This window comes from Halorubrum marinum (genome assembly GCF_048381195.1).
Taxonomy (GTDB): Archaea; Halobacteriota; Halobacteria; order Halobacteriales; family Haloferacaceae; genus Halorubrum.
The window spans coordinates 114,565-166,742 of sequence record NZ_JBLWMM010000006.1 but is presented as its reverse complement, the minus strand read 5'-3'; the positions used below and the strand labels follow the sequence as shown (position 1 = coordinate 166,742).

At 66.2% G+C, this 52,178-nt stretch carries 67 protein-coding genes and 1 tRNA gene (2 of these 68 only partly in view); 48 read left to right on the top strand and 20 right to left on the bottom strand.

What is annotated here, in order from left to right:
• Positions 1-419: the 3' end of an acyl-CoA carboxylase subunit beta gene (locus ACNSN4_RS10220; RefSeq protein WP_418285711.1), read on the top strand. 1,393 nt of this gene lie to the left of the window's left edge; 419 of the gene's 1,812 nt are visible here — the last part of the coding sequence; the start codon falls outside the window, past its left edge; the stop codon is at positions 417-419.
• A 54-nt stretch (positions 420-473) separates the two neighbouring features.
• Here the strand turns inward: ACNSN4_RS10220 and ACNSN4_RS10215 are convergent, their stop codons facing one another.
• Positions 474-1,007 carry a DedA family protein gene (locus tag ACNSN4_RS10215; protein ID WP_418285710.1) on the bottom strand — a complete coding sequence of 178 codons (534 nt, stop codon included), beginning with the start codon at positions 1,005-1,007 and terminating at the stop codon, positions 474-476.
• A gap of 149 nt (positions 1,008-1,156) precedes the next feature.
• Between ACNSN4_RS10215 and ACNSN4_RS10210 the strand changes: the two genes are divergently transcribed.
• Positions 1,157-1,684, top strand: a complete 528-nt coding sequence (locus ACNSN4_RS10210; RefSeq protein ID WP_418285709.1) for a redoxin domain-containing protein — start codon at positions 1,157-1,159, stop codon at positions 1,682-1,684.
• Between the two features lie 163 nt (positions 1,685-1,847).
• On the opposite strand, the gene ACNSN4_RS10205 is transcribed toward ACNSN4_RS10210, so the two are convergent.
• Positions 1,848-1,918, bottom strand: a tRNA-Gly gene (locus ACNSN4_RS10205).
• A 109-nt stretch (positions 1,919-2,027) separates the two neighbouring features.
• Between ACNSN4_RS10205 and ACNSN4_RS10200 the strand changes: the two genes are divergently transcribed.
• The 28 genes from ACNSN4_RS10200 to ACNSN4_RS10065 all read left to right on the top strand — a co-directional run bounded on the left by ACNSN4_RS10200 (position 2,028) and on the right by ACNSN4_RS10065 (position 17,818).
• Complete coding sequence (locus tag ACNSN4_RS10200; protein ID WP_418285708.1) at positions 2,028-2,342, top strand: hypothetical protein; 315 nt, start codon at positions 2,028-2,030, stop codon at positions 2,340-2,342.
• 206 nt (positions 2,343-2,548) lie between these two features.
• Positions 2,549-3,415, top strand: a complete 867-nt coding sequence (locus ACNSN4_RS10195) for a putative RNA uridine N3 methyltransferase (protein WP_418285707.1) — start codon at positions 2,549-2,551, stop codon at positions 3,413-3,415.
• Between the two features lie 4 nt (positions 3,416-3,419).
• On the top strand, positions 3,420-4,436 hold the full coding sequence (locus ACNSN4_RS10190) for a 50S ribosomal protein L3 (protein WP_418285706.1): 1,017 nt from the start codon (positions 3,420-3,422) through the stop codon (positions 4,434-4,436).
• 3 nt (positions 4,437-4,439) lie between these two features.
• Complete coding sequence (gene rpl4p, locus ACNSN4_RS10185; protein ID WP_418285705.1) at positions 4,440-5,186, top strand: 50S ribosomal protein L4; 747 nt, start codon at positions 4,440-4,442, stop codon at positions 5,184-5,186.
• Positions 5,183-5,437 carry a 50S ribosomal protein L23 gene (locus tag ACNSN4_RS10180; protein WP_418285704.1) on the top strand — a complete coding sequence of 85 codons (255 nt, stop codon included), beginning with the start codon at positions 5,183-5,185 and terminating at the stop codon, positions 5,435-5,437. Before rpl4p ends, ACNSN4_RS10180 begins: the two co-directional genes overlap by 4 nt.
• Before the next feature lies 1 nt (position 5,438).
• Positions 5,439-6,161, top strand: coding sequence for a 50S ribosomal protein L2 (locus ACNSN4_RS10175; protein ID WP_418285703.1), 723 nt, complete (start codon positions 5,439-5,441; stop codon positions 6,159-6,161).
• Positions 6,158-6,583 (top strand): 30S ribosomal protein S19, encoded by a 426-nt coding sequence (locus tag ACNSN4_RS10170; RefSeq protein WP_418285702.1) that lies wholly within the window; start codon positions 6,158-6,160, stop codon positions 6,581-6,583. Before ACNSN4_RS10175 ends, ACNSN4_RS10170 begins: the two co-directional genes overlap by 4 nt.
• 3 nt (positions 6,584-6,586) lie before the next feature.
• Entirely contained in the window at positions 6,587-7,051 is a 465-nt protein-coding gene (locus tag ACNSN4_RS10165; RefSeq protein ID WP_418285701.1) for a 50S ribosomal protein L22, read from the top strand.
• Entirely contained in the window at positions 7,051-7,995 is a 945-nt protein-coding gene (locus ACNSN4_RS10160) for a 30S ribosomal protein S3 (RefSeq protein WP_418285700.1), read from the top strand. The genes ACNSN4_RS10165 and ACNSN4_RS10160 overlap by 1 nt, the downstream gene beginning before the upstream one ends.
• 1 nt (position 7,996) lies before the next feature.
• Positions 7,997-8,209 carry a 50S ribosomal protein L29 gene (rpmC, locus tag ACNSN4_RS10155; RefSeq protein ID WP_123620224.1) on the top strand — a complete coding sequence of 71 codons (213 nt, stop codon included), beginning with the start codon at positions 7,997-7,999 and terminating at the stop codon, positions 8,207-8,209.
• 3 nt (positions 8,210-8,212) lie between these two features.
• Positions 8,213-8,671, top strand: a complete 459-nt coding sequence (locus ACNSN4_RS10150; protein ID WP_418285699.1) for a ribonuclease P protein component 1 — start codon at positions 8,213-8,215, stop codon at positions 8,669-8,671.
• Complete coding sequence (locus ACNSN4_RS10145) at positions 8,662-9,006, top strand: 30S ribosomal protein S17 (RefSeq protein ID WP_008001361.1); 345 nt, start codon at positions 8,662-8,664, stop codon at positions 9,004-9,006. Before ACNSN4_RS10150 ends, ACNSN4_RS10145 begins: the two co-directional genes overlap by 10 nt.
• The gene (locus tag ACNSN4_RS10140) at positions 9,006-9,404 is read left to right on the top strand and encodes a 50S ribosomal protein L14 (protein ID WP_418285698.1); all 399 of its coding nucleotides are present in this window, start codon (positions 9,006-9,008) and stop codon (positions 9,402-9,404) included. Before ACNSN4_RS10145 ends, ACNSN4_RS10140 begins: the two co-directional genes overlap by 1 nt.
• A gap of 2 nt (positions 9,405-9,406) precedes the next feature.
• Positions 9,407-9,763: a 50S ribosomal protein L24 gene (rplX, locus tag ACNSN4_RS10135; RefSeq protein WP_418285697.1), complete on the top strand. Its 357-nt coding sequence runs from the start codon at positions 9,407-9,409 to the stop codon at positions 9,761-9,763.
• Positions 9,760-10,500: a 30S ribosomal protein S4e gene (locus ACNSN4_RS10130; protein WP_418285696.1), complete on the top strand. Its 741-nt coding sequence runs from the start codon at positions 9,760-9,762 to the stop codon at positions 10,498-10,500. Before rplX ends, ACNSN4_RS10130 begins: the two co-directional genes overlap by 4 nt.
• A complete protein-coding gene (locus ACNSN4_RS10125) occupies positions 10,493-11,017 on the top strand; it encodes a 50S ribosomal protein L5 (RefSeq protein ID WP_418285695.1) in 525 nt (174 codons plus the stop codon). The genes ACNSN4_RS10130 and ACNSN4_RS10125 overlap by 8 nt, the downstream gene beginning before the upstream one ends.
• Positions 11,014-11,187 (top strand): 30S ribosomal protein S14, encoded by a 174-nt coding sequence (locus ACNSN4_RS10120; RefSeq protein ID WP_004597423.1) that lies wholly within the window; start codon positions 11,014-11,016, stop codon positions 11,185-11,187. The genes ACNSN4_RS10125 and ACNSN4_RS10120 overlap by 4 nt, the downstream gene beginning before the upstream one ends.
• Positions 11,188-11,189: 2 nt before the next feature.
• Positions 11,190-11,582, top strand: a complete 393-nt coding sequence (locus ACNSN4_RS10115; protein ID WP_418285694.1) for a 30S ribosomal protein S8 — start codon at positions 11,190-11,192, stop codon at positions 11,580-11,582.
• 2 nt (positions 11,583-11,584) lie between these two features.
• On the top strand, positions 11,585-12,118 hold the full coding sequence (locus tag ACNSN4_RS10110; RefSeq protein ID WP_418285693.1) for a 50S ribosomal protein L6: 534 nt from the start codon (positions 11,585-11,587) through the stop codon (positions 12,116-12,118).
• A 3-nt stretch (positions 12,119-12,121) separates the two neighbouring features.
• Positions 12,122-12,841: a 50S ribosomal protein L32e gene (locus ACNSN4_RS10105; protein WP_418285692.1), complete on the top strand. Its 720-nt coding sequence runs from the start codon at positions 12,122-12,124 to the stop codon at positions 12,839-12,841.
• Positions 12,834-13,295 carry a 50S ribosomal protein L19e gene (locus ACNSN4_RS10100; protein WP_418285691.1) on the top strand — a complete coding sequence of 154 codons (462 nt, stop codon included), beginning with the start codon at positions 12,834-12,836 and terminating at the stop codon, positions 13,293-13,295. The genes ACNSN4_RS10105 and ACNSN4_RS10100 overlap by 8 nt, the downstream gene beginning before the upstream one ends.
• Complete coding sequence (locus tag ACNSN4_RS10095; RefSeq protein WP_418285690.1) at positions 13,295-13,852, top strand: 50S ribosomal protein L18; 558 nt, start codon at positions 13,295-13,297, stop codon at positions 13,850-13,852. The genes ACNSN4_RS10100 and ACNSN4_RS10095 overlap by 1 nt, the downstream gene beginning before the upstream one ends.
• A complete protein-coding gene (locus tag ACNSN4_RS10090; RefSeq protein ID WP_418285689.1) occupies positions 13,845-14,492 on the top strand; it encodes a 30S ribosomal protein S5 in 648 nt (215 codons plus the stop codon). The genes ACNSN4_RS10095 and ACNSN4_RS10090 overlap by 8 nt, the downstream gene beginning before the upstream one ends.
• On the top strand, positions 14,492-14,956 hold the full coding sequence (locus ACNSN4_RS10085) for a 50S ribosomal protein L30 (RefSeq protein ID WP_418285688.1): 465 nt from the start codon (positions 14,492-14,494) through the stop codon (positions 14,954-14,956). Before ACNSN4_RS10090 ends, ACNSN4_RS10085 begins: the two co-directional genes overlap by 1 nt.
• Positions 14,953-15,447, top strand: coding sequence for an uL15m family ribosomal protein (locus tag ACNSN4_RS10080; protein WP_418285687.1), 495 nt, complete (start codon positions 14,953-14,955; stop codon positions 15,445-15,447). Before ACNSN4_RS10085 ends, ACNSN4_RS10080 begins: the two co-directional genes overlap by 4 nt.
• A gap of 2 nt (positions 15,448-15,449) precedes the next feature.
• Positions 15,450-16,925 (top strand): preprotein translocase subunit SecY, encoded by a 1,476-nt coding sequence (secY, locus tag ACNSN4_RS10075; protein ID WP_418285686.1) that lies wholly within the window; start codon positions 15,450-15,452, stop codon positions 16,923-16,925.
• 342 nt (positions 16,926-17,267) lie between these two features.
• Positions 17,268-17,420: a hypothetical protein gene (locus ACNSN4_RS10070; RefSeq protein ID WP_006114452.1), complete on the top strand. Its 153-nt coding sequence runs from the start codon at positions 17,268-17,270 to the stop codon at positions 17,418-17,420.
• Positions 17,417-17,818, top strand: a complete 402-nt coding sequence (locus ACNSN4_RS10065; protein ID WP_418285685.1) for a type II toxin-antitoxin system VapC family toxin — start codon at positions 17,417-17,419, stop codon at positions 17,816-17,818. The genes ACNSN4_RS10070 and ACNSN4_RS10065 overlap by 4 nt, the downstream gene beginning before the upstream one ends.
• A gap of 187 nt (positions 17,819-18,005) precedes the next feature.
• Here the strand turns inward: ACNSN4_RS10065 and ACNSN4_RS10060 are convergent, their stop codons facing one another.
• Both ACNSN4_RS10060 and ACNSN4_RS10055 read right to left on the bottom strand, forming a co-directional pair.
• Positions 18,006-18,521 carry a macro domain-containing protein gene (locus ACNSN4_RS10060; protein WP_418285684.1) on the bottom strand — a complete coding sequence of 172 codons (516 nt, stop codon included), beginning with the start codon at positions 18,519-18,521 and terminating at the stop codon, positions 18,006-18,008.
• 79 nt (positions 18,522-18,600) lie between these two features.
• Positions 18,601-19,497 carry a hypothetical protein gene (locus tag ACNSN4_RS10055; RefSeq protein WP_418285683.1) on the bottom strand — a complete coding sequence of 299 codons (897 nt, stop codon included), beginning with the start codon at positions 19,495-19,497 and terminating at the stop codon, positions 18,601-18,603.
• 326 nt (positions 19,498-19,823) lie between these two features.
• On the opposite strand from ACNSN4_RS10055, the gene ACNSN4_RS10050 reads away from it, so the two are divergent.
• The 3 genes from ACNSN4_RS10050 (at position 19,824) to ACNSN4_RS10040 (ending at position 23,438) form a co-directional block, all read left to right on the top strand.
• Entirely contained in the window at positions 19,824-20,954 is a 1,131-nt protein-coding gene (locus ACNSN4_RS10050) for a tRNA (guanine(26)-N(2))-dimethyltransferase (RefSeq protein ID WP_418285682.1), read from the top strand.
• A gap of 90 nt (positions 20,955-21,044) precedes the next feature.
• Entirely contained in the window at positions 21,045-22,409 is a 1,365-nt protein-coding gene (locus ACNSN4_RS10045) for a YihY/virulence factor BrkB family protein (protein WP_418285681.1), read from the top strand.
• Positions 22,410-22,451: 42 nt separating this feature from the next.
• A complete protein-coding gene (locus ACNSN4_RS10040; RefSeq protein WP_418285680.1) occupies positions 22,452-23,438 on the top strand; it encodes a phosphatase PAP2 family protein in 987 nt (328 codons plus the stop codon).
• 35 nt (positions 23,439-23,473) lie between these two features.
• Here ACNSN4_RS10040 and glnA read toward each other — a convergent pair whose 3' ends face one another.
• Positions 23,474-24,844, bottom strand: coding sequence for a type I glutamate--ammonia ligase (gene glnA, locus ACNSN4_RS10035; protein ID WP_418285679.1), 1,371 nt, complete (start codon positions 24,842-24,844; stop codon positions 23,474-23,476).
• Positions 24,845-24,970: 126 nt separating this feature from the next.
• Between glnA and lrp the strand changes: the two genes are divergently transcribed.
• On the top strand, positions 24,971-25,432 hold the full coding sequence (gene lrp / locus ACNSN4_RS10030; RefSeq protein WP_418285678.1) for an HTH-type transcriptional regulator Lrp: 462 nt from the start codon (positions 24,971-24,973) through the stop codon (positions 25,430-25,432).
• 15 nt (positions 25,433-25,447) lie between these two features.
• Here lrp and ACNSN4_RS10025 read toward each other — a convergent pair whose 3' ends face one another.
• Complete coding sequence (locus ACNSN4_RS10025) at positions 25,448-26,668, bottom strand: phosphoglycerate kinase (RefSeq protein ID WP_418285677.1); 1,221 nt, start codon at positions 26,666-26,668, stop codon at positions 25,448-25,450.
• A 127-nt stretch (positions 26,669-26,795) separates the two neighbouring features.
• A complete protein-coding gene (gene gap, locus ACNSN4_RS10020) occupies positions 26,796-27,848 on the bottom strand; it encodes a type I glyceraldehyde-3-phosphate dehydrogenase (RefSeq protein ID WP_418285676.1) in 1,053 nt (350 codons plus the stop codon).
• A 241-nt stretch (positions 27,849-28,089) separates the two neighbouring features.
• Here gap and ACNSN4_RS10015 point away from each other — a divergent pair, with 241 nt between their 5' ends.
• Positions 28,090-28,485, top strand: coding sequence for an Hsp20/alpha crystallin family protein (locus ACNSN4_RS10015; RefSeq protein WP_418285675.1), 396 nt, complete (start codon positions 28,090-28,092; stop codon positions 28,483-28,485).
• A 48-nt stretch (positions 28,486-28,533) separates the two neighbouring features.
• Here the strand turns inward: ACNSN4_RS10015 and ACNSN4_RS10010 are convergent, their stop codons facing one another.
• Positions 28,534-29,463 (bottom strand): ATP-grasp domain-containing protein, encoded by a 930-nt coding sequence (locus ACNSN4_RS10010; protein ID WP_418285674.1) that lies wholly within the window; start codon positions 29,461-29,463, stop codon positions 28,534-28,536.
• Between the two features lie 115 nt (positions 29,464-29,578).
• Positions 29,579-29,869 (bottom strand): translation initiation factor eIF-1A, encoded by a 291-nt coding sequence (gene eif1A, locus ACNSN4_RS10005; RefSeq protein ID WP_418285673.1) that lies wholly within the window; start codon positions 29,867-29,869, stop codon positions 29,579-29,581.
• 144 nt (positions 29,870-30,013) lie between these two features.
• Between eif1A and ACNSN4_RS10000 the strand changes: the two genes are divergently transcribed.
• Positions 30,014-30,193 (top strand): DUF7470 family protein, encoded by a 180-nt coding sequence (locus ACNSN4_RS10000; protein ID WP_418285672.1) that lies wholly within the window; start codon positions 30,014-30,016, stop codon positions 30,191-30,193.
• Between the two features lie 93 nt (positions 30,194-30,286).
• A complete protein-coding gene (locus tag ACNSN4_RS09995; protein ID WP_418285671.1) occupies positions 30,287-30,532 on the top strand; it encodes a DUF8151 family protein in 246 nt (81 codons plus the stop codon).
• A 48-nt stretch (positions 30,533-30,580) separates the two neighbouring features.
• Here the strand turns inward: ACNSN4_RS09995 and ACNSN4_RS09990 are convergent, their stop codons facing one another.
• Positions 30,581-32,260 (bottom strand): cryptochrome/photolyase family protein, encoded by a 1,680-nt coding sequence (locus ACNSN4_RS09990; RefSeq protein ID WP_418285670.1) that lies wholly within the window; start codon positions 32,258-32,260, stop codon positions 30,581-30,583.
• Positions 32,261-32,365: 105 nt separating this feature from the next.
• Between ACNSN4_RS09990 and ACNSN4_RS09985 the strand changes: the two genes are divergently transcribed.
• From ACNSN4_RS09985 to ACNSN4_RS09975, 3 genes are all read left to right on the top strand, one after another.
• Complete coding sequence (locus ACNSN4_RS09985; RefSeq protein ID WP_418285669.1) at positions 32,366-32,563, top strand: hypothetical protein; 198 nt, start codon at positions 32,366-32,368, stop codon at positions 32,561-32,563.
• 83 nt (positions 32,564-32,646) lie between these two features.
• A complete protein-coding gene (locus tag ACNSN4_RS09980) occupies positions 32,647-33,621 on the top strand; it encodes an aldo/keto reductase (RefSeq protein WP_418285668.1) in 975 nt (324 codons plus the stop codon).
• A 238-nt stretch (positions 33,622-33,859) separates the two neighbouring features.
• On the top strand, positions 33,860-34,306 hold the full coding sequence (locus tag ACNSN4_RS09975) for a hypothetical protein (RefSeq protein ID WP_418285667.1): 447 nt from the start codon (positions 33,860-33,862) through the stop codon (positions 34,304-34,306).
• Between the two features lie 383 nt (positions 34,307-34,689).
• Here the strand turns inward: ACNSN4_RS09975 and ACNSN4_RS09970 are convergent, their stop codons facing one another.
• Positions 34,690-36,165, bottom strand: coding sequence for a glutamate-cysteine ligase family protein (locus tag ACNSN4_RS09970; protein ID WP_418285666.1), 1,476 nt, complete (start codon positions 36,163-36,165; stop codon positions 34,690-34,692).
• 124 nt (positions 36,166-36,289) lie between these two features.
• Between ACNSN4_RS09970 and ACNSN4_RS09965 the strand changes: the two genes are divergently transcribed.
• Complete coding sequence (locus tag ACNSN4_RS09965) at positions 36,290-38,344, top strand: DUF460 domain-containing protein (protein ID WP_418285665.1); 2,055 nt, start codon at positions 36,290-36,292, stop codon at positions 38,342-38,344.
• 84 nt (positions 38,345-38,428) lie between these two features.
• Entirely contained in the window at positions 38,429-39,415 is a 987-nt protein-coding gene (locus ACNSN4_RS09960) for a tyrosine--tRNA ligase (RefSeq protein ID WP_418285664.1), read from the top strand.
• Between the two features lie 44 nt (positions 39,416-39,459).
• On the opposite strand, the gene ACNSN4_RS09955 is transcribed toward ACNSN4_RS09960, so the two are convergent.
• The gene (locus tag ACNSN4_RS09955) at positions 39,460-40,215 is read right to left on the bottom strand and encodes a PDDEXK family nuclease (protein WP_418285663.1); all 756 of its coding nucleotides are present in this window, start codon (positions 40,213-40,215) and stop codon (positions 39,460-39,462) included.
• Between the two features lie 150 nt (positions 40,216-40,365).
• Positions 40,366-42,300: an ATP-binding protein gene (locus ACNSN4_RS09950; RefSeq protein WP_418285662.1), complete on the bottom strand. Its 1,935-nt coding sequence runs from the start codon at positions 42,298-42,300 to the stop codon at positions 40,366-40,368.
• Positions 42,301-42,432: 132 nt separating this feature from the next.
• Here ACNSN4_RS09950 and ACNSN4_RS09945 point away from each other — a divergent pair, with 132 nt between their 5' ends.
• Positions 42,433-42,696: a DUF7987 family protein gene (locus tag ACNSN4_RS09945; protein ID WP_418285661.1), complete on the top strand. Its 264-nt coding sequence runs from the start codon at positions 42,433-42,435 to the stop codon at positions 42,694-42,696.
• A gap of 195 nt (positions 42,697-42,891) precedes the next feature.
• Here the strand turns inward: ACNSN4_RS09945 and ACNSN4_RS09940 are convergent, their stop codons facing one another.
• Together ACNSN4_RS09940 and ACNSN4_RS09935 are read right to left on the bottom strand one after the other, a co-directional pair.
• Positions 42,892-43,275, bottom strand: a complete 384-nt coding sequence (locus tag ACNSN4_RS09940) for a DUF8022 family protein (protein ID WP_418285660.1) — start codon at positions 43,273-43,275, stop codon at positions 42,892-42,894.
• Positions 43,275-44,819 carry an acyl-CoA carboxylase subunit beta gene (locus tag ACNSN4_RS09935; protein WP_418285659.1) on the bottom strand — a complete coding sequence of 515 codons (1,545 nt, stop codon included), beginning with the start codon at positions 44,817-44,819 and terminating at the stop codon, positions 43,275-43,277. The genes ACNSN4_RS09940 and ACNSN4_RS09935 overlap by 1 nt, the downstream gene beginning before the upstream one ends.
• A 282-nt stretch (positions 44,820-45,101) precedes the next feature.
• Between ACNSN4_RS09935 and ACNSN4_RS09930 the strand changes: the two genes are divergently transcribed.
• The 3 genes from ACNSN4_RS09930 to rpl12p are packed head-to-tail and all read left to right on the top strand — an operon-like array spanning position 45,102 to position 47,127.
• Complete coding sequence (locus ACNSN4_RS09930; protein WP_418285658.1) at positions 45,102-45,740, top strand: 50S ribosomal protein L1; 639 nt, start codon at positions 45,102-45,104, stop codon at positions 45,738-45,740.
• Positions 45,737-46,777, top strand: coding sequence for a 50S ribosomal protein L10 (locus tag ACNSN4_RS09925; RefSeq protein ID WP_418285657.1), 1,041 nt, complete (start codon positions 45,737-45,739; stop codon positions 46,775-46,777). The genes ACNSN4_RS09930 and ACNSN4_RS09925 overlap by 4 nt, the downstream gene beginning before the upstream one ends.
• A gap of 17 nt (positions 46,778-46,794) precedes the next feature.
• Entirely contained in the window at positions 46,795-47,127 is a 333-nt protein-coding gene (gene rpl12p, locus ACNSN4_RS09920) for a 50S ribosomal protein P1 (protein WP_418285656.1), read from the top strand.
• Positions 47,128-47,282: 155 nt separating this feature from the next.
• On the opposite strand, the gene ACNSN4_RS09915 is transcribed toward rpl12p, so the two are convergent.
• Positions 47,283-48,563 (bottom strand): RNA-guided endonuclease InsQ/TnpB family protein, encoded by a 1,281-nt coding sequence (locus ACNSN4_RS09915; RefSeq protein ID WP_418286358.1) that lies wholly within the window; start codon positions 48,561-48,563, stop codon positions 47,283-47,285.
• Between the two features lie 222 nt (positions 48,564-48,785).
• Between ACNSN4_RS09915 and ACNSN4_RS09910 the strand changes: the two genes are divergently transcribed.
• Entirely contained in the window at positions 48,786-48,977 is a 192-nt protein-coding gene (locus ACNSN4_RS09910; protein ID WP_418285655.1) for a hypothetical protein, read from the top strand.
• Positions 48,978-49,049: 72 nt separating this feature from the next.
• Here ACNSN4_RS09910 and ACNSN4_RS09905 read toward each other — a convergent pair whose 3' ends face one another.
• On the bottom strand, positions 49,050-49,691 hold the full coding sequence (locus ACNSN4_RS09905; RefSeq protein ID WP_418285654.1) for an SWIM zinc finger family protein: 642 nt from the start codon (positions 49,689-49,691) through the stop codon (positions 49,050-49,052).
• A gap of 196 nt (positions 49,692-49,887) precedes the next feature.
• Between ACNSN4_RS09905 and ACNSN4_RS09900 the strand changes: the two genes are divergently transcribed.
• On the top strand, positions 49,888-50,103 hold the full coding sequence (locus ACNSN4_RS09900) for a DUF7472 family protein (protein ID WP_418285653.1): 216 nt from the start codon (positions 49,888-49,890) through the stop codon (positions 50,101-50,103).
• A gap of 43 nt (positions 50,104-50,146) precedes the next feature.
• Here the strand turns inward: ACNSN4_RS09900 and ACNSN4_RS09895 are convergent, their stop codons facing one another.
• From ACNSN4_RS09895 to ACNSN4_RS09885, 3 genes are all read right to left on the bottom strand, one after another.
• Positions 50,147-51,304 (bottom strand): DNA primase, encoded by a 1,158-nt coding sequence (locus tag ACNSN4_RS09895; RefSeq protein ID WP_418285652.1) that lies wholly within the window; start codon positions 51,302-51,304, stop codon positions 50,147-50,149.
• Positions 51,305-51,360: 56 nt separating this feature from the next.
• Positions 51,361-52,017 (bottom strand): HVO_2922 family protein, encoded by a 657-nt coding sequence (locus ACNSN4_RS09890; protein WP_418285651.1) that lies wholly within the window; start codon positions 52,015-52,017, stop codon positions 51,361-51,363.
• Between the two features lie 145 nt (positions 52,018-52,162).
• Positions 52,163-52,178 carry the 3' portion of a right-handed parallel beta-helix repeat-containing protein gene (locus tag ACNSN4_RS09885; RefSeq protein WP_418285650.1) on the bottom strand. It continues 1,619 nt past the right edge of the window, so 16 of the gene's 1,635 nt are visible here — the last part of the coding sequence; the start codon falls outside the window, past its right edge — the gene reads right to left on this strand; it ends in the stop codon at positions 52,163-52,165.

Sequence of the window (52,178 nt, the reverse complement as noted above, 5' to 3'; positions counted from 1 at the left end):
AGAAAGGCAAGAAGATGATCTACGCCACCTCCTCGGCGACGGTCCCGAAACAGACCGTCGTGACTCGGAAGGCGTACGGCGCGGGGATCTACGCGATGGGCGGGCCCGCGTACGACCCCGAGAGCGTGATCGGGCTCCCCTCCGGCGAGATCGGTATCATGGGTCCGGAGGCCGCGATCAACGCCGTGTACGCCCGGAAGCTCGCCGCGATCGACGACCCCGAAGCGCGCGCCGAGACCGAGGACCGACTCCGCGAGGAGTACCGCGAGGACATCGACATCCACCGCATGGCGAGCGAGGTCGTCATCGACGAGATCGTCGCGCCGTCGACGCTCCGCGAGGAGCTGGCCGCGCGCTTCGCGTTCTACGCCGATGTCGAGAAAGACCGCCCGGACAAAAAACACGGCACGGTTATCTAAGAAATCGCCTCTCGACCAGACGGTCGGCACTATCGGGCCGTTACACCGGACCCATCACACCGGGACGAGCGCTCCACCGACGACGAGGTCGAACGCGCCGCCGATTCCGAGCGCGACCGCGAGCAGCGCGCTCGTGTACACGGTCGATCCGACGAGCGACGCGGCGGCGAAGCGCGGCGCCGACACCGCCGAGCTCGCGGTCGGCACGGCCAGCCAGCCGCGCGTTCCCGGAAGCGCGTTCGACACCGCTACGGCCGGTAGCCCCCATCGGTCGAGCCATCGGTCCGCGCCCTCGATTCTGTCGCCGTCGCCGGGGATCACGGCGAGCGTCGTGGGATCGACGCCGAACCGACGCACGGAGACGAACAGCAGCAGCTGGCCGATCGTCGCCCCGACGACCGCCGCGGCGAGCATCGGGAGGAACGCGACGGCATCGACGCCGACGGCGAGCACCGCGGCGACGAACAGGGTTCGGGTCGGGATCAGTTTCCCGACGAGCGCGCCCTCCAGCACGAACACGCCGAGCAGCACGACGGCCCCGTAGGTACCGACGAGTGCGAGCACCGCGTCGGCGGCGGGACCGAACATACCGTTCCGTTCGCCGTCATCGCATAAAGCTCTTCCATCGTGCGTGAGGTTCTCAGCCGCTCGATCGTCTCTTTGCGTGGGCAGACGACGGGAACAGCTCGCCACCCGACGGGCTCTCACTTTTTGTTCTCTCGCACGCGAGAGCAGGCATGATAGATGTCGGCGCCACGGCCCCCGATTTCATCGCACCGGCGGTCGCAGACGGACGGGGGACGGAGCTGGAGCTGTTCAGACGCATCGATCGTAACGACGCCGTCGTTCTGTGTTTTGCACCGGCGAACTTCGTCCCCACCTGTACGGCGGTGTTCGCAGCGGTCCGCGACGCCGGCTGGAACGACCACGACAGACTCGCCGTCGTCGCGCTCACCGGCGACTCGCTGTTCTCGGGGTTCGCGTACGCCGACCGGTTCTCGCTCCCGTTCCCCGTCGTTACCGACTTTCACGGTGGGGTTGCCGACTCGTACGGCCTGCTCGCCGAGTCGTGGGAAGGTCACTCGGATATCCCCCGTCGGGCGACGGTCGTGATCGACGCCGAGTGGCGGGTTCGATTCGCGGAGGCGACGACCGACGCCCTCGATCGCCCCGCGCCGTCGCCGATCCAGAACGCGACCGCGACGCTCCGCGGTATCGGAATCGATGTCGACCGTCCGAGAGTGAACTACGACGGGCCGTGGTGAGTCGGAGATTGGATCGCCCCGGCTGGCACGATTTATAAACAAATACGAGACAGCCACTGCGCGCGACTGATAGCGGTCAAACTCGCAGTGATTTTGCTCACTTCGTTCGCGAGTCCGCTGAACGGAGTGAAGCGGACGCTGACTGACGAAGTCAGTTAGAAAATGCACCGGCCGAGATTTGAACTCGGGTTGCAACCATGGCAAGGTTGCGTGATACCACTACACTACCGGTGCGTGCTTCGCAGTTAGTTCTAATCCGAGTTGGAAACATAAGCGTTGCGAACGCACGGCACTACGGGGTGCCGTGACACGCTTTATGTGTTTGCCTGCGGTAGATCGTGTCATGGTCGAGGCTGATGTCTCCGAGCTCGAGGGTGAGCGACTCAGGTACAACGACGACACGTGGGAGCTTACCGGTACGATCGAGGTGAAACGGAACGGGGAGCTGATCGAAGCGAGAGCGAGGAAACCGGAGCGAGTTCGTGGATCCGGCGGGCGTCTCACGTTCGTGCTGGACAGTCCGCCTGCATCGCTCAATCCCGGTAATCTCGGTGCGTTCAGCTGTGAGCTCACGGAGACTGAGGACGGATACGGGCTCACGATCACCCGGGACGGACGAACGGACCGGTACGGTCTGAAGAAGATGACGTACGAGTGAGGTGGCCGGAACGTCGCTCGCGTACCGCTCGCTCTTCGAAGAAAGTGAAGACCGGTGCTCGTCGCTACGCTCGTACTCAAACGTACTGGCACGCGTTCGAAGACGAAAATCGCCGTCAGGGCCCGTGTGAACGCGGCACAGGCCGGAAACGGGACCGCTATCCTTTTAGGCCGTCGTCCGAAATCGATTGGTACAGTCTCGCCACGATGCGTACCGAAGATGGACTCACGATCTGTGTGCCGTCTTCGGTTGTCCGAGAAGCCGAAGATGATCGCGAGGCAACTCGCAAAATCGGTTACATCGCCCGTGCTGCGGCGGTGTTTCGGGCAGATCGACTGGTCGTCTTCCCAGACGCGGAAGGCGAACGGCGACGGGACGGCGAGTACGTCCGAACTGTACTGGGGTACGCTGCGACGCCTCCGGATCTCCGAAAGGACCTCTGGGGCGAACGCGACGAACTCCGGTACGTCGGCGTGCTCCCGCCGCTCCGCGTGCCGTGGCGGACCGGCTCGACCCCGAACGGGGAAGAGTCGAAAACACAGGGACTCGTGACCGAGGTCGGACCTGAAGGCCGCGTCCGGGTCAATTCCCCGCTGCGGGAACACCCGATCTCCCTGCTCGTTCCCTCCGGAATGGAGGTCGAGCAGGGGGAGCGCGTTACCATCAGGGTCTCTTCGAGAGAACCGGTTCGCGCCCGCATCACCGGAAAGCCGGAGGTCGGCTTCCAGGTCGTGGCCGCGGACCTATCGGAAGCGCTCGCCGGCGACGGACTGGCCGTCGCGACGTCGCGACACGGAGAAGAACTCTCCGTCTCGCGGCTCGGCGACCTCGTCTCGGACGCGCGGGAGGCCGGCGGATACACCGTCGCCTTCGGCGCGCCCGAGCGGGGGCTTCCGGAAATGCTCGGGCTTTCGCCCGAGGACGTCCGGGCGGCCGTTGCCGACGGCCGCCGAGTCGAACCCGATCCGGGGTTCGACCTCTGGCTGAACACGATCCCGGCACAGGGCAGCGGGGTAGTCCGAACGGAGGAGGCTCTGTTCGCGACCCTCGGCTCGCTCACACTCACGGAGTAAACACATGCCACAACCAAGCCGACCACGAAAAGGCTCGCTGGGCTACGGCCCACGCACCCGCGCCGACAGCGAGGTGCCGCGCATCCGATCGTGGCCAGACGACGACGGAGCCCCCGCACTGCAGGGGTTCGCCGGCTACAAGGCCGGAATGACGCACGTCGTTATGGTCAACGACGAGGCAAACTCGCCGCGTGAAGGAATGGAAACGTCCGTTCCCGTCACGGTCGTCGAGACGCCGCCGATGTACGCGGTGGCCCTGCGTGCCTACGAACAGACGCCGTACGGAATGAAGCCGGTCGAAGAGGTCTGGGCGACCGAGTTCCACGACGAACTCGATCGCGCGCTCGACCTCCCGGCGGAAGACACCTTCGAGGAGGACGCCGACGAACTGCGCGCGTTGCTCGACGACGACGTCGTCGACGACGTCCGCGTCATCACGCACACGGCTCCCTCGGAGCTCTCGAACGTGCCCAAAAAGAAGCCCGACGTCATGGAGACCCGAGTCGGCGGCGGCTCCCTCGCGGAGCGCGTCGACTTCGGTCTCGACCTCGTCTCGGAGGGCGGCGCCCACGAGTTCGGCGACGTCTTCCGCGCGGGGCAGTACACCGACGTCTCGGGCATCACGAAGGGGAAAGGGACGCAGGGTCCCGTCAAGCGCTGGGGCGTGCAGAAGCGGAAGGGCAAACACGCCCGCCAGGGATGGCGGCGCCGGATCGGCAACCTCGGTCCGTGGAACCCCTCCCGCGTTCGCTCCACCGTTCCCCAGCAGGGGCAGACCGGGTACCACCAGCGCACCGAGCTCAACAAGCGCCTCATCGACTTCGGCGAGGGCGACGACGCCTCCGTCGACGGCGGATTCGTCAACTACGGCGAGGTCGACGGCGACTACGCGCTTATCAAGGGCTCGCTGCCGGGGCCGGACAAGCGCCTGCTTCGGTTCCGCCCGGCCATCCGGCCGAACGACCAGCCGCGCCTCGATCCCGAGGTCCGGTACGTATCCACCGCATCCAACCAGGGATAATTCATGAACGCAACAGTACACGACCTGGACGGCGGGGACGCGGGCAGCATCGAGCTGCCGGCGATCTTCGAAACCGCGTTCCGACCGGACCTCATCGGTCGGGCGGTCTCCGCCGCACAGGCTAACCGGAAACAGGCCTACGGTGCCGACGAGTTCGCCGGACTGCGAACCCCCGCGGAGTCGTTCGGCTCCGGACGCGGGCTCGCTCACGTCCCGCGCTCCGAGAACGTCGCCCGCCGCGTCCCGCACGCCGTGTCGGGTCGCCGCGCGCACCCGCCGAAGGCCGAGAAGGACCAGACGAAGAAACTGAACGACAAGGAACGACAGCTCGCCGTCCGGTCGGCCATCGCGGCCACCGCCGACGCCGAGGTTGTCGCCGAGCGCGGTCACGCGTTCGACGAGGCCCTCGACCTGCCGCTCGTCGTGAGCGACGAGTTCGAGAACCTCGAAAAGACGCAGGAGGCCCTGAGCGTTCTCGAAGCCGTCGGCATCGACGCCGACATCGAGCGCGCCGAGGAGGGTCGCTCCGTCCGGGCGGGCCAGGGGAAGGCCCGCGGCCGCAAGTACAGCCAGCCGAAGTCGGTGCTCATCGTCACCAGCAACGAGCCGTCCCGCGCCGCCCGCAACCTCGCGGGCGTCGACGTCGCGACCGCGAGAGAGGTCAACGCGGAAGACCTCGCGCCGGGCGCGCACCCGGGCCGACTCACGCTGTGGACCGAGAGCGCCGTCGAGGAGGTGGCAGACCGATGAACTCGATCATCGAACACCCGCTCGTCACCGAGCAGGCGATGAACGAGATGGACTTCAAGAACAAGCTGCTGTTCTTGGTCGACATCGACGCCACGAAACCCGAGATTCGCGACGAAGTCCAGGACCGCTACGACGTGGTCGTCGACGACGTCAACACGCAGGTGACCTCGAAAGGCAAGAAGAAGGCTGTCGTCACGCTGTCGGCGGACGACGACGCGACTGAGATCGCTTCGCGCATCGGGGTGTTCTGATATGGGACGACGAATTCAAGGACAACGGCGCGGACGCGGCGGCCCGACGTTCCGGGCCCCCTCGCACCGTTACAAGGCGGAACTGTCGCACAAGAAGCTCGAAGACGTGGACACGATCTCCGGCGAAATCGTCGGGATCGAACACGACCCCGCTCGCTCGGCTCCGCTCGCGGAGATCGAGTTCGAGGACGACGACCGTCGGCTCGTGCTCGCGCCGGAAGGCGTGCGCGTGGGCGACACGATTCAGGTCGGCGTCTCGGCGGAGATCAAGCCCGGGAACACGCTCCCGCTGGCGGAGATCCCCGAGGGCGTTCCGGTCTGTAACGTCGAGAGTAACCGCGGTGACGGTGGGAAGTTCGCGCGCGCATCCGGCGTGTCCGCGACGCTTCTCACCCACGACCGCGACGTCGCGGTCGTGCAGCTTCCCAGCGGGGAAGTCAAGCGGCTCGACCCGCAGTGCCGCGCCACGATCGGCGTGGTCGCCGGCGGCGGTCGAACGGAGAAGCCGTTCGTCAAGGCCGGTAACAAGTACCACAAGATGAAGTCGCGCGGGACCAAGTACCCGCGCGTCCGCGGCGTCGCGATGAACGCCGTCGACCACCCCTTCGGTGGCGGTGGTCGCCAACACCCCGGCCAGCCGAAGTCGGTCTCGCGGGACGCCCCGCCGGGACGGAAGGTCGGTGACATCGCATCCAAGCGCACCGGACGAGGTGGCAACAAATGAGTTCCAACTACCGAACCGGCCGTGAGGGCAAAGAGTTCGCCTACCGCGGTCACTCGCTCGACGAGCTGCAGGAGATGGACGTCGAAGACGTCGCGGAACTGCTCCCCGCACGCCTGCGGAGAAGCATCGTTCGCGGACTGACCACCGAACAGCAGAAGCTGCTCGAAAAGGTCCGTGCACGCGACAACGAGACGACGGCCGACGATCCGATTCGGACGCACCTGCGTGACATGCCGATTCTGCCGGAGTTCGTCGGCGTCACGTTCTCCGTGTACAACGGACACAGCTTCGAGCGTGTCCAAGTCGAGCCCCAGATGATCGGGCATTACCTCGGTGAGTTCCACCTCACCCGAAGCACCGTCGAACACGGTCAGGCCGGAATCGGCGCGACCCGGTCCTCGAAGTTCGTGCCCCTCAAGTAATCCATGGGAATCAACTACAGCGTCGAGGCCGACCCGGACACCACCGCCAAGGGGATGCTCCGCGACCGGCCCATCAGCGTGAAGGACAGCAAAGAGATCTCCCGGGAGATCAAAGGCGAAACGGTCGCCGACGCCGAGGAGTATCTGCAGGCCGTCATCGACGAGGAGACGTCGGTGCCGATGCGCCAGCACAGCGCCGGCGCGGGTCACCGCTCCGACATAGACGGCTGGGACGCGGGTCGCTACCCGGCGAAGGCCTCGAAGGACTTCCTCAAGCTCCTGGAGAACGTCAAGAACAACGCGACCGAACAGGGCTTCGACGGCGACGAGATGGTCATCAAACACGTCGCTCCCCACAAGGTCGGCGAACGACCGGGACGGAACCCGCGAGCCGCGGGCGCCACTCAGTGGAACACCACGCTCGTCGACGTCGAACTCATCATCGAGGACCCGGAGGCTGACGAATAATGGCTGACGAACACCAATTCATCGAGGACGGCCTTCGCCGTTCACAGATCAACGAGTTCTTCGCGGACGAGCTCGGCCGAGCCGGCTACGGCGGCATGGACGTCGCCAAGACGCCGATGGGCACGCAGATCGTCCTGAAGGCCGAAAAGCCCGGGATGGTCATCGGGAAGGGCGGAAAGAACATCCGGAAGATCACCTCGGAGCTCGAGGACCGCTTCGGGATGGACGACCCCCAGATCGACGTTCAGGAGGTCGACGAGCCCGACCTGAACGCGCAGATCGTCGCGGACCGTCTCGCGAACGCCTTAGAGCGTGGCTGGTACTTCCGGAAGGCCGGTCACACGACGATCGACCGGATCATGGACGCCGGCGCCCTCGGCGCCGAGATCGTCCTCTCCGGAAAGGTCACCGGCGCGCGCTCGCGTGTCGAGAAGTTCAACCGCGGCTACATCAAGCACAACGGCCAACCCGCCCAAGAAGTGGTCGACCACGGACAGGGCGTCGCCGTGATGAAGCTCGGGACGATCGGCGTCAACGTGAAGATCATCCCGCCGGGAGCGAAGCTCCCCGACGACTTCGACATCCGAGAGGACGCCGAGGTCCCGGAGGTCGAGCAGGCCGCGGCCGGCGCAGCCGCCGACGAGGGCGTCGAGTCGCTGCTCGAAGACGAGCCTGACGAAGTCCCCGATGTCGGCGCGGACGACGATGTCGACGTTCCGGACGAAGACCCCGCCGACGTCATCGACGAGGAAATCGTCGAAGAGGTCGTCGAGGAATCGCAGGACACGGCCGAGGAGGCGACGGACGTCGCCCCCGAAGAGCCGGTCGGCGACGAGGACGTCGACGCCGACGAACTGGACGATCTCGACGAAGAGATCGAATCCGAGGCCGCCGACCTCGTCGCGGAGATGGAGGCGGCGGACGACGAGGAGGAGGACGAGTAATATGGCCATCCTCTACACCGACGAGATCCGCGACATGACCGCCGCAGAGCGGCAGGTCGAACTCGAGGAGCTCGAAACGGAACTGCTGAACTCGAAGGCGCAGCGGGCCGCCGGCGGAATGCCGGAGAGCCCCGGTCGCGTCAACGAGCTGAAGAAGACGATCGCCCGGATCAAGACGATTCAGGCGGAAGAAGGCGACTTCGACGACGAATAACGAATGATAGCTCCCGACCAACTCGTACGGCACGAACTCGTCGGCCTCCCGGTTCGGGTGGTCGACGCCGCCAGCGACGCCCACGTGGGTATCGCCGGCCGCGTGCTGTCCGAGACGTTCGGCACCCTCGTGGTCCGAACGGGGTCGGGAGACAAACGCGTGCCCAAGTCGGGCGCGACGTTCGAGTTCGGCCTCGTCGACGTTCCAACCGCACGCACAGATGAAGCCGCCGACGACGGCCAGTCGTCGGGGTCCGCGTCCCAACTCGGGTCGGATACTACGGGGGTACGCCCCCGTCAGTCTGGCCCGTCCGGGTCCACACGCGTCGTCACCGGTGACGACGTGGGCCCGGCGAGCCATTACGGCGAGTGCAAAGACGTGGGCTACGTAACGGTGGATGGCGATCGGTTGCAGCATCGGCCCGCCGAACGCACCGAACGAGGTGTCACACAATGGCGATAGGAATCGACGTACCCACGCCTCCGGAGCCAGACAACCCGGAGGATTACGACTACGAGAAGTGCCCGTTTTACGGGCAGCTCTCCGTCCGCGGCCAGACCCGTGAGGGAACGGTCGTCTCGACGGATATGGAAAAGACCGTCATCGTCGAGCGAGAATACGACGTCTTCGTACCGAAATACGATCGGTACATGAAGCGTCGGTCGCGCATCCCGGCACACGTGCCGGGCGTGCTCGACTCGCTCGAAGTCGGTGACGAAGTGAAAATCGCGGAGACGCGACCGCTCTCGAAGACGAAGTCCCACGTCGTCGTCGAGAACCTGTCGGGTGATCAGTGATGGAGGCCCTCAAGGCCGACGTCACGCAGGGGCTCTCGAAGGGCTCGCTCATCACGTGCGCCGACAACACCGGCGCTCGTGAGCTGAAGGTGATCTCGGTTGCCGGCTACTCCGGCACCAAGAACCGCCACCCCAAGGCAGGTATCGGCGACAAGGTGACCGTCTCGGTCACGAAAGGGACTCCGGAGATGCGGCGGCAGGTGCTGGAGGCGGTCGTCGTCCGCCAGCGCAAGTCGATCCGCCGTCCGAACGGCACGCGTGTCCGGTTCGAGGACAACGCGGCCGTCATCATCGACGATCTCGACGAGCCGCGGGGCACGGAGATCAAAGGCCCCGTCGCCCGCGAGGTCGCCGAACGCTTCGGGAGCATCGCCTCGACCGCGACGATGATCGTCTAATCATGACGAAACAGCCACGCAAACAGCGAAAACGGTCGGAGACCGCGCCGCTTCACGAGCGGCAGAACCAGGTTCGGGCCACCCTCTCGGACGACCTCCGTGAGGAGTACGGACACCGGAACGTCCGCGTCAACGCCGGCGACACCGTCGAGGTGCTTCGCGGCGACGCGGCCGGAACGGAGGCCGAGGTCGTCTCGGTCGACCTGTCCGAAGAGCGAATCACCGTCGAGGACGTCACCGTCGAGAAGGCGGACGGGGAAGAGGTTCCGCGTCCGCTTCCGGCGAGTAACGTCCGGGTGATCGAGCTCGACCTGGAAGATGACCGCCGAGAGGCGCGGCTCCAGGAGGATAACGAATGACGCGACATCAGAAGCGACTGGCAGTACCGAACTCCTGGCCGGTCGAGCGAAAGACGAACACGTTCACCGTCAAGGCCGGCGCAGGCCCGCACGGTGAGGCGGGCGTTCCGCTCGTCGTCCTGCTGCGGGACGTGCTCGGCTACGTCGACTCGACGAAGGAGGCGCGCTACGCGCTGAACAACGACTCGGTCCTCGTCAACGGGGACGCCATCTCGGACGAGCAGCGTCCGATCGGGATGTTCGACATCCTGGCGTTCCCCGAGCGCGGCGAGTTCTTCCGTGTGTTCCCCGACGAGGGCGGTCGGCTCGCGCTGACCTCCGTCGACGAGGACGCCGCGGGCAGCCGGCTCGGCAAGATCACGAACAAGGCGGTCGTTCCCGGTGGAGACGTGCAGCTCACGCTCCACGACGGGACGAACGTCCGTGTCGACGCCGACACCGAGTACGACACCAAAGACTCGATCGTCATCGACAACGAGTCGAAAGACGTCGTCGCCCACTTCGAATACGAAGAGGGCGCGCTCGTCACCGCCGTCGCCGGCCAGCACGCTGGCCGCATCGGCGACGTTGACGACATCGACGTGACGCTCGGGTCCGGCTCCAACACCGTGTCCGTCGCCGACGACGGCGACGGCTACGAGACCGTCGAGGAGTACCTCGTCGTCATCGACGAGAACTTCGCCGGCGATGAGGACGCCGCGGCCGACGCCGACGAGGCGGGTGATTCGGATGAGTGAATCCGAGAGCGTCGCACACGAGATGCGCGAGCCGACCTTAGAGAAGGTCGTCGTGCACATGGGCGTCGGGCAGGGCGGTGAGCCGCTCGCCGACGCCGAGGAGATCATCGAGGAGATCACGGGCCAGCAGTCGGTCCGGACCACCTCGAAGCGCACTATCGCCGAGTTCGGGATCCGCAAGGGCGACCCGATCGGCGTCAAGGTGACGCTGCGCGACGAGGACGCACACGCGTTCCTCCAGACCGCGCTGGATATCGTCGACGTCTCGCAGAGCCAGTTCGACGACACGGGTAACCTGAGCTTCGGGGTCGAAGACCACACCGACTTCCCGAGCCAGGAGTACAACCCGAACATCGGTATCTACGGGCTCGACGTGACGACGACGATCGTCCGCCCCGGCTACCGCGTGTCGAAGCGACACAAAGCGACCGCCTCGATCCCGGACAACCACCGGATGACCGCCGAGGACGCTGCCGCGTTCCTCGAAACGAACTTCGACGTTGAGGTAACGGAATGAGCGAAGCGAACAACGACACGGGCGAGCACGCGGCGAAACGCACCGACTCCCGGCACACGTGCCGGCGGTGCGACCGCGAGCAGGGGCTTGTCGGCAAGTACGACATCAACCTCTGCCGGCAGTGTTTCCGCGAAGTCGCCCGAGACATGGGATTTGAGAAGTACAGCTGATCATGACAGGAAACGATCCATTCACCAACGCCCTCGCCGGCATGGACAACGCCGAGAGCGTTGGCCACCTGTCGTACACGGTTGAGCCCGCCTCCAACATCATCGGCTCCGTCCTCGAGGTCCTCTACGACCGCGGGTACGTCGACGGCTTCGAGTACGTCGACGACGGGAAAGCCGGGAAGTTCGAGGTCGAACTAAAAGGCGCGATCAACGAATGTGGCGCCGTCAAGCCCCGCTACTCCGCGGGCGCAGACGAGTTCGAAAAGTGGGAGAAGCGGTTCCTCCCGGCCCGTGACTACGGGACGCTCATCGTCACGACGAGCCACGGCGTCATGAGCCACTACGAGGCCCGCGAACAGGGTATCGGTGGCCAAGTGATCGCATACGTCTACTAACAATGAACAGAGTCGAAATTGACATTCCGGACGACGTCTCCGCCGAGACCGACCACCTCGAACTCACCGTCGAGGGTCCCAACGGGAGCGTTACGCGACGCCTCTGGTACCCCGACGTCGAGGTCACGGTCGAAGACGGTGTCGTCGCTATCGCCTCCGAGAACGAGGACGCGAAGACGAACGCCACGGTTGGCACCTTCGAGAGCCACGTCTCCAACATGATCCACGGCGTCACCGAGGGATGGGAGTACACGATGGAAGTGTACTACGCCCACTTCCCGATGCAGGTGACCGTGGAGGGTGACGAGGTCGTCATCGAGAACTTCCTCGGCGAGCGCGCACAGCGACGCACCCCGGTCCGCGGGGACACGGACGTACAGATCGACGGCGAGACGGTCACCCTCTCGGGCTCCGATAAGGAGGCCGTCGGGCAGACCGCCGCCGACATCGAACAACTGACGAAGGTGACCGACAAGGACACGCGCGTCTTCCAAGACGGCGTGTACATTGTCGAGAAGCCCACCGGAGGTGCCTAACCAATGGCCGAAGAACTCGAAGACATCAGCGGTGTCGGTCCCTCGAAGGCAGACGCCCTTCGCGCGGCCGGCTACGAGACGGTCGAAGACGTGAAGGCGGCCTCCCAGTCGGAACTCTCTGAGGTCGACGGCGTCGGCAACGCGCTCGCCGCGCGTATCAAAGCCGATGTCGGCGGTCTGGAGGTCGACGAGGAGGCGGACGCGGCAATCGAAGACGAGACGGACGAGGAGGCCGAGGCCGACGACGAGGAAGCCGACGCCGACGAGGACGTCGAGACGGAGCTTCGCCCCCGCGGGCACGCCGACAAGACGCCGGAACTGGACGACGAGACCGCTCGCGCGCTCGCACAGAAGCACCGCGAGGGGAAACCGCAGTTCAACCGGCAGGACTACCACAAGAAGAAGCGCATCCCGACGTCGTGGCGTAAGCCGCGCGGCGGGCTCTCCAAGCAGCGCCGCCGGATGAAAGCGAAGGGTCCCGTCGTTCAGGCGGGCTTCCGCTCCCCGAAGGCGTCTCGCGACCTGCACCCGAGCGGCTTCGAGGAGGTCCGTGTGCACAACACGGACGACCTCGAGGGCGTCGACGGGGACACGCAGGCGGTGCGGATCGGCGGCTCCGTCGGTGGTCGCAAGCGCGAACTGATCGAAGACGAGGCGGAGGAGCGCGAGATTCGCGTGCTGAACCCGACCTACGTCGAAGTGGAGGTCGACAACGATGAGTGACCTGAAAGCACAGAAGCGACTCGCGGCGGACGAACTGGACGTCGGCAAGGGCCGCGTCTGGCTCGACCCCGACGGACAAGAAGCGATCGAGGACGCGATCACCCGAGAGGACATTCGCGAACTCATCGATCAGGGAACGATCCGCGCGAAGGACGCGAAGACGAACTCCCGCGGTCGGGCCCGCGAGCGCGCCGAGAAGCGCTCGTACGGTCACAAGTCCGGTGCCGGTACCCGCAAGGGGCGATCCGGTGCTCGGCAGAACACGAAAGACGACTGGAAGGCGCGCATCCGCGCACAGCGGGCTCGCCTGAAGGAACTCCGCGACGAGAAGGACGTGCTCGACGCCAGCGAATACCGCACGCTCTACAACAAGGCGAGCGGTGGCGAGTTCGAGGACGTCGCCCGGCTGGAGGCGTACATCCAGACGCAGTACGGTTACGAGGTGACGAACTAATGGCGACAGGACCACGATACAAGGTGCCGATGCGGCGCCGCCGTGAGGTCCGGACTGACTACCACCAGAGGTTGCGCCTGCTGAAATCGGGCAAGCCTCGCCTGGTCGCCCGGGTGAGCAACGCTCACGTCAGGGCGCAGCTGGTCACTCCCGGATCCGACGGTGACGAGACCCACGCGGCCGCCTCCAGCGAGGACCTCGCGGAGTACGGCTGGGACGCCCCCACGGGCAACCTTCCCAGCGCGTACCTCACGGGATACCTCGCGGGCGCCCGCGCCGTCGACGCCGGCCTCGATGAGGCCGTCCTCGACATCGGGCTCAACACGGCGACGCCCGGCAACAAGACGTTCGCAGTACAGGAAGGAGCGATCGACGCCGGCCTCGAAATCCCGCACAACGACGACGTGCTGGCCGACTGGTCGCGTACGCGTGGCGAGCACATCGCCGCGTACGCCGAGCAGCTCGACGAGCCGCTGTACAGCGGCGATTTCGACGCGGCCGACTTACCCGAGCACTTCGACGACGTGCTCACCACGATCCAGGAGGACCATGAGTAGACATAACGACGGCTGGGAACCGCGGACGCGACTCGGCCGCAAGGTACAGGACGGCGACATCTCGTCGATGGAACAGGCGCTCGACTCCGGTCTCCCGCTGAAGGAGGCGGAGATCGTCGACCAGCTCCTCCCGGGGCTCGAAGACGAAGTGCTGGACATCAACATGGTCCAGCGGATGACCGACTCCGGTCGCCGCGTGAAGTTCCGCTGTGTGGTCGCCGTGGGCAACCGCGACGGCTACCTCGGCTACGCGCAGGCGCGAGACGACCAAGTCGGCGGCGCGATCCAGAAAGCGATCGACGTGGCGAAGCTGAACATCATCAAGGTCGACCGCGGCTCGGGCTCGTGGGAAGATCAGCCCGGCGGCACGAACTCCCTGACTCGAACGGCGACGGGGAAGGCCGGCTCCGTCACCGTCGAGATCAAGCCCGCCCCGCAGGGGCTCGGTCTCGCGGCCGCGGAGACGGTCCGCAACATCTTGGAGCTCGCCGGCGTGCAGGACGCCTGGACGAACTCCGACGGCAACACCCGAACGACGGTGAACCTCGCGAAGGCGACGTTCAACGCCTTAGAGAACGCCGCGCAGTCGCGTACGCCGCAGCACGCGCGTGAAGTCCACTACGACGAGGTGAGCGAGTGATGCAAGCGATCGTGCAGCTCCGCGGTGACGTCAACCTGGAGTACGGCGTCGAGGACACCCTCGACATGCTGAACGTCGGGCGCGTCAACCACGCGACGTTCGTCCCCGAGACGGACTCGTATCGCGGCATGATAACCAAGGTCAACGACGTCGTCGCGTTCGGTGAGCCGAGCGTCGGCGCCGTCGCGACCACCATCGCTCGTCGCGGCGAGCCCCTCGAGGGCTCCGCCGATATCGACGACGAGTGGATCGACGACAACACCGACTACGCCGACCTGGAGGCGCTGGCCGAGGCGCTCGTCGCGGAAGAGACGACCCTGCGTGAGCAGGGTCTCTCCCCGACGCTGCGACTCCACGCGCCTCGCGGTGGTCACGAGGGGATCAAGCACCCAGTGATCGAGGGCGGCGAGCTCGGGAAACACACGACCGAGGAGATCGACAGTCTCCTGGAGGCAATGCGATGACGAGCAAGAAACGTCGACAGCGCGGATCTCGAACGCACGGCGGCGGAACGCACAAGAACCGGCGCGGCGCCGGTCACCGCGGCGGTCGCGGTGCCGCAGGTCGCTCGAAACACGAGTTCCACAACTACGGACCGCTCGGCAAGTACGGCTTCAAGCGGCCCGAGGACGCCCAGACGGAAGTCCTCGAGGTCAAAGTCCAGAAGCTCGACGAGGACGCGGCGCTGTACGCCGCTGAGGGCCTCGCCGAGGAAGACGGCGACGCGTACGTCGTCGACGCGCGCGACGTCGTCGACGACGGCTACGACGCCGATGTCGTGAAGGTGCTCGGCGGCGGACAAGTCCGCCACGAGCTCCGCGTCACGGCCGACGCGTTCACTGCCGGTGCGGTCGAACTGATCGAGGAGTCCGGCGGCGAGGCGACGCTCTCCGAGCGCGCCGAGGAAGCCGACGACGCGGAAACCACTTCGGACGACGAACCTAACGAGGCGTAACGATGAGTTGGAAGGAGGTCGCCGAACCGGTCCTCACGCGAATGCCCGTCGTGGAACGACCCGCGGGTCACGTTCCGTTCAAGCGGAAGCTCACGTGGACGGCCGGGATCTTGATCGTCTACTTCTTCTTGACCAACATCAACCCGTTCGGGTTGGCGGCAGGGGGAACGGACTTCTTCGGACAGTTCCGCTCGATCCTCGCCGGGGAGTCCGGCTCGCTGCTGCAGGTCGGCATCGGGCCGATCGTCACGGCGTCGATCGTCTTGCAGCTGCTCGGCGGCGCGAACCTGCTCGGCCTCGACACGAACGACCCGCGTGACCAGGTCCTGTATCAGGGGCTCCAGAAGCTGCTGGTGATCATCGTCACCGCGCTGACGGCCGCTCCGATGGTGTTCACCGGCGAGTTCCTTCCAGCCGATCCGGCCGTCGCGCAGGCGCTCGGGATCGGTCAGTTCGGCGTCGAGCTGCTGATCTTCGCGCAGGTGTTCGTCGGCGGCGTCCTCATCCTGTTCATGGACGAAATCGTGAGCAAGTGGGGCGTCGGCTCCGGCGTCGGCCTGTTCATCATCGCCGCCGTGAGCCAGCAGATCGTCGGCGGGTTCTTCAGCTTCTCCGCGCTCGGTGCACCCGGGTTCTTCGCGAGCTGGTACGGGCTCATCTTCGGCGACGTGCCGGTGTCGCTCTCGCCGTTCACGGCGGAGGGGCTCCAGAACCTCCTGTTCGAGCCGGGGAACATCCTCGCGCTGTTCACCACCGTGTTCATCTTCGGGATCGTCGTGTACGCGGAGTCGGTCCGCGTCGAGATCCCGCTGTCGCACGCTCGGGTGAAGGGCGCACGCGGACGCTTCCCGGTGAAGCTCATCTACGCGTCAGTCCTACCGATGATCCTCGTTCGCGCACTGCAGGCGAACATCCAGTTCCTCGGGCAGATCCTCTCCTCGCAGTGGGCGGGAATGCCCGCGTGGCTCGGTGTCTACAGCGAACAGGGGCAACCCATCTCCGGGTTCTTCTACTACCTGAACCCGATCCAGGCGCGGACCGAGTGGATGTGGTTCCTCGGAGAAATCCCGGCCTCGGTCGAGCCGTGGATGATCACCGTCCGGCTCATCGTCGACCTGACCTTCATGGTTATCGGCGGTGCGATCTTCGCCATCTTCTGGGTCGAGACGACCGGGATGGGGCCGGAGGCGACCGCGAAGCAGATCCAGGACTCCGGGATGCAGATCCCCGGATTCCGGCGGAATCCGCAGGTCGTCGAGAAGGTCATGGAGCGGTACATTCCGCAGGTGACCGTCATCGGCGGTGCCCTCGTCGGGCTGCTCGCCGTGCTCGCGAACCTGCTCGGCACTATCGGACAGGTCTCCGGAACCGGGTTGCTGCTCGCGGTCTCCATCACGTACAAGCTGTACGAGGAGATCGCCGAGGAGCAGCTGATGGAGATGCATCCGATGATGCGCCAGATGTTCGGCAACGAGTAACGAACATCCACACTTCTTTACATTTTTTCTGCCCCTGAGCGACCGCGTCGTACTCAGTTCCCCTTACCTGGGGTGTGGTCACTGTGACCGACGCGGACAATTTTTCGGACAGTTCGATGAGGTCGAGGCAGTCACTGACGATCAGACCGACTCAATCCATCGTCGGTTGAGCAGACGGAGGCCGACAGTCTCCGGACGAGTGCGGGCTACGAGGTTGAGGTACGGGCTGATGACCTCCGAGGAGTCCCGCCACCGACTGTATGATCACCCGGCCGTTCATCCTCTCATCACGGACACCGGGACCACCAGTAGTCTTTTGCGAGTTGGTGGGTAAGGTCGGGTATGAGTCTCACTTCGGACGACTTCGAGGAGTTCGTTTCCTCGGACCCCGATGATGACGAGACGGTCCCGCTCGGACAGGCACTTTCAGAGCTGGGACTCGATGTCGAGGTTGACTCCGTCGAAGCCGTTCGTGACGTCCGCGAACGGTTATGAGAGTACTCCTCGACACGAACGTTCTCGTCGCAGCCGTTACTCGGGATACCGATCGGTCTGACGAAGCAATCGAACTGCTTGATCAAATCGACGATCCGCTTGTTTCGGTTCTCAGTCTCATGGAACTGCGGAGTGTTCTGAGCAAAAAGAAACGGTTCGAACGGGATCGAATCGATGCCATCGAGAACCGAGTTACCGCTCGTATGACCGTGACTTTTCCTGACGCCTCCGATATGATGGCAGCGAACCGCCTCCAATCGGAAACGCTGTTGTACCCCATGGACGCGATGATCCTCTCGGCAGCTGACGCTGCCGACGCACCCCTCGTCTCGTTTGATTCCGAACTGGTCGAGCACGGTGCGGAACTCCCTCGACAATTGCTTGATGAGGACGTGTGAATCGGGACATCGCCAGCACGCGAAGGACGTGACCCCCGCTTGATGTCCATGTTGCTCGACCGATCTCGTATGGTGTTCGTAAATTAAATACAGCCAACTACTCATGCGCCAGGTGTTCGGGAACGAGTAACTGGCATCGCCACCGAGATGCACTGTTTTTGACGGTGTCTGCGGTGGCACCGGCTATTTATTCGCCCGTCGAGCGGACCCGCTCCGCGATCGCTTGCACCGCGCGATACTCGGACTCGGTGTACGCGATCACCCGAACGTCGACCAGCGTCCGCGGTTCGTACCCGTGGATCTCCTCGCAGACGCACTGCGCGCCGGTTTCGAAGTCGAGTCCGGCAGCGCCGGTGCCGAGCACGGGAACGACGAGCGACTCGCACTCGCGTTCGTCGGCTGCGGCGAGCGCGTTCCGCGTCGCGCGCCGAACGCTGTCGGCGGTCGCGCGGCCGTCCCCGTAGTGCGGCATCGCGGCCGCGTGGATCACGTACTCGGCGTCGAGGTCGTACGCGTCGGTCACCGCGACACCGCCGAGGTCGATTGGTCCATTGCTCATCGCTTCCTCGTTGATCGGTCCGTTCGCGGCGCGACGGAGCGCCCCCGCGACGCCGCTACCCATTCGGAGGCTGGTCCCGGCGGCGTTTACGAGTGCGTCCGCCTCCTGCTCGGCGATGTCGCCATGGATGATCTCAAACTCCATGGGGAGGACACGTTCGGGACGGGAAATATGCGTTTGGCCAACACACGTCTGTGCAGGTCAGTTCAGGCCGACACGCCGCCTACGTGTTCTTCGACTTGTCGTCCGCCCCGTCGTCGCTGACCTTCTCGTCGACCTTCTCGTCGACAGTTTCCTCGACTTTCTCGTCGACAGTTTCCTCGACTTTCTCGTCGACAGTTTCCTCGACTTTCTCGTCGACAGTTTCCTCAACTTTCTCGTCGACAGTTTCCTCGACCGTCTTCTCGACGGTTTCACCGACTGTCTCCTCAACGGTTTCCTCAACTTTCTCGCCGACGGTTTCCTCGACCGTCTTTTCCACGGTTTCACCGACTGTCTCCTCAACGGTTTCCTCAACTTTCTCGCCGACGGTTTCCTCGACCGTCTTTTCCACGGTTTCGCCGACGGTTTCTTCAACCTTCTCGCCGACGGTTTCTTCGACCGTCTTTTCCACGGTTTCACCGACGGTCTCCTCAACGGTTTCCTCAACCTTCTCGCCGACAGTCTCGTCGACGGTCTTCTCGACAGTTTCGCCGACCGTCTTTTCGACTTCCTTACTGACCGTATCGCCGACGGTCTTCTCGACGGTTTCGCCGACGGTCTTTTCCACTTCCTTGCTGACCGTATCGCCGACGGTTTTCTCGACGGTTTCGCCGACGGTTTTCTCGACCTCTTTGCTAACCGTGTCACCGACGCTCTTTTCCACCTCTTTGTTGACGGTTTCGCCGACGCTCTTTTCCACTTCTTTCCCGACCTGATCCGCGACTTCCCGCGTCATCCAGTCGGGATCGAACCGCGACATCTTCCAGACGACGTGGACGACGTAGGACGCGAACACGCCGACACCGAACGCGATCCCAATATCGTTCACCTCCAGCGTCGCGATGAGCACGATAGACAGCGCGATCAACGCCCCGTACGCGAGGTCGGTGAGCGCGTCGACTCGGACGGGGCTTACCATCCCCGGCCCCCCTCCGAAGGTCCGGCGTGCTCCTCCGAAGATTCAGCGTGTCTATCCGGGCTCGACGCGACCCCGTCTGGTCGTGGTGTGTGCGGCTCCGTCCGACTCCGTCCCGCGGGAGACGCCGTCGTCCCGTCGCGGGGTATCGCAGTTCGGAGGCAGGTGTCCCCGGTGACGGCTCGTGTAGAATACATCGGCATACGTATCCTATCCGCGCTAGCGGGCTAAAAGCCCCGCTTTGCTCGGGCCGAGCGCGGCGGCCGCGAGCTACCCCCTGACGGTCCGCAGAGCGCGGCCCTTTTGTGCCGGATGGGCGAAGCCGAGGTATGGATATCGAGGAGGGCGGTGTCACCGTCTCCGTGCCGGAGACCCGCGACGGAGCGAGCGAGGGCACCGGCGGTGGGGTATTTTTCAACCCCACACAGGAACTCAACCGCGACGTCACCGTCGCGGTGTTGCGCGCGTATCGGGAGCGGGAACCGCGCGCGGCCTCGTACCTCGACGCGATGGCGGCCTCCGGAATTCGCGGCGTTCGCGCCGCCGCCGAAGGGTACGACGCTACCTGCGCTGACATCGATCCCGACGCCGTCGCGCTCGCCGCGGAGAACCTCGACGCGAACGGTCTCGACGGGGAGGCGGTCCACCGCAACGTCAACGCCCTACTGTACGAGAACGTGTTCGACGTGGTCGATCTCGACCCGTACGGGACGCCGATCCCCTTCGCGGACGCCGCGCTCGCGAACGCGCGGAACCTCGTCTGTGTCACCGCGACCGACACCGCACCCCTCTGCGGTGCACACCTCAACAGCGGGATCCGAAAGTACGGGGCCGTCCCGCGCAACACCGACTACCACCCGGAGATGGGACTCCGAACCCTGATTTCCGCGCTCGTCCGGACTGCGGCGCGGTACGACAAGGCCGCTCGACCGATCGTCTCGCACGTGTCGCGACACTACGCGCGTACCTACCTCGAACTCGAGTCAGGCGCGCAGGCGGCGGACGGCTGCATCGACCGGCTGGGATACGTGGACCACTGCGAGGACTGCCTTTGGCGCGAGCCGACGCGGGGACTGATCGCGGACCCGGCCGAACGGTGTCCGATCTGCGGCGGCGAACGCGTGCTCACCGCCGGCCCGCTCTGGCTCGGCCCAGTCGCCGACGCGGACTTCACCCGTGCCGTCCGCGATCGCGTCACCGACGACATGGGCGAGGCGAAGCGCGCCCGGAAGCTCCTCGGCACGGTCGCCCGCGAGCTCGACACCCCAACCCACTACGACCAACACCGGCTGTACAAGCAGTGGGGGGAACCCGCAATCGGCATGGACGCGTTCGTCGATCGCCTGCGCGCGGCCGGGTACGAGGCGAGCCGCGCCCACTATCGCGGGACCGCGGTCAAAAGTACCGCCTCGATCCCCGAGATGCGCTCGGCTGTACTCGGCGACGACGGCGTCGAGTAGCGCCCTCTCAGAACCCCCTCTCAGAACCCCCTCCGAGGCCGTTTCGCTCCACCCGTCCCGTTTTTGTCTCTCTCGGACGAACCGTTGAGCGTGACCCGACACTCGTCCGCCGCGACCGGTACGTCCCGAGGTAGCCGTCTCGTCGACACGATCCGCCGCGTCGTCGACACGGCGATCGACCGGCAGGTGACGTTTCTCGCCGCCGCGATCGCCTACTACGCGTTCGTTTCGCTCATTCCCGCGCTTCTGTTGCTCGTCGTCGTCGCGAGCGTCGTCTTCGGCGAGACCATCGCCGGCGAGCTGGTTGCGGCGACCGGTGACTTCCTCACGCCCGCCGGGGAAGAGGCGATCGCGGCCGCGATCTTCTCGGCGGGCGGACGGACCGGTGCGAGCGTGCTGGGACTCGCAGTGTTGATCTGGTCGACACTGAAGGTGTTCCGCGGGCTCGACACCGCGTTCGTCACGCTGTACGGGGGTGAGGGAACACCGGACTTCCTCAAGCAGGTCACCAACGCGGCGTCGGTCGTGTTCGGCGTCGGCGTCGGCATCGGCGTGATGGTCGTCGTCGGGACGTTCGTCGCGACCGTCGCCGCGGTTCCGTTCGTCGGGGCCGCGAGCATCCTCGCGCTACCCGTCTTCCTGACCGTCGTCTTCCTCCCGATGTACTACCTGCTCCCGCAGCCGAAGATTCCGATCCGAGAGGCGCTGCCGGGTGCGGTCTTCGCCGGCGTCGGCTGGACGGTCCTGCAGGCCGGGTTCCAGCTGTACGCCGCGGGCGCCGCCCAGTATCAGGTGTACGGCGTCATCGGCGGGATCTTACTGCTCGTCACGTGGCTGTACGTCGCCGCCATCGTCGTGGTGGTCGGCGGCGTGATCAACGTCGTTCTCGCAGGGCGGACGACCGTCCCCGAGTTGGTCGGCTCGTCCGTCGGCGTCGCCCCGACGCCAGCCGCCTCGCGCTCTGCCGCCGACGGCGACATGGACCGGCAGTTACAACACGACCGCGGCCGACTCACGGGTATGAACGGCGAGTCGGACGGCGCTCGGGACGCCGGCGACGACGAACGACCGCAGGGGGCACCGGACGTGGCGGCGCTACAGGAGGAAGTCAGTCGGCTCCGCGCGGAGTTCGACGCGTTCGAGGACGACGTTGAACGGCGCACGGTCGACAAGCCGGCCGTCGAATCGGAGCTCAAACGATACGTCCGGTCGCGGATGCGTCGCGGTCACGCTCGCGGCTGGGGACCGTACCTCGTCCTGCTGTACGGCACGGTGCTAATCTTAGGCGCGTTCTCGTTCCTCGACGGGCTCTACGCGATCGGCGCGATGCTAATCTTAGGGCTGTCGACGCTCGGGCTGTACACCCTCTTCATCGTCGTTGGGATCGGGCTAAATCTGCTCGAAACGCCCGGAAAGGCACTCGATTACGCTCGTACCCGCGGCGACGATGACTGAGCGGCGTCGCGACGGGACCCTGCAACGTAGAGGGCGGTGCTCGTGACCGGATTCGTCACGGCCGACCGCGGGATCGGCGAGTTCGCGGTCGTCGACGCGGTTCCCGAGTTCGTCGTCGTCGTCTTCGCCGCTGTCACGCATCTCGCGGACCCGTGGTTCCTGTTCGGGCTGCTCGCGCTGGGCTACTGGTTCGCGAGCGACCGCGTCTCCGCCGCGCCGCGGCGGGCCGGTGCGACCGCGATCGCCGTCGTCACCTGCGCGTACGCCGTCGTCGCGCTCGGCAAGGCGTGGTTTGCGGTACCGCGGCCGCCCGGTGCAATGGGACCGGCCGACGTCCCGGTGTGGCTCCCCGGAGCCCTGTCTGCCTGGTACGAGGCGCAGGTGCTTTCGGACGGGTTCGGCTTTCCGAGCGGCCACGCCACCGGCGGTGCGGCGGCGTACGGCGCGTTAGCGCTCTTATACGACCGGACGTGGACCCAGCGGCGCCGTCTCCTCGTCGCGGCCGCGGTCGCGCTCGCCGTGGCCGCCTCGCGGGTAGTTATCGAAGTCCACTTCCTCGTCGACGTCCTCGCCGGCGTGCTCGTCGGCGGTACCGTCGTCGGCGGCGCACTGTGGCTCGCGGGTGACTCGCGATTCCGTGGGTGGTGGGGTCGTCGCCGTCACGCGCTTGATGGTGGCGTCGCACCCACTACAGCGCTCGATCCGCTTCCCGTGTTTCTGCTCGCTGCTATCCTCTCTCTCCTCGCCGCCGGAGTCGCCCTCGCCGCGGGAGACACCGGTGAGGTCGTGGAGGCCGGTATCGGGATCGCGACGGGGGTCGGCGGGGCACTCGGATGGCTGCTCGTCGACGGCGACGAGCCGCCCGTTTCGGCTCGGGTCGCGGCACCCGCCCTGCTCGCGACTGGGGGCCTCTGGGTCGGCGCGTACGCGGTCTCGTCGTCGTTTCTCGTTACGGTCAGCGCGACGACGGCGGCGGTCGCGGTCGTGATCGCGTTGCCGGCGCTGCCGGCGCTGACCGTTCGAGAGTAGCGAAAAAATCCGACTGCTGCGTGTTCTGAAGCCGCTCAGAACGTTTCGAGGTAGCGGTCCTCTTCCCACTCGGAGACCTGGGTGAGGTACTCGCTGAACTCCTGAGACTTCGCCTCGGCGAACTTCTCGGAGGTGTGCGGGCCGAGCGCGTCCTGCAGCACCTCGTCGGTTTCGAGCTCCTCGACGGCCGCACCGAGGTTCGGCGGCAGCGTGTCGATGCCGTACTCCTGGCGTTTCGCGTCGTCGAACTCGTAGATGTCCTCGCGGACCGGCTCGCCCGGCTCGGCATCGGTCTTGATGCCGTCGAGACCGGACGCGATGAGCGACGCCAGACCGAGGTAGGGGTTACACGACGGGTCCGGACTGCGGACCTCGAAGCGCGCGGAGACGCCGGCGGCGTCGGGGACGCGGACGAGCGCCGAGCGGTTCGTGTCGGACCACGCGACGTAGATCGGGGCCTCGTAGCCGGGCACCAGCCGCTTGTAGGAGTTCACGGTCGGGTTGGTGACGGCCGTGAACGCCTTGGCGTGGTTCAGGATACCGCCCATGAACTGGTAGGCCGTCTCGCTCAGGTTGAACTCGTCGTCGTCGTCGGCGAAGGCGTTGCCGTCCTCGTCGAACAGCGAGATGTGGGTGTGCATCCCCGAGCCGTTGATCTCGGCGATCGGCTTGGGCATGAACGTCGCGTGCAGGTCGTGCTGGCTCGCGACCGCACGGACGACGGCGCGGAACGTCGCGATGTTGTCCGCGGTCGTGAGCGCGTCGTCGTACTTGAAGTTGATCTCGTGTTGGCCCTCGGCGACCTCGTGGTGAGAGGCCTCGATCTCGAAGCCCATGTCCTCGAGGGTGAAGATGATCTCCTTGCGAACGTCGCTCGCGAGGTCCTTGGGAGCGAGATCGAAGTAGCCGCCGTTGTCGTGGGGGATCGTCGTCGCGTTCCCCTCGTCGTCGGTCTTGAACAGGAAGAACTCCGGCTCGGGACCGATCGAGACGGAGTAGCCCATCTCCTCGGCCTCCTCGAGGACGCTTTTTAACACCTGTCGCGGGCCGCCGGCGAACGGTTCTCCCTCCGTAGTCACGATGTCACAGATGAGCCGTGCGGCCCCGCTGTCGCCGTCACCGTCGCTGCGCCACGGGAGCACGGAGAACGTCTCGGGGTCGGGAACGAGCCGCATGTCGGACTCCTGAATGCGGACGAACCCCTCGATAGAGGAGCCGTCGAAGTAGATGCCCTCGGTGAACGCCTTCTCCGCCTGGTGCGCCGGCACGGAGACGTTCTTCACGACGCCGAGGATGTCGGTGAATTGGAGCCGCAGGAAATCGACGTTCTGTTCCTCGATCTCGTCGAGTACCGCCTGTTCTTCGGCCGTGAGGCCGCCGTCTGGTTTCGCGTGTTCGTCCGTCATGTTCTGGACACTACATTCGTTATCTGCCAGTATAAAGGCCTTATCGCTTGGTGCATGAACCGCCACTCTCCGCAAAACGCTGGACGTTCGTAAAATTCTAAACCCCTCACGGCGTGGTTAGGTGTGATGACGTACGAAAACCTCGACGCGAAGCTCGTCAATTCCCTTCTCAGCAACGGGCGTGCAAGCCTGCGTAGCCTCGGCGACGAACTCGACGTGTCCGTGACGACCGTCTCCAATCACCTCCGCGACTTAGAAGACGAGGGCGTAATTCGCGGCTACACCCCCATCGTCGACTACGACAAGCTCGGCTACGACGTGACGGCCGTGCTCCAGCTCAAAGTCGAGGGGAGTGCCTTGCCCGACGTCACGGAGAAGCTGCGCCAGGAGAAACAGATGGTGAGCGTGTACGAAGTCACCGGGGACTACGACGTGATCGCCATCGGAAAGTTCACCGACACGGACGGGATGAACGACCAGATCAAGGCGATCCTCACCGACGCCGACATCCGCGAGTCGAACACGAGCGTCGTGCTCAACGCCGTCACCGAAAACGAGCAGTTCGATCTCGACCTCGACGAGGAGTAAGCCGACCGCCGCCTTTTAAGCACCTGCCGCGTCCTGTAACAGCTCGACCGCCGGCAGGGGTTCGCCCGTGAGCGCGCGGATGTACGCGCCGCCCGCGATGGAGACGTGCGAGAAGTCGGCCTCGTCCATGCCGTACATCTCGATGGCTCGAGAGGTGTCGCCGCCGCCGATAACGGAGAAGCAGTCGGTCTCGGCGATCGCTTCGAGCACGCCGACCGTGCCGTCGGCGAAGCGCTCATCCTCGAACACGCCGAGCGCCCCCTTCACGAACACCGCGTCGGACTCGCGGATCGGCGGTTCGTAGTCCGCCACCGTCTCGGACCCCACGTCGAGGTATCCCTCGGTCTTCTCGTCGATGTCCTCGACGGCGACCTCCGCGCGGTCGCCGTCGGATCCCTCGTACGCGAGGTCGGTTGCAAGTCGGATCGCGTCGCCGCGTTCGCCGAGCACGGACTCGATCAGCTCGCGGTTCTCCTCCCACTGCTCGTCGAACAGCGCCATGTCGCCCACGTCGTGGCCGACGGGGTGGCCCGCGGCGCGTAAGAACAGCTCACCGGCGACGCCGCCGAGCAGGAAGCGGTCCACCGTCTCGTCGAGCGCGTCCATCACGCCGATCACGTCGGTCGCCTTCGTGCCGCCGACGACCATCGTCACCGGGCCGTCGAACTCGCGGGTCGCGATGGCGGTGTTGGCCTCGTACTCGGTCTCCATCACGCGGCCGGCGTACGCCGGGAGGACGAGCGGGAAGCCGACCAGCGAGGCGTGCTTGCGGTGCGCCGCGGAGTAGGCGTCGTTGACGTAGGCGTCGAAGTGCGGCGCGAGCGTCGTCACGAACGCGGTCTCCGCCTTCTCCTCGGGCGACGCTTCGGGGAGCTCGTCGTCGCACATCCGCGTGTTCTCCAAGAGGAGAACCTCACCCGGGCCGAGGCCGTCGATCGCCGCGAGCGCCTCGTCGCCGTAGGTGTCGGCGACGAACGCCACGTCGCGGTCGATGTGGTCGGCGAGAATGGCCGCGTGGCCGGAGAGTGAGGTGAAGTCGTCGCGGCCGGGGCGGCCCTGATGGGCCATACACACGACGCGGTGACCGTCCTCGGCGAGCTCCCGAACCGTCTGGGCGTGGCGCTCGAAGCGGCGGTTGTCTTGCGGTTCGCCGTCCTCGATCGGCGAGTTGAGGTCGAGTCGAACGAGGACGCGGGAGTCGGCCGGGAGGTCGTCGATGGTGTCGAAGGTGGACATGAGTGAATAGTCGTCGATAGGGTACTTATTGGTGGTTCTCCGGGGAAGCGTTGCAGCTAGCGCGTCGGCGACCGGTGCGGCCGGCACGACGGTGAGCGTCGTGACCGAACCGTCGGCAAGCGATCGCTTACGATTCGTCGGTGACGTACGCGGCCATGTCGAGCATCCGGTTCGAGAACCCGTACTCGTTGTCGTACCACGTGAGGATCTTCAGCAGCTTTCCACCGGCGATGGTGTTCGTCGACTGCAGGTCGACGTAGCTGGAGAACGGGAGGCCGACGATGTCGCTGGAGACGACCTCGTCGTCCGTGTAACCGAGGACGCCCGCGAGCGGGCCGGAGTCGGCGGCGTCGCGGAAGGCGTCGTTGACTTCCTCGACGGTGACCGTCTCGTCGAGGCTGACGACGAACTCGGTGAGCGAGCCGTTCGGGACCGGGACGCGCATCGCCATCCCGTCGATTTTCCCGTCGAGCTGCGGGAGCACCTCTTGGGCGGCGCCCGCAGCGCCGGTCGAGGTCGGAACGATGTTCTCGGCGGCCGCGCGGCCGCGGCGCGTCTTGGCCTTCGGGCCGTCGATGAGCGCCTGCGAACCGGTGTACGCGTGGACGGTCGTGAGCGTGCCGGCGTCGATGCCGAACTCCGCGTCGAGCACCTTCGCGACCGGCGTGATGGAGTTCGTCGTACAGGAGGCGTTCGAGATCACGTCGTCGCCCTCGTACTCGTCGTGGTTGACGCCGTAGACGAGTTGTTTGACCGGCTTTTCTCCCTTCGGCGGTGCCGAGATAATGACCGTGTCCGCGCCCGCTTCGACGTGCGCGCTCGCGTCCTCGTGTGTCCGGAAGATGCCCGTACACTCCAGCGCGACGTCGACGTCGAGCTCGTCCCAGGGGAGCTCCGTGGGGTCTTGGACGTTGAACAGCGGCACCGACGTGCCGCCGATCGTCAGCTCGTCGCCCTCGCGCTCGACGCCGTCGAGTCGACCCATGACGGTGTCGTACTTCGCGAGGTACGCCATGTCGTCGAAGTCCATCACGTCGTTGATGCCGACGAGTTCGACTCGCGGCGACTCCAGCACCGCGCGGAACACGTTGCGCCCGATGCGTCCGAAGCCGTTGAGTCCGATACGCACGACCTCGTCGTCGCTCACGTCGTCCCCCGCGGCGAGATATGATTTACTCATATCCGAAAAAGCGAACCCCAGATACTTAAATCCGACCCAGTCGGCCTGAGATCGTCATAATCGTTCGAATTTGTTACGGACGGTTGCCGCCAGTCGAGCCATTCTGTCTCGCGCCGACCGCCGATCTGACCGGTCGCTAGTGGTTGGCTCGCCCGTTACTCGACCCTAATCTAGCCGTCGATCGGCGGCCAAAACGGCGACCGACAGAAGGCTTATCGGGGTCACCGCCGTCACACCAGACATGGACAGAGACGACCGCGACGATCCGTTCGGAGATTTCTTCGAGGAGATCGAGCGGATGATGAACGAGATGGCCAACGCCAACGCCGGCGCGGGCGCAGGCCCCGGGACCGAAGACGCTGGCTTCGGCGCAGAGACGCACGTCGACGCGTACGCGACGGAAGAGAGCGTCCGACTCGTCGCCGACCTCCCGGCTATCTCGAAAGAGCAGCTCTCCCTTCAGTGCGACGGTGAAGCCCTCACCATCTCCGCGGCTTCCGACCGCCGGGAATACGACGAGACCGTCGAGCTCCCCGCAGCGGTCGACGAGCACTCCGCCGACGCGACGTTCAACAACGGGGTCCTCGAAGTGACGTTCGACCGCGACGACGACACCGCGTCGATCGACCTCGTCTAGACCGACCGATCGACGCTTACGCCGCGGCGTTCAGCAGCGCTTGTCCGTTTACCGACCGTTTTCTACGGCTCGCTCAACGACCGCTGCGAGCCGGTCGTAGAAGTCCGGCTCGTACTTCGTGGCGGCGTCGACCGTCGGACGCGCGTTCGTCTCGTTGACGACGAGCCGACCGTCCGTCTCCAGCAGGTCGACGCCGAGGTAGTCGATGTCGAGCGTCTCGGCCGCCCGCTCCGCCAGTTCGCGCGCCCGGTCCGGGAGATCGATCCCGGTCGCCTCGGCGCCCCGGTGGACGTTGTGTTTCCACCGTCCGACCGCGAGCGCGTCGTCCGGGAGTTCCCGGCGAACCGCCCCGGCGTAGTCGCCGTCGACGACCATCGCTCGGTAGTCGCACGCGTCCGGCAGGTACTCCTGGATCAGATACGACTTGTCGCCGGTCGCCCGGTAGTCGTGGACGAGGTTCAGGTAGTCGACGATTCCCAACAGCGAATCGAGGTCGTGCGCCGCCGCGACGCCGACGCCGCGAGTCGCGGAGTTCGGCTTGACGACGACCGGATACGAGAGCTCGGCGACGGCGTCGGCGACGACCGACTCGCTCACGGGGTTCGACAGCATGACCGTCCGCGGGGTGGGGAGTCCGGCGTCGTCGAGCGCCGCGAGCACGCCCGCCTTGTTCCGCGAGGTGAGCACCGCCTCGCGGCCGTTGACCCACGGCACCGACAGTCGAGTGTCGACGACGGCCCCCTCCATGAGCCGGGTGGGGTAGACGAATCCGACGTCGAACCCGTCGAACTCGTCGGTGGGCCCCGTCGCGTCGGGAGTGGCGGTTACGCGATCCCCCGAGACGCGGCTGGCGTCCCCCGACACGTGGAGCGCGCGCTCCTTCGCTCGCACGTGACAGACGTCGATCCCGCGGTCGGCGAGCGGCTCGCGCACGCGTTCGTACGTCTCCGCGTCGGTCGTCATCGCGAGCCGGAGCATGTACTCTCGTCAGGTCCGTTCGGAGTTAAAAGCCGCGAGGAGCCCGGCCGGGCCGCTGCCGCGCCCTTGGTCTACCGCGCTCCCGGTCAGCCGCGATGGGTCGTCCGTGCCCGGGTCACTGCAGGTGCCCTTCCTCACGGAGCTGTTCGGCCTCGCTCTTCTCGTAGCGCCACGCGATGTCGGCCTTTTCGTCCTGCCAGTCCCACGGCTCGACGAGGACGATGTCGTCCTCGCGGATCCAGACGCGCTTCTGCATCCGACCCGGGATGCGCGCAGTCCGCTCTTTCCCGTCCGCACAGCGGACTCTGACCCGGTTCGCGCCGAGCATCTCGACGACCTCCGCGAACACCTCGTCGTCGTCGGGCATCCGGAGGTCGTTTCGACCGTCGCCGTCTCCGTTGCTCATGCGTACGGGATGATACGCGCTCTTGGAAATAAAAGGGACGCTCTCAACGTCGTGGATCGGTCCCCGGCTCCCGTCGTGTGCGACCGCCGGGCCGCGTCCGCGCAAAACGCCTCTTTTAAGTCTTGAGGCCAGCGACTCGGCCACATGCGCGACACACTCGGAACGGAGGGCATTGTCGGCGTCGTCGTCGTGTTGCTCGCGGTCGGGCTGTTGATCGCACACGACCCCGTCGTCGGTGCGGCGCTGTTGCTGCTGCTCGCCGGGGTCGCACTGATCGCGAAAGGAGTTGCGGACTCCACGATGCGCGCGTTCGGGCTCAAATGAGGGGCTCGCGGCGCTCTGTCGTCCGCTTCGTTGATCTGTTGTCCGTCGCGTCGCTCCCGAAAGAGTCATATTCGCTGCCCGCCGCGGGCCGGTATGGTTGACGTACCTTCGTTCGCGGTCGAACTGATCGAACTCCTCGCCATCATCGCGGGGGCCGGAGCGGCCTCGGCGATCGGCATCGTCCTCGAACGGTTCGGCTTCGAAGCGGCCGTCGGCGGCGACCTCATGCTCGGCCTCTGGGCGGCCGGAATGGGGCTGTTGGCGCTGTACGTCGGAATCGTCGCGCTCGGCTACGAGCAGGCGCTCCCCCGGCTGCGGCGGCTCGCCGCCAGCGAGTAATCGCGTCACAGCGACGCTCACGCGACGCAGAATACCCCGCGCAGCTCCTCACAGCTCTCCCTGCTCCGCCAGCTCCCGCACCGTCCCCGCGCGTTCGCGAATCGCCTCCCACTCGGCCTCGTCTTTGGCGTCGACGTGCGAGTACATCAGCCCCATCCGCCCGGTCCCGCGGAGCGTCTCCTCGGTTTCTTTCAGAAAGTCCCAGTAGAGGGCGTTGAACGGACACGCCCCCTCGCCGGTCGTCCGCGAAACCGTGTAGGGACACGACGCGCAGTGATCGCTCATGCGGTTGACGTAGTTACCCGAGGAGGCGTACGGCTTCGAGGAGAGCACGTCGGTCCCGAACGAGCCCATCGCGACGACGTTCGGCGTCGTCACCCAGTGGTACGCGTCGACGAAGCCGAGATGAAACCACTCGTTCAGCTCCGCGGGGTCGACGCCGTACACGAGCGCGAAGTTCGACAGCACCATCAGTCGCTCGATGTGATGCGCGTAGCCGAGTTCGCGGACGTGCCCGACGGCCTCCGAGAGACAGGTCATGTCGGTCTCGCCGTCCCAGTACGCGGGCGGCAGCTCCCGCTCCTGGCTCAGTTGGTTCGCTCCCCCCAGCTCCGGCATCGCTTCGCGGTAGACGTGGCGCACGAACTCGCGCCACCCGAGCACCTGTCGGATGAACCCCTCGGCCGCGTTGAGCGGCACCGGTGTGAGGTCGTCGGCTGTCGCGTCAGGGGGCGCCGTTCCGCCGTCGAACGCGTCCAGCGTCGCGCTCGTCGAGTCCGGCCCGACACCGGCATCGGCGTCCGGATCGTACGCACCCGGCTCCGCACCGCGCTCCTCGTAGGCCGTCTCGACGGCGCGGACCGGCTCGCGCGGGTCGAGGAGCCCGAGGTTGATCGCGGGGGAGAACAGCGAGTGCGAGAGGAACGGCTCGCCCGTGACCATCGCGTCCTCGTACCGCCCGAACGAGGGGAGCCGGTCGCGGACGAACGCGTCGAGCGCGGCGAGCGCGTCCTCGCGGGTCACGGGCCACGCGAACCCCTCAAGCGACGCCGACCCCCACGTGTCGAACCGCTCGCGAACCCACGCGTGGGTCTCGCGGGTGCGCTCGTTCGGCTCGAACCGCGGCGGCTCCGGCGGCTCCCAGTCGTCCGGCGGCGTCTCCTGGTTCAGACCGTCGTAGTTCCACTCGCCGCCGACCGGCTCGTCGCCGTCCATCAACACGCCCGTCTTCCGCCGGACGTGACGGTACCACCCCTCCTGCCGGTAGCTCCGTGCGGCGGCTCCGTCGGCGTCGACGAGTGGGCCGTCTTCGGGCGGTGCGTCCGCCCACTCTCGCCAGTCCTCCGGCGTCGTCCAGAACAGCTCGTTGTCGAGCAGCTCCAGCGATCCGCCCCGTTCCGTGACGAGCGCTCGGAGACGCTCGCTCGCGCCGTGGCTCGCCGGGCGCATCAGTCGGAGGTGGGGGTCCGTCCGATCGTTCAGGAACTCGTCGAGTCCTTCCCCGAACGACTCCGCTTCGAGGTACGTCACGTCGCGTCCGCGGTCCCGGAGGTCGTCGCGGAACTGTCGCATCGCGGAGAACACGAGCGTCAGCTTGTGGGCGTGGTACGGCTTTCGGTCCGCGAACCCGTGCGCTTCGATCAGCAACACGTCGTCGGCCTCGGCGAGCGCGTCGAGGTCCGGGTTGAGTTGGTCACCGAGCAGCCACAGCGTCGTTCGGTCGCTCACACCGATCGCACGGGTTCCATCGACATAGCTCCGGGGGCCGAACGGGGTCGCGGCCGACGATCGTACATCCGCGCCTTTTTGGTACGCCTGGGAGACCAGACCCATATGGACGAAATTCTCACGAACTGGCTCCTCGGCCTGATCGCCGCCCTCCTCGCGGTCCTCGTACTCGACTCGACCGGCCAGTCGTTCCTCGCCCCCCTCGCCCCGGTCGCGAACGTGCTCGCGCTCGTCACCTTCCTCGCGTTCGTCATTCTCACCGGCGCGTTCTTGGTGTACACGGCGTCGTTCCGCGACGCGTAGGCGGTGTCCCGCGGGTAGTGCAGTCGGGAGGAGTCACGTGACTCCGCGAATACTTTTTTACGCCGACTCTGTCTCCTCTCCCCATGGAGTACACGACGCTCGGAAACACCGGAACGACGGTGTCGAAGATCTGTCTCGGTTGCATGAGCTTCGGCGACTCGGACTGGCGCGAGTGGGTCCTCGACGAGGAGGAGGGAAAAGCGATCGTCGAGCGCGCGCTCGAACTCGGCGTGACCTTCTTCGACACCGCGAACATGTACTCGAACGGCGAGTCGGAGCGCGTCCTCGGTGAGGCGTTGGAGGGCCACCGCGACGAGACGGTCGTCGCCACCAAGGGGTACTTCCAGATGGACGAGTCGAATCCGAACTCCGGCGGTCTCTCGCGGAAGGCGATCGAACAGGAGCTGGAGCGCAGCCTCGACCGACTCGGCACGGACACGATCGACCTGTACCAGATTCACCGGTGGGACGACGACACACCGATAGAGGAGACGCTGGCCGCGCTCGACGACGCGGTCCGCCGCGGACACGTGCGGTACATCGGCGGTTCCTCTATGTGGGCGCACCAGTTCGCCGAGGCGCTTCACACGAGCGATCGCGAGGGGTACGAGCGATTTGCGACCATGCAGAACCACTACAACCTCGCCTATCGGGAGGAGGAGCGCGAGATGCTCCCGCTGTGTGAAAAAGAGGGAGTCGGCGTGATGCCGTGGAGCCCGCTCGCACGCGGCTACCTCACCCGCCCGCACGAGGAGATCGACGCGACGACTCGCGGTGAGACGGAGGAGTACATGTACCGACACCCGTATCGCGAGGGCGGTGGCGAGGAGATCAACCGCCGCGTACGGGAACTGGCCGGGGAGAAGGGCGTGAAGATGGCGCAGATCGCGCTTGCGTGGCTGTTCCACAAGGAGTGGGTGGACACGCCGATCGTCGGGACGACGAGCGTCGAACACCTCGAAGACGCCGTCGAGGCGCTCGACGTCCGTCTCTCCGACTCCGATATCGAGTGGCTGGAGCAGCCGTACGAGCCGGTCCGCGTCTCCGGACACGAGTGACCGCGTCTCCACGGTCACGGCTTTAGATCGCGTCTTTGGTCGCAAACGAGCACGCACGTACCCGGACACGGTGTCTGAACGGTGGCAACCACATCCGGCAGTCGATCGGGGCCCGGAGGCGACGGAGTGTCCGAACCGTCACAGGCCGGTCCGGTGTGACGATTCGTCTACCGGTATAAACGCACCGTCGAAAGCCGGAGCAACAACCCTTTTCGGCCGGGCTGCCGAACCGTGGCTCATGGCAGACGACGAGGCCACTGACGCCGACACCGACGACGGACAGGCTCCTGACGCCGAGGGCGACGACGGCGAGGAGAAATCCTTCCGCGAGCGCGTCGAGGAGATCCGCGAGCGCCGCGAGCAGGAGCGCGAAGAGGGCGACCGCCCCGACCCCGAGGAGATGATGGGTGGCGGCGGCCCGCCAGGTATGGGCGGAGGCGGCGGCGGTAACCCCTTCGCGCAGATGATGTCCGGCATGATGGGCGGCGGCGGTCCCGGTGGTGCCGGTGGCCCGCCGGGCATGGGCGGCGGCGCCCCCGGCGGTCCCGGCGGTCGGTCCGGTGAGGGCGGCGGCGACCAGGTCGGTAACGAGGAACTCGTCCGCGAGGTCCGACAGCTCCGCGACGAGGTCCGCGACGCGACCCGCCAGCTGCAGCGCATCGCGCAGGCGCTCGAAGACGACTGACTCGGCGACGGCTCTCTGCGGCCGCAGTTTCTCTCGCGTTTTTCCACGCGCGGAAGCGCTGCGTTCGTCCGGTGATCGAGGGCGGGAGCGGGTGTTGAAGTTCCTCTGCGACAAGACGGTCCGTCGGAGAGGTGTGAGGGTTCGGTTGCGGTGCGGGTGGGACCTCAAAGAGCCAGTCGCGAGAACGACGGTCGGTGGTACGTACACGGGCCGTCTTGATCTCGCTCGGTATACCTGCGGGTTTCGACGAGGCCGACATCGACGACTCTGTCGAGGGGGTAGTGGCGTGAACTGTCGTCGATACCGACCACCTCCTCCCGTTCTGTGGGACTCAGGTCTCCGCTGTGGACGAGTCGGAAGGGCGTCTCGTATCCGGTACGGTGCTATTCGAGCCAGTGAACGAATGGCTCCCCCGTCTTGGCCCGCCGGATGTACTCCCGTTGCATCCCGGCGATGGCGGCTTCGAGGTCGTCACCGGCGTCGAGTCGAGCGCTGACGCGGTCGCGCTTCCACGTCGCTGGCGTCGTCCGGGTGGCCCAGCGGCGCTCGACGGGGCCGAGCAGCTCGTCAATACGGGCGTCCGTCAGTCCTCGGTCACGGAGGCCGGTGCGAGCCAACGCGAACAGGTCCGGATAGCAGACCGCTGGGTCGTCCGTTCGGTCGCCGTCGCGAGTCACCCACGCGAGGGAGGCATCTAGTCCGTCACGGCTCGCCGCGTAAAGCGACTCCCGGGCGGCCTGCCACGGGAGGTCGACAAGGGGATGGTCGCTGGTGACACTGCCATGAAGCAGGCCAGCAACGAGGGCCTGGAACCCGATGACGTCGGCCGCGCTCGGTTGGGCAGCGAGCGGCCGGTACTCAAGCCGAGGTCCCTCGGGGCCGAACACGGGCCTCACCCACCGCCAGCAGGTTCCCTGCTTGTGTAGCAGCTCCCAGTAGTCGGCTTCGAACCCCTCAGAAGGCGTTTCCGGGAGCCATTCGCGAAGGTGCGGCGCACACAGCCGGTCGTCGACGATACGGTCGACGGCGTCCGTCGGGGAGTCGATATCGCGGGGCAACCGAACTTTGCCGCGGTCGCGGACGTTCATCGACTCGAACACGGGGAGTCGGAGCTCGACCCCGGCCGTCAACACCGTCTCCGTGTCGGCGTCGGTGTACAGTTCGGGCGGGAGAAACGGGGAGTTCGCCGCCAGCGCCACCAGCGGGCCGACGGTTCGCAGCGCCGCGTTGAAGTACTGCGCGAACGCATCGATCGGCGACTGGAGGTGGATCTGTAGTGAGGCGGCTAACGACTCGACGAGGATCGTTTGGAACGTCCGATGACAGCCGGGGAGCTCCAACTCGATCGAACCGTGGCTGGTAATATCCGCATCCAGCGCGTAGTACCGATTCACCGGCGAGAGGTTCGTCGGAACGTCGATATCTCCCCGCGTCTCGGTGGCGGATAGATAGGCCATCGCTCCCTCTGGCGGGCCAATGGTCCAGATTCCGTCGGTCACGAACTGCCGGTCGTGGGCCGCAAACGCGTCACGGACCGCAGTAACGCTCTCGGTGAGCCCGTTCGCCTGTCGCGTGATGCCCTCCGGATCGAACGTCGTCGGTGGCGTGTTCAACTCGGCGTTATGTCGCCCCAGCTCCCGTTCACAGACCGACGACATCGCCGTGTCGGGGGCAGCCGCGAGCCGCCCGTCGCTATTCACGGTGTAGCCTTCAACTTCAAGTCCGAGTCGAAATCCGCCGTTGAACGCGTCGGCTCTGATCGCCTCTTTCAGCGCCGCTGCCTGTCGGTCGACCCGACGCCGGAACCGCCGCCGCGTCGACGCGCGCTGGCTCTGTCGGACGACCTCAGCGCAGTCCATATCGCACGTTCAGCGCCCAATACCATGATACTTAGTACCAATACACAGGGTAGTCGTCGACCATGGCGACGAAACCGCCACACCCGGCGTGGGGTATATACGCGCGAGCGGCTTACGTGATCCCGTGACAACCCGGACCATCCGCGCCCGCGACCGGCCGGTGTTCGGCGTCGACGTCCACAGCGGCGACGTTCGCGGCGACGACCCCTCCTACGCCCTCGTCATCTTGGATCCCGTCGACGAGGACGATCCGGACGCCCCCGACACCGACGAGCCGATGGCACGGATCACTCGCGACGTGGTCTCGTTCCGGAAGCTCTGTCGGCTGATCGACGACCGCGAGCCGCTGTACGTCGCCACCGACAACGCCTACGAGCTGGCGGCGAACAAAAACGAGCTCGTCGGCTTCCTCCGGTCGCTGCCCGACGGCACGCGACTGGTGCAGGTGACCGGTGCGGAGCGCCCCGAACCCCTCTCGCGGGTCGCCTCCCGCCACGGAATTCCGTACGGGAAAGAGCCGATGAAGGAGGCGGAGGCGTCGGCCCGGCTCGCAGCCGCCAACGTCGGCCACGAGGTGACCGCGTTCACCGACGAGACCAGGGTAAAGGTGTCGCGGGGACGTTCGACCGGGAAGGGCGGCTGGAGTCAGGATCGCTACACTCGACGGATCCACGGGAACGTCCGGAAGCGAACGCGACAGGTCCAATCGAAGCTGCGGGAGGCGAACCTCGACTTCGAGCGCGAGGTGACCGAGAAGTACGGCGGCTACGCGAACGCGACGTTCACCGTCGAGGCTCGGCCCGAAGACATTCCGGTGTCGAACTCGCGGGCCGGTGACGTGCGCGTCGAAGTGGAGCGCGAGCGTCGAGACGGCATCGAGTACGAGCCGCTGGTGAAGCGGCGCGATCGGGTGATCGTCGGGATCGACCCCGGCACCACCACCGCGGCCGCCGTCATCGGGCTCGACGGCACCGTCCACGCGCTGTACTCCTCGCGGACCGCCGACGCGGCCGACGTGACCGAGTGGATAATCGAGCAGGGACGACCGATCATCGTCGCGGCCGACGTGGAGCCGATGCCGGAGACGGTCGAGAAGTTCCGGCGCTCGTTCGACGCGGCGGGGTGGCGGCCCACGACCGACCTTCCCGTCGACGAGAAGCTCCACCGCACCCGCGAGGCGAGCTACGACAACGACCACGAGCGCGACGCGCTGGCGGCCGCGCTGTACGCCTACGACGACCACGAGGACCAGTTCGAGCGCATCGCGGCGAAAACGCCGCCCCGACTGGATCGCGAGGCGGTGATCGCGGGCGTGGTCGCCGGCGGGGCCTCCGTCGAGGCCGTCGTCGAGAAGCTCAGCGAGGACGAGGGGAACAACGGCGACACCGGCGGAGAGGGCGGAGAGCCCGAGACGGATCCCACCGAACCGGAGCGCACCGAGGAGGAGGAGACGATCCGGCGGCTCCGGGAGCGCGTCGATCGGCTGGAGTCGCACGCGGAGTCGCTGGAGACCGACCTCACCGAGCGCGACGAGCGGATCGCGGCGCTGGAGGGGCAGTTGGAGGAGGCGAAGCGCGAGGAGCGGATCGAAGCCCGGACTCGCCGCGCCGTCTCCCGGCTCGAACGGGAGACCGACCGACTCGAACGCGAGCGTGACGAGGCCAGAGAGCAGGTCGAGGAGCTGGAGGGGAAGGTGGCGACGCTCAAAGAGCTGTGGCGACTCGATCATTCGAACTTCAAGGACGTCGCCGCCGATCAGGGGCTCGCGAGCGTCAAGGTCGTCGAGCAGTTCACGCTGGACGCGTTGGAGGCGGCCGACGAGGCGTACGGGCTCGTCACAGGCGACGTGGTCTATCTCCGGGACGCCTCCGGAGCGGGTCGTCGGACCGCAGAACGGCTCGCAGAGACGGAGCCGCGGGCCGTGATCCGCGACGGAAACCTCTCCGACGTCGCCGATCAGGTCCTCTTCGACCACGACGTGCCGGTCGTCCCCGTCGACGCGGTCCCCGTCCGAGAGGTGGACGAACTGGCGGTCGCGAGCGAGGAGGACCTAGAGACCGCCGTCGAGGAGTGGGTGCGGCGGGCTGAACGGCGGCGAAAAACGGAGAAACAGGAACACCTCGATAGGATTATCTCTGAGCATCGGGCGGGGCAGACGCTGCCCGAGACGGAAGACTAGAGACGGGAATCCGTCGACGGCCACCCCGCCATCCGTCCGCACGCATCCAGAAGTCATATGTCCGACAACCGCACAGTCGGGAGTATGGATGCCTACGAGCGGATCACCCGGAACGCGGCCGAGGTGGTCACCGAGGAGGAGATCGAGGCGCTGGCCGACGACCCCGACGGGAAGCGGGCGTACGTCGGCTACGAGCCCTCGGGCGTGCTCCACATCGGACATATGCTCACCGCGAACAAGCTCATCGACCTCCAAGAGGCCGGGTTCGAGGTGACGGTGCTGCTCGCGGACGTACACGCGTACCTCAATAATAAGGGGTCGTTCGAGGATATCCGCCACACGGCGGAGCGGATGCGCGACCAGTTCATCGCGTACGGGCTCGACGAATCGAGCACGCAGTTCGTGCTGGGCTCCGACTTCCAGCTCGACGACGACTACACGCTGGACCTCCACTCCCTAGAGCTGGAGACGACGCTCGCGCGCGCCGAGCGCGCGATGGCCGAGATCACGTCCGGCGATTCGGTGAAGGTGTCACAGGCGGTGTACCCGCTGATGCAGGCGCTCGACATCCCGTACCTCGGCGTCGACCTCGCGGTCGGCGGGATGGAGCAGCGCAAGGTCCACATGCTCGCGCGCGACGTGCTGCCGAGCATCGACCGCGAGCCGCCGACGAGCCTCCACACTCCGCTCATCGCGGACCTCGGAACGGGCCGTGGGAAGATGTCGTCCAGTACGGGCGTCACCATCTCGATGGAGGACTCCCGGGCGGAGATCGAGTCGAAGGTGAACGACGCCTACTGCCCGCCGACGGCGGAGCCGGAGCCGACCGAGGACGGCGAGTCGCGCGAGAACCCCGTCCTGCAGGTGTTCGAGTACCACGTGTTCCCGCGGTTCGAGACGGTCCTCGTCGAGCGGCCGGAGGAGTACGGCGGCGACCTGCACTACGACGCGTACGACGACCTTGAAGCCGACTTGGAGTCCGGCGAGCTCCATCCGGCAGACGCGAAAGGCGCGCTCGCCGAGTACCTCGATCGGCTCATCGCACCGGGTCGCGAGCAGCTCGCCGAGTAGCCGCCGAGACGGTATTCCTCACCCGCCGAAGTGCCGCCCACCGCTTATCTTCCCCCCGCCGTGTGCCCGCCGTACTCGCAGGTCCCGTCGACACAGCTACGCCCGGTCGCCGTCTCGAAGACGGGAAGCCCGCAGTCGCACTCCTCGACGACGACCCCGGAGGGAATGGAGAACGTCGTCTCGCAGTACGGGTAGCGCTCGCAGGCGAGGTACACCCGTCCCGGCGCGAACTCGACGGTGAGGTCGCCGTCGCAGTCCGGACAGTCCCAGACGCGGTCGAACCGATCGCTGACCGCGGCTTCCATCGGATCGCAGGCGGGGTCGAGACAGAGGTGGAACGGCTCGCCGCGCTCGACCCGAATCTTCGGGAGCCCGCAGTCGTCACAGACGCCGTCGGTGACGCTCGCGCCCGCGGGGAGCCCCCACCGGTGTTCACAGGAGAGGCACACCACGTCGCCGCGCGAGCGCACGAGCGCGCCGCCGTCCGCGGGACAGGTGCCGACCGGAACGCCGGCCTCCGTGACCGGCAGCGCCCGGCTCGCGGTCGCTTCCTCGGTAACCACTCGGAGACATCGCTGGCCGTCGCGAGCGGTGACGGAAAAGCCCGCGCCGTCGCCCTCGACGACGACCGATTCCGGTCGCGTGAGCCACGCGACGGGCTGGTAGCCGTCGGCGTCGTGGACGAGCGTGGTGTCGTCCGGCTTGATCAGGACGACGACGCGCCCGCGATACGTTCGGGAGCGGTCGCCGCGTTCGGTCACGTGACAGTCGCCCGCGAGCACACGGAGTCGTTCCGGCATGGACCGTTGTGGCCGCGGTATGGGAGTTAAGGGGTCGGAACGGAGGTTTATGCGGGATACCGCGGTGTGGGAGAGGGCGTCAGTCGACGGTTCGGTCGGGCGACCGCCGCTCGATCCGCCGACCGTCGGTTCGGTCGGGCGACCGCCGACTTACTCCAAGACGACCAGCACGTCGCCCATGTCGACGCTGTCGCCGTCGGCGACGTGGACGCTCGCGACGGTGCCGCCCCGTTCGGCGACCACGTCGTTCTCCATCTTCATCGCTTCGAGGACGCAGACGACGTCACCGGCGGCCACCTCGTCGCCCTCGGCGACGTCGACGGAGAGGATCGTTCCCTGCATCTCGGCCTCGATGGCCTCGCCGCCCTCGGCGACGTCGACGCCGCCGTCGTCGCTCTCGTCCTCTTTCGCCTGCGGCGGTCGCTGCTGACGCCCGCTCGCGCCGCCCGCGCCGCTCGGCGTCGGAATCGGGGGCGCGCCGCGTTCCTCCAGTTCCACCTCGAAGCGCTTCCCGTTCACCTCGACGGTGAACTCGCGTTCGGTCACCTCCTCGTCGTCGTCGCTCGCGGACGACTCGGTTCCCCACTTCTCCTGTGCCTCGGCGACCAGTTCCCGGTCGAGCTCCTCGTCGAGGTACGTCGTCGTGTGGGTGCCCGCGACGAACCGCTCGTCGTCCAGCATGAGCCGGTGGAAGGGGATGATGGTAACGACCCCGTCGAGCTCGTACTCCGCGAGCGCGCGCTTCGACCGTGCGAGACACTCCTCGCGGTCGGACCCCCACACGATCAGCTTCGCGATCATCGAGTCGTAGTCGGTGACCAGCTCGTCTCCCTGCCGGAGCGCGTCGTCGACGCGAACGCCGATCCCGCCCGGCGGGTCGTACGTGTCGAGTCTCCCCTCGTTGGCGGGCTGGAACTCCTTCGCGGCGTTCTCTGCGTTGATCCGGAACTCGATCGCGTGACCCTCCAACTCGACGTCGTCCTGCGAGACGGACAGGCCCTCGCCGGCGGCGACTCGAAGCTGCTCTTTGACGATGTCGATGCCCGTCAGCTCCTCCGTGACCGTGTGCTCGACCTGAATTCGGGTGTTGACTTCGAGGAAGTAGAACGGCGTCTCCGGCCCGAGCGGCTCGTCCGAATCGCGGTCGAGGTCCTCCTCCACGAGGAACTCGACGGTGCCGGCGTTGGTGTAGTTGGCAGCGGCGACCCCCCGGCGGGCGGCTTCACCGATCTGTTCGCGTAGTTCGTCGGAGAGGGCGGGGGAGGGTCCCTCCTCGATCACCTTCTGGTGGCGGCGCTGGAGCGAGCAGTCGCGCTCGCCGAGGTGAACGACGTCGCTCTCGTCGAGTGAGCCGTTGCTGTCGTTGCCGTCGTCTCCGTCGTTGCCGCCGCCGTCGTTGCCGCCGCCGCCGCCGTCGACAGCGGCAGCGGGATCGTCAGCGACGATCTGCACCTCGACGTGGCGCGGATTTTTGAGATAGCGTTCGAGGTAGACGGAGTCGTTCGAGAAGTACGCCTCGCCCTCGCGTTTCGCCGATTCGAGGGCCTCAGCCGCCTCGTCGGCGCTCTCGACGACCTTCATCCCGCGGCCGCCGCCGCCGCCCTCCGCCTTGATCGCGATCGGGTAGCCGTGCTCCTCGCCGAACGCGGTCACGGCCTCCGAGTCGGTGACGGGCTCGGTCGTTCCGGGGACGATCGGCACGTCCGCCGCGTCCATCACGCGACGGGCGTGGGTCTTCTCGCCCAGTCGTTCCATCGCCTCGCTGGACGGGCCGATCCACGTGATCCCGTCGGTCTCCTCGACGCGTGCGGCGAAGTCGGCGTTCTCCGCGAGGAACCCGTATCCCGGGTGAATCGCGTCGGCGTCGGCCGCCTTCGCCGCCTCGACGACGGCCTCGCCGTCGAGGTAGGAGTCGGCCGCCCGAGCCGGTCCCACGTTGTACGCCTCGTCCGCGTACCGGACGTGACCGCCGTGTTTGTCGGCGTCGCTGTACACGGCGACGGTGTCGACACCCAGCTCCGTACAGGCACGCATCACCCGAACCGCGATCTCCCCGCGGTTCGCCACGAGAACCTTGTCGAACATTCCTGCACGTCGTTTCCACCATAACCCACCTCATTCTATCGGTCCGTATCGACGGCGGTCTTATTCGCCAGTCTCGACGCGGAGGCGCGTCGCCCGAGAGCGTTAAGGGGGATCCGGACACCAGATCCGACTATGCTCTCGGCCGGAAACCCCTACGTGTTGCCGTCGGTGTTGGTCGCAGCGGGTGTGTACCTCGCCGTGACGGTCCTGACGGACGCCTCGGTATTCCTCCGGATCGGCGTGCTCGCGTTCATCGCGGGGGTCGTCCCGATCGTCCTCAACAGATTATTCGGCGGTGGCACGGACGCGTCGACGCCGGACGCGGCGTCGCTTCTGTCGGATGAGCCGTCAGACGAGCCGACCGACGAATCCGCCGACGAGCCGACTGATGCGTGATCGATGACCACAGATATATAGGGTGTCAAACGTATTACTCGACACACCCTGTGAGGGGTTGGCGGGGCGGCGCGCCGTTCTGGTCGCGCCGCCGGGGGAATGCGCGCGCACTCGGACGCGACCGCAGCCGCGTCCGGCTCAAACATTCTGTGCGGGAGCGTCTCGAATCACACGTAAACAGTCGGCGCACCGGGATCAGAACCGGTCAGCGCGCCCGGCCGCGGTCCACGGATCGGTCGGCGCGCTCGCGGGAACACGAACGGTACGCCCGCTGAGTCGGTCGACGCGGCCGGCGAACGACCACCGCTTTCCGTCGCCGTCCCACCCGGCTTCGGTCGCTTCTGCGGCCGCCGCAACCGCGGCGAGTTCGCCGTCGCGGAGGTGCGCCCCCACGGCCGCGGCGATGGCCGCGGCCTCCGCGTCGTCGGCGTCCTCGGGGATCACGAGGCTCTCGAGGGCGGCAGCGACGCTCGTCGGTTCCGGATCGCGGGACCCCTCCGACGGCTCCGAATCGTTCGAATCGTTCGACTCCTCCGACGCCCCCGAGTCCCCCGCTCGCTCCGTCGTGTCGGTCGCCATCAGATCGGAATGTTACCGTGTTTCTTCTCGGGTTTGTCCGCGCGTTTCCCCTTCAGCATCTGGAGGTCGTCGACGAGCCGCGCCCGGGTCTCCGCCGGTTCGATGACGTCGTCGATGAACCCGTGGTCGGCCGCCGAGTAGGGGTTCGCGAACTCCTCGCGGTACTCGTCGATGAGCTCCTGCCTGCGGGCGTCCGGGTCGTCCGCCTCCGCGAGCTCCTCGCGGTAGAGCACGTTGACGGCGCCTTTCGGTCCCATCACCGCGATCTCCGCGGTCGGCCACGCGTAGTTGACGTCGCCGCCGATGTGTTTCGACGACATCACGCAGTAGGCGCCGCCGTACGCCTTCCGGGTGATAACGGTGAGGAGGGGAACGGTCGCCTCCGAGAAGGCGTACAACAGCTTCGCGCCGTGCCGGATGATCCCGTTGTGCTCCTGGTCCGTGCCGGGCATGAACCCGGGCACGTCCTCGAAGGTGAGGATGGGGATGTTAAAGGCGTCACAGAAGCGGACGAACCGCGCGCCCTTCTGGCTCGACTCGATGTCAAGGGTGCCCGCGTTCACGCGGGGATTGTTGGCGACGATACCGATCGAGTGGCCGTCGAGGCGCGCGAAGCCGACGACGACGTTCTTCGCGAAGTTCTCTTGGACCTCGAAGAACGAGCCCTCGTCGACGACGCCCTCTATCACCGCGTGCATGTCGTACGGTTTCCGCGGCGCGTTCGGAACGATATCGGCGAGGTCGTCGTCCGCGCGCTCGGGGTCGTCCCACGGCTCGACGCGCGGCGGGTCCTCCACGTTGTTCGCGGGGAGGTACGACAGGAGCCGCGCGATGTCGTCTAGCGCCTGCTCCTCGCTTTCCGCGGCGAAGTGCGCGACGCCGGAGGTCGACGTGTGAGTGACCGCGCCGCCGAGCTCTTCGAAGCTCACCTCCTCGCCGGTCACCGTCTTGATGACGTCGGGACCGGTGATGAACATGTGCGAGGTGTCCTTGACCATGAACGTGAAATCAGTGATGGCCGGGGAGTACACCGCGCCGCCGGCACAGGGGCCCATGATCCCCGAGATCTGCGGGACGACGCCCGAGGCCTCCGTGTTGCGGCGGAAGATCTCCGCGAAGCCGCCGAGCGAGGAGACGCCCTCCTGAATGCGAGCGCCGGCGGAGTCGTTGAGCCCGACGACGGGCGCGCCGACGTCCATCGCTTTGTCCATCACCTTGCATACTTTCTCGGCGAACACCTCGCCGAGCGAGCCGCCGAACACCGTGAAATCGTGCGCGAAGACGAACGTCTTCCGACCGTTCACCTCGCCGTAGCCGGTCACGACGCCGTCGCCCGGGATCTGCTGTTCCTCCATCCCGAACTTGTGGTTTCGGTGGGTGCGGAACCGGTCGAACTCGTGGAACGTCCCGTCGTCGAGGAAGTAGTCGATCCGCTCGCGTGCGGTCATCTTTCCTTTCTCGTGTTGGGACTCGATTCGGTCCTCGCCGCCGCCGAGCGCCGCGCGTTCACGGCGCTCGCGGAGGTCCTCGATACGGTCGTCCATCGTCACACCGGACCACCCTGCGTCATTACCTCGTCGGTCGGCGAGCGGCATCAAAAGGGTTCCCCTATGCGACGTTTTCGCGCTCGACGGTCGTCGAACAGCCGCGCCGGAACGATGCGCTGACCGTCGAAACTCGCTCGCCTTCACAAGGCCCTTGTTGCCGGTTAACACGGCCGCCAGCGCTTCGACGGTTTTAACCCTCCGATGGACCACTCTCCGGTGAGACAGGCTTCGCCTGTTTCACTGACCCGTAGGAGCGACCTGCGTACTACGGAGGTGAAAATGGCAGACACAATACAAGAGGCCGTAACCCTCGCACTCGACGATGCACCCGAGCGGAACTTCCGCGAGACGGTGGACATCGCGATCAACCTGCGAGACCTCGACCTCAACGATCCGTCGAACCGCATCGACGAGTCCGTCGTGCTGCCGGCTGGAACTGGGCAGGAAACACAGATCGTTGTCTTCGCGGAGGGCGAAACCGCCGTCCGCGCCGCCGACGTCGCTGATCAAGTACTTGACAGCGACGATCTGGAGGATCTCGGAGACGACGACGACCGCGCTAAGGACCTGGCCGACGAGACCGACTTCTTCGTCGCCGAAGCCAACCTGATGCAGGACATCGGTCGGTACCTCGGTACCGTCCTCGGTCCGCGCGGGAAGATGCCTACCCCACTGCAGCCGGACGACGACATCGTCGACACAGTCAACCGGATGAAGAACACGGTGCAGCTCCGGTCCCGCGACCGGCGCACCTTCCACACGCGCGTCGGCGCCGATGACATGGGCGCCGAAGCGATCTCGGACAACATCGACGTCATCATCCGGCGGCTCGAAGCAGACCTCGAGAAGGGCCCGCTCAACATCGACGGGATCTACGTGAAGACCACGATGGGTCCCTCGAAGGAGGTGCCCGTATGAGCTCGGTTCGTAAGACCGAGACGATTCCCCAGTGGAAACAGGACGAGGTCGACGAGCTCGTCGAGTTCATCGGCTCGTTCAACTCCGTCGGGATCGTCGGCGTCGCCGGTATCCCGAGCCGACAGCTCCAGGCCATGCGCCGCGAGCTGCACGGCTCCGCGGACGTCCGGATGAGCCGCAACACGCTCACCGTTCGCGCGCTGGATGAGGTCGATGAGGGCGTCGAGGATCTGACCCAGTACGTCTCGGGTCAGGTCGCGCTCATCGGCACGAACGACAATCCGTTCGGCCTCTTCAAGCAGCTCGAAGCCTCGAAGACCCCCGCCCCCATCGGCGCGGGCGAGGTCGCCCCCAACGACGTCGTCATCCCCGAGGGTGACACGGGCGTCGACCCGGGCCCGTTCGTCGGCGAGCTGCAGACGGTCGGCGCGGCCGCACGCATCCAAGACGGCTCGATCGTCGTCACCGAGGACTCGAAGGTCCTCACGGAGGGCGAGGTCGTCGACGAGGATCTCGCGAACGTCTTGACCGAACTCGGCATCGAGCCGAAAGAGGTCGGGCTCGACCTGAAGGGCGTCTACTCGGAAGGCGTCCTGTTCGAGCCGGACGAGCTGGCCATCGACGTCGACGAGTACCGCGCGGACGTGCAGTCCGCCGCGGCCGCCGCACGCAACCTCTCGGTCAACGCCGCCTACCCGACGGCCGCCACCGCCGGCACCCTTCTCGCGAAGGCGTCCGGCGAGGCGAAGTCGGTCGGCCTGTTCGCCGAGATCGAGAGCCCGGACGTCGTGCCCGACCTCATCGGGAAGGCCGACGCCCAGCTCCGCGCGCTCGCGGCGCAGATCGACGACGAGGAGGCGCTCCCCGAGGAGCTGCAGGGCGTCGAAGCCGCCCCGGCTCCCGAGACGGACGACGCCGACGAAGAGGAACAGGCGGACGACAACAACGAGACGGACGACGCTGAGGCGGCCGACGACGACGCCGACGACGATGACGGCGACGACGGCGGCGACGGTCTCGGCGCGATGTTCGGATAAACTACGAGGACACACCAATGGAATACGTTTACGCTGCGCTCATCCTGAACGAGACTGGCGAAGAGATCAACGAGGACAACATCACCGGCGTGCTGGAAGCCGCCGGCGTCGACGTCGAGGAATCCCGCGTCAAGGCGCTCGTCGCCGCGCTGGAGGACGTCGACATCGAGGAAGCCATCGAGACGGCCGCCGCGGCGCCCGCCGCCGGCGCGGCCGCAGGTGGCGCCGCCGACGCGGACGACTCCGAAGACGGCGACGACGAGGCCGACGAGGCCGACGCCGACGAGGAAGAAGACGACGACGAGGAAGAAGACGACGGCGGCGAGGGCCTCGGCGAGCTCTTCGGCTAACGCCGGGCAGTCGCGTCCGAGACCGACACCGCCGGTCGGTGCACCCCGCACTGACCGCCTCGACCAATTCTCACTGTTATTTACCTTGACAACCTCCCCGCGCTGAAGCGTGAGGATTCCCAGGGCACCGCACCGCTGGGTTGGGATATTGTGGTTTACGACGTAACCTGTTCTTGAGGTGCGAACGCACCAGTTTCCTTGTCAAACAGGAACGTCGATGGCTGTGCCAACCAGCCGTTACTCCTATTCACCGAGAGATTCGGTGAACTCGGAGATACTTTTTGCCGAATGTTCTCAGCACCGTTCACATCTGCATTCGCCACTGTACCGCACTCATCGCAGACATACAGTCCGCGTTCAACACGATTCGCATCACGCGTCTGGCCACAGCACGAACACGACTTCGAGGTATCCCGCTCAGACACGTGCTCGACCGTGATGCCTTCCATCTCCGCTTTGTATTCGAGCAGATCGGTGAAGCGATCGAACGCCCACGAGTGTAGGTCGAGATCACCGTTCGTGCCCCAGTCTTTTGACTCGCCGTTCTCCTCATCCTCACGGATGCCGGAGAGGTCTCCAACCACAATCGTTCCAATTTCCTCCTCAACACATCGCTGAACGATGTGTTTCGAGAGCGTGTGGAAGTAGTGTGTGCGGCGGGCCGACTTCTTCTGGTTCAACCGCGTGGCCTGCTCGGAGTCCGAGTCGTCACACCGAGCGATTCGCTTGCTAAAGTAGTAGTCGTCCTGTTTCAAGCAGTTCAGCGGATACAACTCGCTGCGACCGTCTTCATACGCGAGCGCGGCGAAGTTGTTGATACCGAGATCAACACCCACAGTCTTCTCACCGGGGGCTTCAGCCACGTCGATCTCGACCTTACAGACGAAGTGGAGCTCCCACTCGTTGCCTGTCCATACAATCTTGACTTGTTGGACGTTCTCCACGGCGGAGAGGTCAACGTCGGGGCGAGTCTGGTATTTGCAGAGGATGAAGTCTGACCAGTACTCTTTCAGGTTCGAGCCTTTTGAGAGTCGAACTCGGCCGTACTGGGTGTCGAGTTTGAAGCCAGCGGCTTTGAACGTGACTGTGGAACGCGGGTGTTCGTCGTCGTGTTTGCGGTAGCCGGGCGGGTTCGCTTTCGTGTCTCCGTTTTGTCGCTTGCCGTACCAGCCGTTGAACGCCTCAGCGAGTTCTTGAAGGACTCGCTGACTTGACTGAGAATGCAGGTCATCATAGCGTTCGTGGGTTTTGAGGTACGCGGTGAGTTCGGTGTGGTTAGAGATGTGACCGATTTCATCCCAGATCCGACTGCACATCCACCGGCCGACGTTCCAGAGTTTTGAGGCGGCGAACCCGAGCGAATCAAGGTCGTCTTGCACCCGAGACTGATTCCGTATGGAAGCAGTGTAGGTGCGAGTAACGACCTTTTTCGCTATACGTAACCTATGTAGACAAACTTACTTGATGGTGTGTGTTGGGGCAGCGTGGAATATCCCGCCGTGGCATCGGACGGTGGACTGTGGAGGGTAGTGTCGGATTCATCCCCGCGCTAAAGCTCGAGGCTTTCTCCTCGATTCTCCGTAAGCAGCAGCCGCTATCCCGAGTGATAACGCTGGCCGCGTCTTTTTATATCGATCCGGAGAAGCGGACCACGTTCAATGAAGATCGTCGACGGCGGCAAGGCCGAGTGTGCGCGCTGCGAGTCGGTGTTCCCGATCGAGGAGGTGTCGCTGCTCGAAAAGGAGACGAACCGCGATTACGAACGGGTCCTGTGTGAAGCGTGTCTCGGCGCGGTCGGCGTCCCCAAGGGGTACACCCTCCGCCGCGACATCAGCCATCTCGCGAAGTGACGGGGCGGGCGCTCGTCCGGCGGGCGCTCGTCTCGGCGCAGTCACACGTCGTGAACCGTCGCTCCGTGGCACCTACACTCGCCTCGTCAGCCGCGAGGCCGGAAATCCGTAGCGCTTCGCCTCGTCGACGCCGCGGTCGGGCCGGATCGATTCGACGTACGCGACCTCGACGACCGGTTCGTGGTCGCCGTAGTCGGCGTTCGAGGCGTAGCCGTCGACGGTGCGGCCCTCGTCGGTCCGGTAGGCGTCGGCGCGCTCGGTCGTGACGGCCACGACGACGAGGCGATCGCCGGTCTCGCGATCGCGGACGACCGCTCCCGGCTCGAACCCGTGGCGAGCGCAGAGCTGCGGACCGTCCGCGTCGCGCGGGACGAACGCCTCCCCGCCGCAGACCGCACAGACGCCGACGCGTTCGTCGGGTCCCGGAAGCGACCCCGACGCGACGTCCATCGCGACCCGGCGGAGGTGTTTACAGCGGGCGCCGCGGATCGCGTGATCCGGACAGGTACAGGTGTCCTCGTCGAGCGAGACGACGTACGTGCCGCCGTCGGTCTCGACCACGTATCGGCGGTCGCGCAGCGTGCGAACGGTCATCGGCTCCGCGGCGGCGCGGGCCGAGCGCTCGTCGTCGGGGGCACCGCCGTCCGGCGACGCCTCTCGCGATGTGTCGTGAGGGACGGACGTCGACGTGAGTGGGTGTCGGAGGTGCGTCATGGGTGGGCCGCGAGGAGCGTCCTCGCTTTGAGCGAACGTACGGCCCGAACGCGGTTAAATTCCGCGCTCAGAGGGGTTTGAGCGGTGTCAAACGCCTTCTCGATGGGTTCTAGCTCGCTATCAGCGTATCGCGTGGTGTCTGCCGGAGCACCGCACCATCGAAGTCCTTTTTTAGCGGCGAAGGGAACTCGCGGGCATGGAAATCGACGCGGAGCTCCGACGGCAGATCACGGTCTCCATGCTGGCGGCGGCGGTCTTCGTCGCCGGCCTGATCGGGATTGGGGTCACGTACGGCGGCTCGTCAGTGCTCCCGGAGACCGGGGCGATCGCCCTCGTCGCGCTGTTGACCGGATTCGTTCTGCTGATGGCGCTCGTCGGCGCGTACCTCATCCGCGCGAACGACGACGAGTAAATCGCGTCGGGTCGTCGATCTCGCAGCGCGTCGATCTCGCCGTTTAGACCGCTTCGCTCTCGTCTCTTGCGTCGTTCTCGTCCCGCCAGTCGTCGAGGTCGTCGGCGTCTGCCACCCGCTTCTCGTAGTACGCCAGCGGGTCGGCGGCGACCTGCATGTGGTCTTCCTCGTTGTGACAGATCCCGTAGTTCGAGAGCGTCTCGCACGTCGGCGGCGGGTATTGTGTCCCTCGATCGTCTTTTAGGTACTCCGTCTGGTAGCGGATCCCCTCCGCGTTGAGGCTGGTGTCCGCACAGAACGCGACCACCTCGTCCGGCGTCATCCCAATGCCGACGAGGAACGCCATCAGCGCGAACGACTCCGGCGGGGTCAGCTCCGCGTCGCGCTCGGCCTTCTCGATGAGATTCGTCATGCAGGGCGGGAACAGCTCGGGGGCGACGACGTCGATCGGGCCCGTGTAGCTCCGCTCGGAGAGGAGCCGTTTGAGCTCCGCGACGCCCGACTCCAGCTCCGCGGCGATCCCCTCTCCGGTCGCCAGATCGAACGGGAGTCCCTCGCGGACTCGTTCGGCGACGGCGGCTTCGAGCGCGTCCAACAGCTCCTCGCGGGAGAGGCGCACCTCGCCTGCGGCGAGCGCGCGGTTGACGAGCCGCCACGACGGCCCCCACGACGGCGACGTGAGCCGGAGATACGGGCCGACCGCGATCCAGTAGTGAGTGGGGTCGCGGCCAGCGGGAGACGTGCTGGCGGGCGAGTCGCTCGGAGAGTGTCCGGACCGCTCGGGCCGGACCGCATCGGAGAGATCGAACTCGACGAGCACGTCGTCGAGGGCGACGGTCGGCGCCGACACCGACCGGAGCTCGTCGTCGGTCGCGAGGTCCGCGCGAATCCGATCGACGGCGGTCGCGGCCTCCGCGGCGGCGTACTTCTCGACGGCGGGCTCGGAGTCCAGAAGCGACACGAGGATCCGCGCGATCGGGTACGACAGCAGCTCCGCCTGCGTGTCGTACGCCGAGTCGGCCGGGAAGGTCCCGCTCTCGGACTCGACCGTGCCGTCTAGCAGGGCGCGTTCCACGCGCTCGCGGGCGCGCTCGACGGCGGGCGCGTCGGCCGCGACGAGCTCCGGCAGCGACATCGCGGCCTCGGCGACCGCCTCGCGGGCGGTCGCGAAGAACGGGTACTTGGCGTCGAGCGCGTCCATGTCCGGGCCGAGGTAGCAACGGGCGGCGAATAAGCGGTGCGGTCCGCGGTCGTCGGTTAGTCGTCCCCTTCCAGTTCCTCGATCACCGCGCCCGGCGCGTTCGACTTCACGCTGTTGAGCCCCTGTTTCGCCTTCTGCTTCGAGGCGTATCCCTGTCCGCCGTCGGCGATGATGTTCCCGTTGTCGTGGATGAGTCGCCAGCGGTGCTCGTCGGCCGAGTCCCGGAACAGCTCGAAGGTCGCCTCGCTCCCACCGTCTTCCGGGAGCGTCTCGTCGCGCGAGGCGTCGACGACGTGGGCACCCGGCGCGTTTCGCTGGACGCTTTCGATCCCGTTCACGGCGTCGCGCTTGTCGGTGTACCCTTCGCCGCCGTCGCCGATGATGTTCCCGTTGTCGTGACGAAGCCGCCAGCGCCACTTCTCGGCGCTGTCCGCGTACAGCTCGAACGTCGCCTTGCTCGCGGCGGCGTCGGTGTCTACTGCTCCCTCGTCGTCGTCGAACTCCAGCTCCAGTTCGAGTCGCACCGTCCCGTCGCTACGGTCGAGTTCGACGTCGAACTCGGGCTCGGGGCCCGGATCGACCGTCACCGTGCCGGCGTCGTCGACCGGCACGGGCTCTCCGCGACCGAGCGCCTTCGAGATGCGTCGAAAGTAGGTGGCGAGCGCTTGGCGAGTGCGTGACCCCTCGGACTCGTGGATCGGCTCTTCAGACATGCACGGTCCACGTCTCAGCGCCGGCACAAAACGCTGTGGTCGCGGTCGTGATAGGGAACACGCAACAGGGTGTCAACTCCGCGAACCGGAGCAGTACGAGTCGCTGCGGCTGGCTCCGGCGTTCCGACCACCTCCCGCGTTCCCGCTACTCCTCGGGCGGG

Bases quoted from the DNA above. Each gene is read 5' to 3' on its own strand.
- ACNSN4_RS10215 (WP_418285710.1), bottom strand. From the start codon at position 1,007: ATGTTCGGTCCCGCCGCCGACGCGGTGCTCGCACTCGTCGGTACCTAC.
- ACNSN4_RS10210 (WP_418285709.1), top strand. From the start codon at position 1,157: ATGATAGATGTCGGCGCCACGGCCCCCGATTTCATCGCACCGGCGGTC.
- ACNSN4_RS10200 (WP_418285708.1), top strand. From the start codon at position 2,028: ATGGTCGAGGCTGATGTCTCCGAGCTCGAGGGTGAGCGACTCAGGTAC.
- ACNSN4_RS10195 (WP_418285707.1), top strand. From the start codon at position 2,549: ATGCGTACCGAAGATGGACTCACGATCTGTGTGCCGTCTTCGGTTGTC.
- ACNSN4_RS10190 (WP_418285706.1), top strand. From the start codon at position 3,420: ATGCCACAACCAAGCCGACCACGAAAAGGCTCGCTGGGCTACGGCCCA.
- rpl4p (WP_418285705.1), top strand. From the start codon at position 4,440: ATGAACGCAACAGTACACGACCTGGACGGCGGGGACGCGGGCAGCATC.
- ACNSN4_RS10180 (WP_418285704.1), top strand. From the start codon at position 5,183: ATGAACTCGATCATCGAACACCCGCTCGTCACCGAGCAGGCGATGAAC.
- ACNSN4_RS10175 (WP_418285703.1), top strand. From the start codon at position 5,439: ATGGGACGACGAATTCAAGGACAACGGCGCGGACGCGGCGGCCCGACG.
- ACNSN4_RS10170 (WP_418285702.1), top strand. From the start codon at position 6,158: ATGAGTTCCAACTACCGAACCGGCCGTGAGGGCAAAGAGTTCGCCTAC.
- ACNSN4_RS10165 (WP_418285701.1), top strand. From the start codon at position 6,587: ATGGGAATCAACTACAGCGTCGAGGCCGACCCGGACACCACCGCCAAG.
- ACNSN4_RS10160 (WP_418285700.1), top strand. From the start codon at position 7,051: ATGGCTGACGAACACCAATTCATCGAGGACGGCCTTCGCCGTTCACAG.
- rpmC (WP_123620224.1), top strand. From the start codon at position 7,997: ATGGCCATCCTCTACACCGACGAGATCCGCGACATGACCGCCGCAGAG.
- ACNSN4_RS10150 (WP_418285699.1), top strand. From the start codon at position 8,213: ATGATAGCTCCCGACCAACTCGTACGGCACGAACTCGTCGGCCTCCCG.
- ACNSN4_RS10145 (WP_008001361.1), top strand. From the start codon at position 8,662: ATGGCGATAGGAATCGACGTACCCACGCCTCCGGAGCCAGACAACCCG.
- ACNSN4_RS10140 (WP_418285698.1), top strand. From the start codon at position 9,006: ATGGAGGCCCTCAAGGCCGACGTCACGCAGGGGCTCTCGAAGGGCTCG.
- rplX (WP_418285697.1), top strand. From the start codon at position 9,407: ATGACGAAACAGCCACGCAAACAGCGAAAACGGTCGGAGACCGCGCCG.
- ACNSN4_RS10130 (WP_418285696.1), top strand. From the start codon at position 9,760: ATGACGCGACATCAGAAGCGACTGGCAGTACCGAACTCCTGGCCGGTC.
- ACNSN4_RS10125 (WP_418285695.1), top strand. From the start codon at position 10,493: ATGAGTGAATCCGAGAGCGTCGCACACGAGATGCGCGAGCCGACCTTA.
- ACNSN4_RS10120 (WP_004597423.1), top strand. From the start codon at position 11,014: ATGAGCGAAGCGAACAACGACACGGGCGAGCACGCGGCGAAACGCACC.
- ACNSN4_RS10115 (WP_418285694.1), top strand. From the start codon at position 11,190: ATGACAGGAAACGATCCATTCACCAACGCCCTCGCCGGCATGGACAAC.
- ACNSN4_RS10110 (WP_418285693.1), top strand. From the start codon at position 11,585: ATGAACAGAGTCGAAATTGACATTCCGGACGACGTCTCCGCCGAGACC.
- ACNSN4_RS10105 (WP_418285692.1), top strand. From the start codon at position 12,122: ATGGCCGAAGAACTCGAAGACATCAGCGGTGTCGGTCCCTCGAAGGCA.
- ACNSN4_RS10100 (WP_418285691.1), top strand. From the start codon at position 12,834: ATGAGTGACCTGAAAGCACAGAAGCGACTCGCGGCGGACGAACTGGAC.
- ACNSN4_RS10095 (WP_418285690.1), top strand. From the start codon at position 13,295: ATGGCGACAGGACCACGATACAAGGTGCCGATGCGGCGCCGCCGTGAG.
- ACNSN4_RS10090 (WP_418285689.1), top strand. From the start codon at position 13,845: ATGAGTAGACATAACGACGGCTGGGAACCGCGGACGCGACTCGGCCGC.
- ACNSN4_RS10085 (WP_418285688.1), top strand. From the start codon at position 14,492: ATGCAAGCGATCGTGCAGCTCCGCGGTGACGTCAACCTGGAGTACGGC.
- ACNSN4_RS10080 (WP_418285687.1), top strand. From the start codon at position 14,953: ATGACGAGCAAGAAACGTCGACAGCGCGGATCTCGAACGCACGGCGGC.
- secY (WP_418285686.1), top strand. From the start codon at position 15,450: ATGAGTTGGAAGGAGGTCGCCGAACCGGTCCTCACGCGAATGCCCGTC.
- ACNSN4_RS10070 (WP_006114452.1), top strand. From the start codon at position 17,268: ATGAGTCTCACTTCGGACGACTTCGAGGAGTTCGTTTCCTCGGACCCC.
- ACNSN4_RS10065 (WP_418285685.1), top strand. From the start codon at position 17,417: ATGAGAGTACTCCTCGACACGAACGTTCTCGTCGCAGCCGTTACTCGG.
- ACNSN4_RS10060 (WP_418285684.1), bottom strand. From the start codon at position 18,521: ATGGAGTTTGAGATCATCCATGGCGACATCGCCGAGCAGGAGGCGGAC.
- ACNSN4_RS10055 (WP_418285683.1), bottom strand. From the start codon at position 19,497: ATGGTAAGCCCCGTCCGAGTCGACGCGCTCACCGACCTCGCGTACGGG.
- ACNSN4_RS10050 (WP_418285682.1), top strand. From the start codon at position 19,824: ATGGATATCGAGGAGGGCGGTGTCACCGTCTCCGTGCCGGAGACCCGC.
- glnA (WP_418285679.1), bottom strand. From the start codon at position 24,844: ATGACGGACGAACACGCGAAACCAGACGGCGGCCTCACGGCCGAAGAA.
- lrp (WP_418285678.1), top strand. From the start codon at position 24,971: ATGACGTACGAAAACCTCGACGCGAAGCTCGTCAATTCCCTTCTCAGC.
- ACNSN4_RS10025 (WP_418285677.1), bottom strand. From the start codon at position 26,668: ATGTCCACCTTCGACACCATCGACGACCTCCCGGCCGACTCCCGCGTC.
- gap (WP_418285676.1), bottom strand. From the start codon at position 27,848: ATGAGTAAATCATATCTCGCCGCGGGGGACGACGTGAGCGACGACGAG.
- ACNSN4_RS10015 (WP_418285675.1), top strand. From the start codon at position 28,090: ATGGACAGAGACGACCGCGACGATCCGTTCGGAGATTTCTTCGAGGAG.
- ACNSN4_RS10010 (WP_418285674.1), bottom strand. From the start codon at position 29,463: ATGCTCCGGCTCGCGATGACGACCGACGCGGAGACGTACGAACGCGTG.
- eif1A (WP_418285673.1), bottom strand. From the start codon at position 29,869: ATGAGCAACGGAGACGGCGACGGTCGAAACGACCTCCGGATGCCCGAC.
- ACNSN4_RS10000 (WP_418285672.1), top strand. From the start codon at position 30,014: ATGCGCGACACACTCGGAACGGAGGGCATTGTCGGCGTCGTCGTCGTG.
- ACNSN4_RS09995 (WP_418285671.1), top strand. From the start codon at position 30,287: ATGGTTGACGTACCTTCGTTCGCGGTCGAACTGATCGAACTCCTCGCC.
- ACNSN4_RS09985 (WP_418285669.1), top strand. From the start codon at position 32,366: ATGGACGAAATTCTCACGAACTGGCTCCTCGGCCTGATCGCCGCCCTC.
- ACNSN4_RS09980 (WP_418285668.1), top strand. From the start codon at position 32,647: ATGGAGTACACGACGCTCGGAAACACCGGAACGACGGTGTCGAAGATC.
- ACNSN4_RS09975 (WP_418285667.1), top strand. From the start codon at position 33,860: ATGGCAGACGACGAGGCCACTGACGCCGACACCGACGACGGACAGGCT.
- ACNSN4_RS09970 (WP_418285666.1), bottom strand. From the start codon at position 36,165: ATGGACTGCGCTGAGGTCGTCCGACAGAGCCAGCGCGCGTCGACGCGG.
- ACNSN4_RS09960 (WP_418285664.1), top strand. From the start codon at position 38,429: ATGGATGCCTACGAGCGGATCACCCGGAACGCGGCCGAGGTGGTCACC.
- ACNSN4_RS09955 (WP_418285663.1), bottom strand. From the start codon at position 40,215: ATGCCGGAACGACTCCGTGTGCTCGCGGGCGACTGTCACGTGACCGAA.
- ACNSN4_RS09950 (WP_418285662.1), bottom strand. From the start codon at position 42,300: ATGTTCGACAAGGTTCTCGTGGCGAACCGCGGGGAGATCGCGGTTCGG.
- ACNSN4_RS09945 (WP_418285661.1), top strand. From the start codon at position 42,433: ATGCTCTCGGCCGGAAACCCCTACGTGTTGCCGTCGGTGTTGGTCGCA.
- ACNSN4_RS09940 (WP_418285660.1), bottom strand. From the start codon at position 43,275: ATGGCGACCGACACGACGGAGCGAGCGGGGGACTCGGGGGCGTCGGAG.
- ACNSN4_RS09935 (WP_418285659.1), bottom strand. From the start codon at position 44,819: ATGGACGACCGTATCGAGGACCTCCGCGAGCGCCGTGAACGCGCGGCG.
- ACNSN4_RS09930 (WP_418285658.1), top strand. From the start codon at position 45,102: ATGGCAGACACAATACAAGAGGCCGTAACCCTCGCACTCGACGATGCA.
- ACNSN4_RS09925 (WP_418285657.1), top strand. From the start codon at position 45,737: ATGAGCTCGGTTCGTAAGACCGAGACGATTCCCCAGTGGAAACAGGAC.
- rpl12p (WP_418285656.1), top strand. From the start codon at position 46,795: ATGGAATACGTTTACGCTGCGCTCATCCTGAACGAGACTGGCGAAGAG.
- ACNSN4_RS09910 (WP_418285655.1), top strand. From the start codon at position 48,786: ATGAAGATCGTCGACGGCGGCAAGGCCGAGTGTGCGCGCTGCGAGTCG.
- ACNSN4_RS09905 (WP_418285654.1), bottom strand. From the start codon at position 49,691: ATGACGCACCTCCGACACCCACTCACGTCGACGTCCGTCCCTCACGAC.
- ACNSN4_RS09900 (WP_418285653.1), top strand. From the start codon at position 49,888: ATGGAAATCGACGCGGAGCTCCGACGGCAGATCACGGTCTCCATGCTG.
- ACNSN4_RS09895 (WP_418285652.1), bottom strand. From the start codon at position 51,304: ATGGACGCGCTCGACGCCAAGTACCCGTTCTTCGCGACCGCCCGCGAG.
- ACNSN4_RS09890 (WP_418285651.1), bottom strand. From the start codon at position 52,017: ATGTCTGAAGAGCCGATCCACGAGTCCGAGGGGTCACGCACTCGCCAA.